We start from the raw sequence: 50,099 nt of genomic DNA, 5'->3' as shown, positions 1-50,099 counted from the left end.
TTGATCAACACGTCCTGCTTGTTGTTGATCTCCTCTTCCTTGATGCCGATGTAGGTGCGCAGGCGCAGGTCCTTGACGCGGATGCGCGCCATCCCAGGTTCCAGTCGCGGCATTACTTGCTCCGTCCGATCAGTTGCAGGACTTCGTGGCGAGTGTTGCAGGATTCGCGGAAGGCTCCAAGCATCACCGAGGAGGTCATCACCGAGTTCTGCTTCTCCACGCCGCGCATCATCATGCACATGTGTTTGGCTTCGATCACCACGGCCACGCCGGCGGCGTTGGTGACTTGCTGGATCGCATCGGCAATCTGCTTGGTGAGGTTTTCCTGGATCTGCAGGCGGCGGGCGAACATGTCGACGATACGTGCCACTTTCGACAGGCCGAGCACCTTGCCGGTGGGGATATAAGCCACGTGGGCCTTGCCGATAAACGGCAGCATATGGTGCTCGCACAGCGAGTACAGCTCAATATCGCGGACGATCACCATTTCGTCGTTGTCCGACTCGAACAGTGCGCCGTTGACCACTTCTTCCAGGCTCTTGTGGTAGCCGTTGCACAGGTACTGCATGGCCTTGGCAGCACGTTTGGGCGTGTCCAGCAGGCCTTCGCGTTCGGGGTTTTCACCAACGCCGAGGAGGATCTCGCGGTAGTGGTTGGGCAGTTCTGGAGTCATTGCAGGGTCCTCGCGGCCAGGCTCATTTGAGATGGCGGCCGCCGTTGACAGTCAGTGTGGTACCGGTGACATAGGGGTTGTCGAGCAGGTAGCGCAGGCTTTGGTAAATCACCAGTGGCCCGGGTTCGATGCCCAGTGCCGATTTGTTTAGGGTTTTGCTGCGGTAGTCGGCGTCGTCGTCCGGGTTGAATAGGATCAGTGCCGGAGCGATGCCGTTGACCTTGATCTGCGGGGCGAAGCGTGCAGCAAACGACAGCGTCAGGCTGTCCAGTCCGGCTTTGCTGGCGCAGTAGGCGGGACGGTTGGCGCTGCCCTTGCGCGCAACATCATCACTGATGTGCACGATATCGGCCGGCGTTGAGCGCGCCAGCAGGCCTTGGCAGTGCAGGTTGATCAGGTAGGGCGCGAGCATGTGCACGCTAAACAGCTGCTGGAAAGCAGCGGCTTCTTCGCCCGGCGCTTCCACCAACCAGTCAGAGGCGTTGTGCACAATGGCGCGCAGGCTGTCGGTGTGGCTCTTGAGCTGTTCGATAAACGTCAGGATGCCGGCTTCGCTGGCAAAGTCCGCCGGCAGGGCCAGGGCACCGCGTTGCCTGAGCACAGCGATGCTGTCGCGCTCGTTGCGGTAGGTGACGATCAGCGAGTGGCCGTCACCCAGCAGGCGTTCGGCGCAGTACAGGCCGATGCGCTGGCTGGCTCCGGTTATCAGGATGGGGGCGGCGCTGACGCTCATGCTCGACTCGGCAGAAAGAAAAGGGTGGGTTCAGCGACGCTGCGCCGGGATACCTGACCAGTACGGCGCGGCCTCGACTGAACCAGGAGTAAAGTTATACCAGCAATAGGCTTTGTACAACCATGCGCCCTGTACGGGTACTGGCCTGTTTCAAGCCATTTAGCCTATTTCATTGAGCTGTATCGGTATTTTTTCAATGGATGGGCTGAATAAAATTGTTTTTATCGTGTACAAGATTGGTTTTCTTGTACAGGTATGTGCCTTATGAAGCCTTGGCAGTTGAGCATTGCAGTGCTGCGTGGGCGCGTTAGCCATGTTGAGGTGCGAACGCTGCGCTGCTGTGGTTATCAGGTGCGGGTGGTCAGCCAGGCTGGCAGCATGCGCACGCTGGAGTACGCGTCGGGGTGCCCACTCTGGCCTGGCTTGGCGCTGCTCAAAGCGCGTTTGCGTCGTTGCGGAGTGCGTCAGGTGTTGTTGCTGCAGCCGGAAAGTCACGATGAGCTTATCGGCCGCGCCGAGCTGCTTGAACCTGATCCGGGGCTATGGATCACGCTGAGTTGATGCTTTCAGCGCGGGCTTTTGTTGGCGGCGCATGCGGCGTTTTTGCAGCGCCGACTAGCATCCGGATGGGGTAGCCAGTCGAGGTGGGGGCGTAGCCAGCAGAACGCGCGGTAACCCAGTTCCAGCAAAGGTCGCAGTGCCGGCCAGGTCAGAGGCATAGCCCAGCGCTCAAGGCCGGCTGCGCGCCAGCTCCATAGCGTGGCATCCAGGCCGGTGACCCATTGCCCGTCAGCAAAGCGGGCATGCAGGCGGTCTTGTAGGGCTTGTTTGGTTTGCCCGATGGACTCTGGATGAAAGTCGTTGAGGCCGATATCAACCAGGCACAGGCGCTGCACATCGGCGCGCTGGCGCAGCAGTTGGATCTCGCGGGCGCACAACGGACAGTCGCCATCGTAGTAGAGGGTCAGGGGCCACTGTGGTTGCTTGTTCATGGTCTAACTCTTTGTATAAGTCTTGTACAAAGTATGCCGGAAAGAGCTGAGTTACAATGCGTGCAACATTTTTTCTGTGATACCTGCGCCCATGTCCGATCATGTTGGTACTGCGTCCCTCGTTTCGAGTGCCCTCAAGCAGGAAGAGTTATTTCCTATCCGTGAAGTGGCGCGCCTGACCGGCGTCAATCCGGTCACCCTGCGGGCCTGGGAGCGGCGCTATGGGCTGATCCAGCCAACCCGCACCGACAGCGGCCATCGCCTGTATTCGCAGGTGGATATCGAGTCGGTGCGCAGCATCCTGGCGTGGATCGAGCGCGGTGTGGCGGTGAGCAAGGTTGGCAAGATTCTGGCCAAAAGCAGCTCAATCAAATCCGCCGGTTCACCGGTCTATGAAGAGGTCAGCGCCAGCGAGTGGGGCGAGTGGCAAGCTCAGCTGCGCCTTGCCATCAGTGCCTTTGACGAGCTGCGCCTGGATCGTCTCTACGGCCAGATTTTTTCCAGTTACCCGCTACCGGTGGTGTTTCAGGACATCCTGATGCCGCTGTGGCAGGAGCTGTTGCTGCGTCAGGACGAGTACGGCCAGACCAGCGAATGGCTGTTTCTCGATACCTTCCTGCGGGCCCGTACATTGCAGCGCCTGCAGGTGTTGCGCGCCCAAGTCGAGGAGCGCGTGCTGCTTGCGGCCTTGCCGGGCCATTGCCGCGAACTGGAGTTGTTGGTCGCCGGCTTGCTGCTGAGCAGCGCCGATACCGCTGTCAGCGTGCTGGGTCTTGGTCAGCCGCTGGAAGAGCTGACCCTGATCTGCGAAAAAATGCAGCCCCAGGCCCTGGTGCTGTTCTCCAATCAGCCGCCCAGCGATGACCTGCCCAAGGTGCTCTCGCGCCTGGCGCTGGCGCTGGATTGCCCGCTGGTGATGGCCGGCGATGGTGCCGACCTGGCCGAAGAAAGCCTCAGCGGTTCGCCGATTGCCTGCCTGGGCAACGAAGGTCGCCTGATGCAGCGCCGCCTGCAGCAGTTTCTGGCGGGCCACCTGGATACCTGATTTCTTCTATTAAGCACGCCTGAATAAGCGCGGTCGCCGTTATGGCGGCCGCTTTTTCGTGTGCCTGCAATTTGTTGTCGATTCCGATTAGTTGTACAGCTTGTACAGAAAAGTGCTTGCCATTTGCATCTTTAGGCTATACAAAAGCTATACATTCTTTGTTTGTGTATAGCTTGTATCCACTTGTACAGCTTGAGGACTGAGCAACATGACCCAATACCGCGCACCCCTTCGTGATATGCGTTTCGTTTTTGACGAGGTGCTCGACGCTTATGCCACCCTGCAGTCGCTGCCTAGTCAGCGCGAGTTCGGAGACGACCTCGGTGGCGCCATCTTGGAAGAAGCCGCCAAATTGGCGGAGAACGTGCTGGCCCCGCTAAATGGCCCCGGTGATAAACAGGGCTGCCATTACGATCCGCAAAGTAAATCGGTCAAAGCGCCGGATGGCTTCCGCGCCGCTTATCAGCAGTTCGCCGAAGGCGGCTGGACTGCTTTGGCCTGTACACCCGAGTTCGGCGGTCAGGGGCTGCCCCATGTGTTGAACATGATGGTCGAGGAGATGGTCTGCTCGGCCAACCTGTCGCTGGGCATGTACCCAGGTCTGACCCATGGCGCGATCAATGCGCTGACCGCTCACGGCGCCCGTGAGTTGCAGGAGCGTTACCTGCCAAAACTGATCAGCGGCGAGTGGACTGGCACCATGTGCCTGACTGAGCCGCAGTGCGGCACCGATCTGGGCTTGATCCGCACCCGCGCTGTACCGCAGGCGGACGGCAGCTATGCCATTAGCGGTACCAAGATCTGGATCACCGGCGGTGAGCACGATCTGGCCGACAACATCCTGCACCTGGTATTGGCCAAGCTGCCCGATGCGCCGGACAGCGTGAAGGGTATTTCGCTGTTCCTGGTACCCAAGTTTCTTGCGGACGGCAGCCGTAACCCGGCGTTTTGCGGCGGCCTGGAACACAAGATGGGCATCAAGGGCTCGGCCACCTGCGTAATGAATTTTGAAGGCGCCCAGGGTTGGCTGATCGGCGAGCCGAACAAGGGCCTCAAGTGCATGTTCACCATGATGAACTCGGCGCGTCTGATGGTCGGCATGCAAGGTCTCGGTATTGCTGAAAGTGCCTATCAAGTCAGTCTCGGTTTTGCCAAAGAGCGCTTGCAGAGCCGCTCGCTGTCCGGCCCGAAAGCGGCGGACAAGCCGGCAGACCCGATCATCGTGCACCCGGATGTGCGGCGCATGCTGCTGCGCCAGAAAGTGATGATCGAAGGCTGCCGCGCGCTGGCCTATTTTACCGGTCTGCATGAAGACGTCGGCCATGACCACGAAGACCCGGCCGTGCGCGAGCAGGCCGATGATCTGGTGCAGCTGCTGACCCCGGTAGTGAAATCCTTCCTCACCGATGAAGGTTTCAACTGCGCCAACGAAGGCTTGCAGGTGCTCGGTGGCTCCGGTTTCACCGAAGACTGGGGCATCGAGCAACTGGTACGTGATTCGCGGATTACCCGCATCTACGAAGGCACCAATGGTATTCAGGCGCTCGATCTGGTCGGGCGCAAGCTGGGCCTGGGTGGCGGGCGCGCGGTGCGTAATTACTTCGCCCTGGTCGAGGGTTGGCTCAAGGCCAACGCCGAGGCTGAGCACGTTGCGGCGGTGGGCGCTGCGCTTAAGCAGTTGCAGCAGGCCACGCTGTGGATTGCCAGCGAGGGCATGAAAGACCCCGAGCAAGCCGGTGCGGCGGCAACGCCTTATCTGCGTCTGTTTGCCCTGACCAGCCTGGCTTGGATGTGGGCGCGCATGGCCGCGGTGGCCAAGGCCAAGCTGGCCGCCGGTAGCACGGAAACGCTGTTCTATGGCGCCAAGCTGAAGTCTGCGGATTTCTTTATGGCGCGCATCCTGACTGAGACCGACAGCCTGCTGGCTGAGGTCAAGGCCGGCAAAGCCACGCTGATGGCCTTTAGCGAAGAGGAATTTGCTGCCTGAAACGACTGCGCAATCCGATAGCCACAAGTTCCGCCCATTTTCGGTTATCGGATTTTTTTATCCCTGCTGCAGGCGTTTCGCCTGCACTTTAGGCCCGCCTGAATGCGGGTCTTTTTTTGTCCGGGATTTGCTCGAGGTTTGCCGCTGGCCTCAGCGGCGCCCGGCATGCAGTCGTTGTTCCTGCTGCAGGTGTTGCTGGTAGATAAACTGGCGCAGCTGCTCATCACTTTGCGGGTCGAGGGTGTGCAGCTGATAGGCCAGCAGGCCGTTCTCGGTTTCGCGGACGAAAACCCCGGCCACGGCAATCGGCGTGTGCTCATCCACTGGCAACACCAGGTGAAAGCGCTTGGGCGCCTTGCGCCGCGCCCGATGTTCGATCAGCGCGCCATTCATCGACAGCTGATGAATCCACAGGTCGCTCGGTTGCGCATTGGGCGTATGCAGCGGTAACGGTTCGGGCAGGGGCGAGCGCCAGGCACGGTTGATCTCACCTTCATCGAAAATCTGCGGAGCGCTGAGCTGCAGGCAGGGCGTGCTCTGCTCATCCTGGCTGAGGTGCAGGTCGAAGGTCAGGTGCTGGTTGGCGATATGCGCATGCAGGCTCAGCGGCTCATTGACGGCGCAATGTGAGAGCAGCTCGCTGAGCTGTTTGCCAATATCCACCGACAAGTGCGTTTGGCTGCGCTGCTCGGTGTTCGCGGGCTGGTGCAGCTGGCGGATAAAGGCCAGTTCTGCCTGGGTCAGGAGTGCCTGTTCTTGCATGGGAGCGGTCTATATCAAGCTCTGGAGCTGTTGTGACCGCTGCCCCGGAGATTAGTTACTGCCGGTCGTCGCCTGCAGGCGCGCCAGTTCGGCCTTGAGTATCGCCAGTTCGGCTTCCAGCTGCGTGACCCGTTCCTGCGCCTCGACCTGTTCGGTGACGTTCTTCTGGATGCCGATGTAGTAGGTCAGCTGGTCGGCGTCATTGACCACCGGGGTGATCGACAGCTCGTTCCAGAACACGCTGCCGTCTTTACGGTAGTTGCGGATGATCTGCCGGCACGGGCGGTGCGTCTTCACCGCTTCACGAATCGCGTCCAGGCCTGGCTGGTCGCGGTCGCCGGCCTGCAGGAAGCGGCAATCCTGATAAAGAATGTCTTCGCTGGCGTAGCCGGTGAGCTGTTCAAAGGCAGGATTGGCATAGATCAGGATGTTGTCGTCACCTTCCTGTTCGGCCACCACGATGCCGTCGTTGGAGGCGTTGATCACCAGTTGCAGCAGTTTGGCGTTGATCATGAGGCGATTTCCCAGGCTATGTCGGCTGCATTCTAAAACATCCGGACGGGCTGTCTACTTGCGGCATAATGCCTGGCTTATCGATTTGGTTCTGACTGTTTCGGAGTTCTGCATGAAGATCGCCATCCTTTCCGGTTCGGTGTACGGCACCGCCGAGGAAGTTGCCCGCCACGCCGAGCGTCTGCTCAAGGCCGCCGGCCATGAGGCCTGGCATAACCCGCGCGCCAGCCTGGCGGATATTCAGGCCTTTGCCCCTGAAGCGTTTCTGGCGGTGACCTCGACCACCGGCATGGGCGAGTTGCCGGATAACCTGCAGCCGCTGTACTTCGCCATCCGTGACCATCTGCCGGCCTGGAGCGGCTTGCCGGGCGGGGTGATTGCCCTGGGCGATTCCAGTTATGGCGATACCTTCTGTGGCGGTGGCGAACTGGTGCGCGAACTGTATGCCGAGCTGGGCATCCGTGAGGTGCAGCCGATGCTGCGCCTGGATAGCAGCGAAAGCGTGACCCCGGAAAGCGACGCCGAGCCCTGGCTGGCCGACTTTATTACAGCGTTGCAAGGCTGATGCATCCGCGCGCGCTGGAGCTGATCGAGGCGCTGCAACTGCAGGCCCATCCCGAAGGCGGTTATTACCGCCGTCTGTATGAGTCTTCTGCGCAGCTGGACGGCGGCCGCCTGTGTGGCACGGCGATCATCTTCCTGTTGCCAGCAGGGGCAGTCAGCCGCTGGCATCGGGTGGATGCCGATGAGCTTTGGCACTTCTATGAAGGTGCGCCGCTGGAGCTGCTGCTGGCCGAGCAGCCCGACGCGGTGCGCTGTGCGCGCCTGGGTCCGGTGGCCATCGGCCAACTGCCGCAGCGCCTGGTGCCGGCGCATGCCTGGCAGGCCGCACGCAGTAGCGGGGCGTTTACCCTGGTGGGCTGCACGGTAACCCCGGGTTTTGACTTTGCCGGCTTCCAACTGCTCAGCGATGACCTTGAGGCTCAGCGCGACTGGCCCATGCTCACGCAGCTGTATCCCGAACTGGTTTGACTCGCAAGGCCACCACGCTGGCCGCCAGAGCGACTCACCTTTGCGGTATCCCTCGCTAGACTCCTTGGCACGCCATAACAAGAACAGCCGAGGAATTCACCATGACCGTAGCTCACGCTCTGCCTGTTATAAGCCTCAAGGATCAGGTCTCCGCCGCCGAATGGCAGACCCGCGTCGACCTGGCTGCGTGTTACCGCTTGATCGCCCTGTATGGCTGGGATGACCTGATCTTCACCCATATATCGGCGAAGATTCCCGGCAGCGAAGATTTCCTGATCAACCCCTACGGCCTGATGTTCCACGAGATCACCGCCTCCAGCCTGGTGAAGATCGACCTGGCCGGCAACAAGCTGATGGACAGCCCGTTCGACATCAACCCGGCTGGCTACACCATTCACAGCGCCGTGCACGAGGTGCGTCACGATGTCGGCTGCGTGCTGCATATCCACACCCCGCAGGGGATTGCCGTGTCCGCGCAGAAGCAGGGTTTGCTGCCACTGTCGCAGCAGTCGTTGTTCGTTCTCGCCAGCCTGGCCTATCACGGCTATGAAGGCGTAGCGCTGAACCATGATGAGAAGTCGCGGCTGCAGGCGGATCTGGGCGACAAGAACTTTATGATCCTGCCCAACCACGGCCTGCTTACCGCCTTCGGCAGCATCGCCGATGCCTTCCTTGGCATGTTCACCCTGCAGCGCGCCTGTGAGATTCAGGTGATGGCGCAGAGCGGCGGCAGCGAGCTGATCCATATCCCGCAACAGGTGCTCGACGGCGCCCGCGCGATGATCGCCGGGGTGATGAAAAGCCCGCAGGGCATGGGCGGCGCACTGCCGTGGCCGGCGCTGCTGCGCAAACTCGATCAACAGATGCCAGGTTACGCAGCATGACGGCGTTGCCAGGGATTGCCCTGGCGGATTGGCGCAGCGCGGGCCAGGACTTTCGCTTTAACGGCCATGGCATCCGCTATTGGACGGCCGGCCAGGGCGAGCCGCTGTTGCTGATTCACGGCTTTCCCTCTGCCAGCTGGGATTGGCACTACCTGTGGGCCGCGCTGGCTGAGCGCTATCAGGTGATTGCCTGCGATATGCTCGGCTTTGGCGACTCGGCCAAACCACGCGGCCATGATTACAGCCTGCTGGAGCAGGCTGATCTGCAACAGGCGCTGTTGGCTCATCTTGGCGAGTCGCGCCCGCTGCATGTATTGGCCCATGACTACGGCGACAGCGTGGCCCAGGAGCTGCTCGCCCGCCATCAGGATGGGCGCATCGCGTTGGCCAGTTGCGTGTTTCTCAACGGCGGGTTGTTTCCAGAAACCCATCACCCGGTGCTGGTGCAGAAACTGCTGCTCAGCCCCATCGGCCCGCTGATCGGCCGGCTATTTAGCCGCCAGAAACTGGCGCAGAGTTTTGCCAAGGTGTTCGGCCCGCAGACCCAGCCCAGCGCCCGCGAGCTGGATGATTTCTGGAGCCTGATTGCCGCCAATAACGGTCCTGCGGTGATGCATCGATTGATCCGCTATATGCCCGAGCGCCGCGTCAACCGCGAGCGTTGGGTGGCGGCGATGCAGGCCACTGCCGTGCCGATGCGGGTGATCGATGGCGCTGTCGACCCGATCTCCGGGGCACATATGGTGGCGCGCTATCGTGAGCTGATCCCCCAGCCGGACACCGTGCTGCTGGAGGGTATTGGTCATTATCCGCAGACCGAGGCGCCCGCAGAGGTGTTGGCGCATTACCTGCAATTTCGCGAAGAGCTGGAGCCTGCAACATGCAACGACGTACTGTCCTGAAAGGTGCCGCCCTCGGCGGTGTGGTCGTTTTGGGGGCTGGGTTCTGGGCCTTGCCCAGTGGGCCCGTACCCGCGGCGCTGAGCCTGGAGGGTGCCCAGCAGGTGCTGGCTGGTTTGGTCGATAAGCCGTTGCTCAGCCTCAAGGGCTGGAGCCCGGCAGAGGTATTCAACCACTGCGCGCAGAGCATCGAGTACTCCATCAGCGGTTATCCCGAGCTCAAGCCCGGTTGGTTCCGCAGCAGCGTTGGCCCGCTGGCGTTTAGCGTATTTGCCGCACGCGGGGCCATGCGCCATCCGTTGGATGAAGCCATCCCTGGCGCCGCCGCATTGAACTCGCCGGCCAGCCAGGCCCAGGCGCTGCAGCGTTTGCAGCAGGCGTTTGCCGACTTCGCCGCCTATCAGGGCGAGTTGCAGCCGCACTTTGCCTATGGCGTTCTTAGCCATGCCGATTACGCGCAGGCCCATGTGCTGCATCTGTATAACCACCTCAGCCTGATCCGCAGGGCTAACGCATAAAACAGCAGCCCCTGAAAACTCGCCGCTAAAGCGCCTCCTACAACTCGATCAACCGTGGGAGGGGCTTTAGCCGCGACAAGCGGGCTACCTTTATGTGGTTGCCTTAGCCTAACTATCCCGCTGCTTTATTGCGCACCATTCAGCGTCGTGCGTACCTATTGTGACCGGAGCGCGACTGCTGGACACTCGGCGCATTGTTAATCTGCCGAGGAATGCTGCATGAGCGACGCCATCCGTTTTCAAGATCAGGTTGTAATCGTCACCGGGGCCGGCGGCGGTCTGGGTCGTGCCCATGCACTGCTGTTCGCCAAACACGGCGCCAAGGTGGTGGTCAACGATCTGGGCGGCAGCACCCACGGCGAAGGCGCCAATGCGTCGGCGGCGGATAAGGTGGTCGAGGAAATCCGCGCCGCTGGCGGTACCGCAGTGGCCAACCATGATTCGGTGACTGACGGCGAGAAGATCGTGCAGTGCGCCTTGGATACCTTCGGTCGCATCGATGTGGTGGTAAACAACGCCGGCATCCTGCGCGACAAGACCTTCCACAAGATGGAAGACGCCGACTGGGACCTGGTTTACAAGGTCCACGTCGAGGGCGCCTACAAGGTCACCCGCGCCGCCTGGCCGCACATGCGCGAGCAGGGCTATGGCCGAGTGATCTTCACCGCATCCACCTCGGGCATTTACGGCAATTTCGGCCAGTCCAACTACGGTATGGCCAAGCTCGGCCTGTATGGCCTGACGCGCACCCTGGCCATCGAAGGGCGCAAGAACAACATCCTGGTCAACGCCATTGCCCCTACCGGCGGCACGCGCATGACCGAAGGGCTGATCCCACCGCAGGTGTTCGAGCAGCTCAAGCCTGAGCTGGTCAGCCCGCTGGTGGTGTACCTGGCGAGCAGCGCTTGCGAAGACACCTCCGGCCTGTTTGAAGTCGGTGGCGGCTGGATGGGCAAAGTGCGTTGGGAGCGCAGCCTGGGTGCCGGCTTCGATCCGCGTGAAGGCTACAGCCCGGAAGATGTGGCGGCCAACTTCGCGCAGATCTGCGATTTCGAGGGCGCGGCCCATCCGAAGGACAATATCGAAGCGATGAAAGAGATGATGGCCAACCTGCAGAAGTTCGCCCTCTGATTGCGCCACTCTGGCGGGGAGATCGGTCAGCAGGCTGATTTCCACCGCGCAGGGCTTTAAGGTGAAGGCCGGCTAAATGCCGGCCTTTGGCTTTTTAGGGGCGGCTGGTTTGCAACACCTACAATCGCGCTCGTGGGCCGGGGCACCACACCGATGCCGTAGCCCGAATAAGCGCCAGCGCAATCCGGGTTTGGTTTCCTGGATTGCGCCCTGTGCCACGGCTTATCCGGGCTACGATCAGTGGCTTGGCTGTTTTATCTGTAGGAGTTTGCATGAGTGTGATCATCGAAAAGAACGGCCCGGTCACCACCCTGATCATCAACCGCGCCGAGGTGCGCAATGCGGTGGATCGGCCGACTGCCGAGGCGTTGGCCAGCGCATTACGGGCTTTTGAAGCGGACGAGCAGGCGCGGGTGGCGGTGTTGACTGGGGCTGGGGGGACCTTCTGCGCCGGCGCTGATCTGGGTGCGGTGGCCGCAGGCGCTGAACGTGCTAATCGTTTGGATGCCGAGGGTGATGGGCCGATGGGACCAAGCCGTATGCAGCTGAGCAAACCACTGATCGCGGCTATCGAAGGCCACGCGGTGGCCGGCGGCCTGGAACTGGCGCTGCTCGCCGACTTGCGGGTGATGGCGGATAACGCGGTGCTCGGGGTGTTTTGCCGACGTTTTGGCGTGCCGCTGATCGACGGCGGTACGGTGCGCCTGCCACGGATTATCGGCCAGGGCCGCGCGCTGGATCTGATTCTCACCGGTCGCCCGGTAGTGGCCGAGGAAGCGCTGAGCATGGGTCTGGTCAACCGGGTGGTCGCCGCCGGCAGTGCCTTGACCGCCGCCCAGCAGTTGGCGCTGGAGATTGCCAGCTTCCCACAACGCTGCATGCTCGCCGACCGCGCCAGCGCTTATGCGCAGTGGGATCTGCCTTTTGTGCAGGCGCTGGGCAACGAGTTTGCTGGTGGCATGGCGGTGATCGCCAGCGGTGAAACCCAGGCCGGTGCGCAGCGCTTCAAAGATGGTACGGGGCGTCACGGCACGTTCTGATCGCTGTGTTTACGGCTTGCCCGGAATCCCGTATTTGCGCAGGCGCATGGCAATCGCGCTGTGCGAGGTGTGCAGGCGGGTGGCCAGTTGCCGGGTCGAGGGGTGGCTGGGGTAGAGCTTTTCCAGCAGGGCTTTTTCGAACTCGGCTACCGCCGCTTCCAGGCTGCTGACTTCGCCATCGGCCTGCTGCGCGGCCACGGCGGTGCCGGCGATATCCAGATCGTCGATCTGTACCAGGTTGCTTTCGCAAATCGCGGCGGCGCGGAAGATCACGTTCTGCAGCTGGCGCACATTGCCGGGCCAGCGGTTGCCCAGCAGAGCCGGGTAGGTGTCCGGCGTCAGCCGGCAGGGCAGGCGCTGGATCTGCGCGCAGGCCTGCTGCATAAAGTGCCGCGCCAGCAGCAGAATGTCCTGACCGCGCTCGCGCAGCGGCGGCACTTCCAGGTTGAGTACATTTAGGCGATAGAACAGGTCTTCGCGGAACGCGCCTTCGTTGACCATCTTTTCCAGGTCGCGGTGGGTGGCGCTGAGGATGCGCACATTGACCTTGACCTCACGCTCGCCGCCCACCCGGCGAAAGGTGCCATCGCTGAGAAAGCGCAGCAGCTTGGCCTGCAGGTAGGGCGACATCTCGCCGATTTCATCGAGAAACACCGTGCCCTGGTTGGCCAGTTCCAGTAGCCCCGGTTTGCCACCGCGCTGAGCGCCGGTAAAGGCGCCGGGGGCATAGCCGAATAGCTCGCTTTCGGCGAGGTTCTCCGGCAATGCCGCGCAGTTCAATGCAAGAAAGGGCGCCGTGCGGCGTGTGCTGATGGCATGGCAGGCGCGGGCGACCAGTTCTTTGCCAGTGCCGGTTTCGCCCTGGATTAACAGCGGTGCATCCAGGGTGGCGACGCGCTGGGCGCGGGTTTTCAGGTTACGAATCGGTGCGGAATCGCCGAGCAGTGAGTCGAAGCCCTCGGCGTGATCATGGTGCAGCGCTGCCAGGCGTTCGCCGATGCGGCTCGGCGCGTACAGGCTGAGCAGGCCGCCGGCCAGGTGCCGCGCACCGCCGTCGACGCCTTCGGTAATCGGTTGCGCATCCAGCAGCAGCGCCTGGCCCTTGAGGGTGACCTCGCGCATCGGCAGGCGGAATTTCTGTTCGAGTAGTTCTGTCTGTAGCTGGCTGTCAGCAAACAACTCGCCAATCCCCAGTCCCTCGGGCTGCTGACCACAGAGTTCGATCAGCGCCGGGTTGGCCAGCAGCACACGGCCCTGACTGTCGACTGCTAGCACCGGGTCGGTCATGGCGGCGAGTAGGGCGTCGAGCTGCAGGTGGCGGCGTTGGCCGGGGAGGATGTCGACAATGGTCACGGCCTGTACGCCGTGTACCTTGAACAGCGCCTCGCGCAGCTCATCGAGCACAGCGGGACTCAAGGTCGGCGCGTCGATATAGACGTTGGGCGGCACCATCTCGACCGCATCCAGGTTGAGATTGCGCCCACCGAGCAGCGCCAGCACTTCCTGGGTGATGCCAACGCGGTCGATAAAGGTGACGTGAATACGCATGGAAACGGGCGGCCGACAGGTTTACGGGTGCGCCAGTATGCCCGGTCTGTCTGGCTTAGTTAAATCTGTCGACTCGCCAGCAGCCTTTTGTTGGTAGGCTTTCGGCGACAGGCCAAACCAGCCTTTGAAGGCTTTGTAGAAGGCACTCGGCTCGCTGAAGCCCAGTTCGCGGCTCAGCGCCTCGACCCGGCAGCCTGGTTGCTGCAGACGTTGCAGTGCATGTTGGCGGCGCACCTGGGCCAACAGGTCAGAGAAGCAGCAGTCTTCCTCGCGCAGATGGCGGTGCAGGGTTTGCCGACTGATACCCAGATGCCGCGCCACACCGTCCGCCGACAGCTCGCCACTGAGCAGGTTCTGCTCAATCAACTGCACGACCTGTAAGCGGGTGCTGTGCTGCGTCGGCAACTGAGCCTGCATGGCGCTGACCCGTTGCTGCATCAGGTCCTTGAGATAGGCATTGGCCCCCAGCACCGGTAGCTCTAGATCACTCTCCAGCAGGTCGAGGTAATCGAAGGTCTCGGTAAAGCGTGGCGGCACCCCGAACACCTGCCGATAGATCGCAGGTGTGGCCAGTGGCGCATGACGAAAACCTACCGCTTGCGGCATCAGTCGCACTCCTGTGAGCTGACGCGCCCAGCACAGTGCGGAACTGAGGCTGTGCTCACTGACGACGGCGTGGCCGAGCAGTGGCGCGTTGAACAGGAAGTGGATACGCACCCGCGCGCCAGATGACTCGACGCGCAGGTTCTCGCCCTCGCTCATCACCGGGATATAGCGGCGAAACAGCTCAATGGCTTCGCCCAGCGTGGCGCTCTGCGCGGCCAGGTGTGCAACCGGGCCGCGGGTGTGCAGGCCGCGCTGCTGGCCGACCAGCAGACCGATTTCCGCGCGCGCACCACGGCTGGCTGCGTGCTGCCAGAGCTGTAATGCCCAGCGCACCGGTACGCGCATTTCCAGGTTTTTCAGCTGCTCCAGCTCGACGCCTAGTGCCTGCAGATCATCCGGGCCTGCCAGGTCGAATCCCTGCAGCGACAGGTACAGATCGAGCAACTGTGACGCGGTCGCGCTAGGTGTGTGGGCCAGTGGCATGGGGCGTCCTTTTCCAACCAGAGTCGTTCGATTGTGCGCCGTAGGTGAGACAAATTGCCACTGCGATGCAACCGCTGGCTATTAAAAGCTCAGCAGCGAGCGACTAGATTGACCGGCAAACAACAACGAGTGCCTCGCACCGCCTGGAGTCTTGCACCATGAGTCATGCCGACCTGATCACCTTGCCCCGCCTGCTGTCTCGCTTGCCGCGCCTGCTGGTCGACCTGCCCGCTATCGTCAAGGGGTTGCATATTGGCAATCGCAGCCGTGGCGATTACCCCGTCAGCCTGGCCAGTTGTATCGAGGAGGCGGCGCGCGACAATCCGCATGGCGTGGCGCTGATCCAGGGCGACGAACAACTCAGCTACGCCGAGTTCGACCGTTGGGCCAACCAGCTAGCGCACTATCTGCGTGCTCATGGCTTGCGCCAGGGCGACAGCGTGGCACTGATGTTCGAGAACCGCTTCGAGCTGCTCGCCGGGGTCGTCGCCTGTGCCAAGCTTGGTGCGGTCAGCGCGCTGCTCAACAGCAGCCAGCGCGGCCGTGTGCTGGCCCACAGCATCAGCCTGGCATCGCCGCGCATGGTGCTGGTGGGTGAGGAGCTGCTGGACGCTTTCACGGAAATCGCAGCGGAGGTGGCGCTGCCCGCCGATGCCTGTCACTACTTTGCTGACCGCCCAACCTGGCGCGACCCTGGCGAGGCCCCCGCAGGCTGGCAGCACCCAGCCGCCGCGCTGCACGACTATCCCGTCGATGCGCCGTTGCTGGAACGCGCAGTGCGCGCTGATGACCCCTGTTTCTATATTTACACCTCAGGCACCACCGGCCTGCCGAAAGCCGTGGTGTTCAACCACGGGCGCTTTATGAAGGGCTACGGTGCCTTCGGTTTTGCTGCCGTGCGCCTGGGCCGTGAAGATCGCATGTACGTCAGCCTGCCGTTCTATCACGGCACCGCCATGGTGGTGTGCTGGGGCTCGGTACTGGCCGGCCAGGCGGCGCTGATCATGGTGCGCAAGTTCAGCGCCAGCCGTTTCTGGGATGACGTGGAGCGGCATCGGGCGACTGCCTTCGGCTATGTCGGCGAGCTGTGCCGTTACCTGCTCGACCAGCCGGCGCGCCCCAGCGACGCCGCCAATCCGATCCGCGTGATGGTCGGCAACGGGCTGCGTCCGAGCATCTGGCAGGCGTTCAAGCAGCGCTTCGCGGTCGAGCGGGTGGTCGAGCTGTATGCCTCCAGTGAGGGCAATATCGGCTTTACCAACCTGCTTAATCTCGACAACACCGTGGGCTTCTCGCCTTATCCCTACGCCATCGTCCGTTATGACCAGGAGCGTGAGGCACCGCTGCGCGAGAACGGCCACCTGCAGCGGGTGGCCAAGGGCGAGGCGGGCCTGTTGCTGGGCAAGATCACCGACAAGTCGCCGTTCCATGGTTACACCAGTGCGCGTGACACCGAGCGTTGCATCCTGCGCGATGTGTTCGAGCCGGGCGACGCCTGGTTCAACACCGGCGACCTGATGCGCGATATGGGCTTCCGCCATGCGCAGTTCGTCGACCGTCTGGGCGATACCTTCCGCTGGAAGGGCGAGAACGTCTCCACCACTCAGGTCGAGGCAGTGCTCGATGGCGTTGCCGAGGTCAGTGAGACCGTGGTCTATGGCGTCGAGGTGGCCAACACCAACGGCCGCGCGGGCATGGCCTGTATCCGTCTGGCCTGCGCGCCAGAGGATTTTGATTTCCAAGCGCTGCTCACGCACTTACGCCAGGAACTGCCGGCTTATGCCGTGCCGCTGTTCTTGCGCTTGAGCGCGGAAATGGAAACCACCGGTACCTTCAAGCACAAGAAAGCGCCATTGAAGGAGCAGGCCTACGACCTTGAGCAGTGTAGCGACCCGCTGTATGCCTGGTTGCCAGGTGCTGATCGCTACGTACCGCTGACCCGCGAGTTGCAGGTGGCCATCGCCGCCGGTCATTACCGTTACTGAGGCCTAACAACCTGGCACGCCTCTTCGCGTGTCAGGGGGCAACTGTCGGCGAGCAAGACCTCAGGGTTCCAGCTTGTAGCCCACGCCGTAGATCGAGTGAATCAGCTCCTGCTGCGGTGCCACTTGTTCCAGCTTGCGCCGCAGGTTTTTGATGTGGCTGTCCACGGTGCGGTCGGTGACGACGCGGTGGTCGCTGTAGGCGCGATCCATCAGTTGGTCGCGGGAAAACACGCGTCCCGGTGTTGTTGCCAGGCAATGCAGCAGGCGGAACTCCACCGGCGTCAGGTCCAACTCTTGCCCTGCGTAGCTCGCTTTATAGGTTGCTGCATCCAGTTGCAGGCCAGTGCTGGGGTGCGTTGGGCGGCGGCGTAGGATGGCGCGTACGCGGGCCATGACCTCACGTGGGCTGAACGGTTTGCAGATGTAGTCATCGGCACCCAGATCCAGGCCGAGCAAGCGGTCGACTTCTTCGACGCGCGCGGTGATCAGCATGATCGGTACTTCGCTGAAGGTGCGCAGTTCGCGGCAGATATCCAGGCCGTCACGGCCGGGCAGCATGATGTCGAGCAGGATCAGTTGCGGCTCAGTCACCCGTACTGTAGGCACCACCGCCAGACCGTCGTCCAGACAGGTCACCCGGTGTCCTGCGGCCTGTAAATAGTCGCGCAACAGGGCCGCGAGTTTGGGTTCGTCCTCCACCACCAGGATGTCGGCGGGGTTTAGTTCGTCGTTGTTCAGCATCAGCGTGCTTCCCGCGGCAGGTTCAGTTGCAACCACAGCCCGCCGAGTGGCGAAGGGCGCGCGTCCAGTGTCCCGCCGTGGGCCTCGGCAATGCTGCGGCAGATCGCCAGGCCCAGCCCCGAGCCGCCGCTGGCACGGCCGCGCGAAGCTTCGCCGCGGAAGAAGCGTTCAAACAGGCGCGGCAGGTCGGCCTCAGCCACCCCAGGGGCGGAGTCGAGCCAGTCCAGCACGATATGCTCGTCCTGCTCCAACAGGCGGATACGCAGCCGCCCGCCCGCTTCGGTGTAGCGCAGGCTGTTCTCCAGCAAGTTGCCGAGCAGTTGACGCAGGCGCGCGGCATCGGCCAGTACCGGCTTGGCCGTCATGGGTAACTGCAGCTCCAGGGTCAGGCTCTGTTCCTGGCAGCGTTCGCGGGCACCGGCCAGGCTCTCATGCAGCAGCTCCACCAGATCCAGCGGCTGCTTGCGATAGGTCAGTGCGCCGACATCCGCCATCGACAGCTCATACAGGTCGTTAACCAGTTGGTTGAGCTGGCCGACTTCCTGCTGCAGCGAGTGCAGCGAGTCGCCGTCGAGCTTGCGCACACCGTCTTGCAACGCCTCCAGTTCGCCGCGCAACACTGCTAGCGGGGTGCGCAGTTCATGGGATATATCGGCCATAAATTCACGGCGCAGTTGTTCGTTGCGCTCCAGGGTGTACGCCAGTTGGTTGAAGTCGCGGGCCAGTTGGCCGACCTCGTCGTTGCTGCTGACACTGACCCGCTCGGCATAGTCGCCGGCGGCCAGGCGATGGGTCGCCGCCGCCACCTGGCGTACCGGGGCGAGCAGGCGCCGCGTGGCCCAGCCGGCGATCAGCGCAGCCAACAGCAACGCCAATGCGCCGACCGCCAGGCTGGCCAGCAACTGGCGTTTGAGCAGCATTGCGCCACCGGCTTCGGTCACGCTCTGGAACGGTGTCATGGCCAGCCAGCCCACCGTCTGGCCGTCCACCTCGATGGGCATGCGCAGGGCATCGGCACGCAACTCGACGAAGCTGATAACGCTGCGCTGTTGAGCGTCCAGCAGGGAAATACGAAACACCGCGCCGGTCAGGTCGGAAGCCGGCAGTTCCCAGTCCGCCTCGTTCACTTGCAGGTCGCCCTGCGGGTGAATCAGTTTGAACCAGGTCTTGCGCTCTTCAAGCAGGCCATCCCAGCTGCGTTTTTCACGGTAGTAGTCGCGCACGCGCGGTAGCACCGCACTCATGCGTTCCTCGGTCTGGCCATTGATATGGCCGAGAAAGCCGCGGGCGAAGCTCCAACCATCGGCTGCGCCCATGGCCAGGGTGGCGAGCAGTGCGGGGCCGAGCACGGCGAGGAAGAGTTTGTGCGACAGGCTGAGTTTCATGACGGACCACAACCGAGGGTGAGCCCCTATTAAGGCCGTCCGTAGCGGGGGATTCAACGGCCCGACGGCAATCTCCAAATTCTCTGCACATTTGCCCCCCAGCATGATCCGGTCGAAACACGATTCGTTCCGGTCAGATGCCGGTTGGAGATAGCCATGTTCCCTACTCTCAGCAGGCCACTGCTTAGCTTGTTCGTCCTGCTTGGCCTGGCAGGTTGCACACCAAGTGCCGAGCCGCCAGCACGCGGGCCCAGTGAAGTCGGCGTGCTCACCCTCCGCACGCAGGCGCAGACCGTTACCAGCGAACTGCCGGGGCGCACCAAGGCCTGGCTGACCGCAGAAATCCGCCCGCAAGTCGGCGGCATTGTGCAGCAGCGGCTGTTTACCGAAGGCGCTGAGGTCAAGGCTGGTGAGGTGCTCTACGTGATCAATCCGGCCACTTATCAGGCCGCCTTCGAGCAGGCCCGTGCCAGTACCGCTGAGGCCAAGGCCGCGCTCAACTCAGCGCGACTGAAAGCCACTCGCTACAGCGAGCTGGTAAAGATCGACGCCATCAGCCGGCAGGACAACGAGGATGCTCAGGCCAGCTTGCAGGGTGCTCAGGCGGTCTATCAGGCCGCTCAAGCTGTCGAGAAAAGTGCGCGTATCGACCTGACCTACACCCGTATTCAGTCACCTATCGCCGGCCGTGTGGAAACGTCCAGCGTGACCCCTGGCGCGCTGGTTACTGCCAGCCAGGACACGCCGTTGACCACGGTGCAGCAGCTTGACCCGCTGTATATCGATATCACCCAGTCCAGCGCCGAGGTGCTGCGTCTCAAGCGCGAACTGGCCGAGGGCCGACTGAATCAGATCAGCGAAGACGAGGCGCAGATTCGTCTGCGGCTGGAGGATGGTACGGAGTATGCCCACGCTGGCCGTTTGCAGTTCAGCAGCGCCAGCGTGTCGCAAAGTACCGGCAGCGTCACCCTGCGCGCCGTGGTGCCGAACCCGGATGGTTTGCTGCTGCCTGGCATGTACGTGCGTGCACTGTTGCAGGAAGCGGTGGATGAGCAGGCGCTGCTGGTGCCGCAACGCGCAGTGAGCCGCAGCCACAGCGGCGCCACCAGTGTACTGCTGGCGGTCGACGGCAAGGTCGAGCAGCGCCAGATCAGTATCGGGCGCAGTGTTGGCAACCAGTGGTGGGTCACTGCCGGTTTGGCTACCGGCGATCAGGTCATCGTCGAAGGTGGCCAGAAGGTTCGGGTTGGCGACAGTGTGCGCACTGCTGCCGTGGTTAGCCCCGTCACGTCCGCCCCCCTGGCCAGCCACTGAGGAGCGCGATATGGCACATTTCTTTATCGATCGGCCGATCTTCGCCTGGGTTATCGCCATCGTCATCATGCTCGGCGGTGGGCTGTCGATCAGCCAGCTGCCGTTGGAGCAGTACCCGGACATTGCGCCACCGACCGTGAATATCTCCGCCACCTACAACGGCGCCTCGGCCAAGACCATCGAAGACTCGGTGACCCAGGTGATTGAGCAGCAGATGAAGGGCCTCGATGGTCTGGTGTACATGTCCGCCAGCAGCAGCTCGGCCGGTAGCGCCAGCATCAGCCTGACCTTCGCCGCCGGCACCGATGTCGACGTGGCGCAGATGCAGGTGCAGAACAAGCTGCAGCAGGCCGAGTCGCGCTTGCCGCAGGCGGTGCAGAACCAGGGCATTACGGTGACCAAGGGTGGCGGCGACTTTCTGTTGATTGTCGCTTTCCAGTCGAGCAACCCGAGCGTCACCAACACCGACATCGGCGACTTTATTGACAGCCAACTGCTCGATCAGGTCAGCCGTGTTGATGGCGTTGGCGAGGTGCAGACCCTTGGTTCGGGTTACGCCATGCGCATCTGGCTGGACCCGGCCAAGCTGCAGCAATATGCGCTTATGCCGTCCGATATCAGCAGCGCCCTGGCGGCGCAGAACACTGAAGTGTCCGCCGGCCAGCTCGGTGCTTTGCCAGCGGTGGCAGGGCAGCAGCTCAACGCGACCATCAGCGCGCGCAGCAAGCTGCAGACGGTGCAGCAGTTCCGCGACATCGTGCTCAAAAGTGACAGCGACGGCTCGTTGGTGCTACTCGCTGACGTGGCTCGGGTCGAGCTGGGCAATGAAAACTACGATGTGGTTACCGCGCTCAATGGCAAGCCGTCGGCGGCCATGGGTATCAAGCTGGCTACCGGTGCCAACGCGCTGGATGTGGCAAAGGCGGTAAAGCTCAAACTTGCGCAATTGGAGGCTAATTTCCCGGCCGACATGCAGCTGGAAACGGCCATTCCCTACGACACCACGCCGTTCGTCAGCCTGTCGATTGAGGAAGTGGTCAAGGCGCTGTTCGAGGCCACTGCCCTGGTGGTGCTGATCATGTACCTGTTCCTGCAGAACTGGCGCGCCACCCTGATCCCCGCCATCACCGTGCCGGTGGTGCTGCTCGGTACTTTTGGCGTGCTGGCGATGTTCGGTTACTCGATCAACACCCTGAGCATGTTTGCCATGGTTCTGGCCATCGGCCTGCTGGTGGACGATGCCATCGTGGTGGTGGAGAACGTCGAGCGGGTGATGGCCGAAGAGGGGCTTTCGCCACTGGAGGCCACACGCAAGTCGATGGGTGAAATCAGTGGCGCGCTGGTTGGCATCACCCTGGTTTTGTCGGCGGTGTTTATCCCAATGGCCTTCTTTGGTGGTTCCACCGGGGCGATCTATCGGCAATTCTCGGTAACTATTGTCAGCGCCATGGTGCTCTCGGTGTTGGTGGCCATGAGTCTCAGCCCGGCGCTGTGCGCCACCCTGCTCAAGCCCATCGCCAAGGGGCAGCAGCACGAGGCGCGCGGCTTCTTCGGCTGGTTCAACCGCTCCTTCGAGCGCAATGCCGCGCGTTACCAACGCGGCGTTAGCGGCGTATTGCGCCGCTGGCCGCGCATGTTGGCGTTTTATGCGTTGATCCTGGTGGCGCTGGCGGTTGGTTATACGCAGCTACCGGGTTCATTCCTGCCCGATGAGGACCAGGGCATGTTGATGGCCATGATCCAGCTGCCGGTCGGCGCCACTGACGCACGTACTCAGGCCGCCACCCAGCAGTTCGTCGAGTACATGCGCGCTCAGCCCGAGGTGGACTCGCTGGTGACCATCACCGGTATAGGTATGGGCGGCAACGCGCAGAACGCCGGGCGGGCCTTTATCAAGTTAAAGGACTGGAGCGTGCGCGAAGGAGTTGAACAGAGCGCTGCCAGCCTGGCGCGGCGGGCCAGTGGCGAGCTGTCCGGCTTGCGCGATGCGAGCATCTTCGTGATCCAGCCGCCAGCCATTCGCGGCCTGGGCGACAGTTCCGGTTTCAACCTGCAGCTCAAGGATGTCGGCGGCGTGGGCCATGACGCGTTGATTGCTGCGCGTGACCAGTTCCTCGCCCTGGCAGCACAGAGCGACAAGTTGGTGGGCGTGCGCAGCAGCGGCCTGGAAGATACGCCTGAGTTTCAGGTCGAGATTGATGATCGCAAGGCCGGTGCCTATAGCCTGGCCCCCGGCGACATCAACAGCACCCTGGGCACCGCCATGGGCGGCAGCTACGTCAACGACTTCGTTTACAACGGCCGGGTGAAGAAGGTGTATGTCCAGGGCGCTGCCGAGAGCCGCATGCAGCCTGAGGATATCGACAGCTGGTATGTGCGCAACAACGCTGGCGAGATGGTGCCGTTCAGCGCGATTGCCAGCAGCAGCTGGAGCTACGCTTCGCCGCTGCTGGAGCGCTACAACGGCAACGCCTCGGTGGAACTGGTCGGCGACCCTGCCGCGGGCGTCAGCTCCGGTGTGGCCATGGATGAAGTCGAACGATTGGTCGCCCAGTTGCCAGCCGGTATCGGCTACGAGTGGTCTGGGCAGTCCTATCAGGAGCAGCTGTCCGGCTCGCAAGCCCCCATGCTCTACGCGATCTCGATTCTGTTCGTGTTCCTCTGCCTGGCGGCGCTGTACGAGAGTTGGTCGGTGCCCTTTGCGGTGATGCTGGTGGTGCCGCTCGGCGTTGTCGGTGCGGTATTCGGCAGTGGCCTGGCAGGGCAAAGCAACGACGTGTACTTCCAGGTTGGCCTGCTCACCACCGTCGGTCTGGCGGCGAAGAATGCCATCCTGATCGTCGAGTTCGCCAAGCAGTTGCAGGAGCAAGGGCAGGATCTGCTCAGTGCGGCCATGGAGGCCTGTCGTCAGCGCCTGCGGCCCATCCTGATGACCTCGCTGGCCTTTATGTTCGGCGTGCTGCCCCTGGCGCTGAGCAGCGGTGCCGGTGCTGGCGGGCGCCAGGCCATCGGCACTGGGGTGCTCGGCGGCATGTTCAGCGCCACCGTGCTGGGGATTTTCTTTGTCCCGCTGTTCTTCGTTCTGGTGCGCCGTTTGGCCGCCCGTCGCGCATCGGCCGCCGCCAACTCAGGAGTAGAAGTATGATTCGTCCCTCGCGCCTGACTCTGTTGCTGCCGGCCTTGCTGCTCGCTGGCTGCGTCAACCTGGCCCCCGATTATCAGCAACCCCAGGCACCAATTCCCCAGCAGTGGCCGGCCAGCGCCGAACTGGGCAGCGCTTCCGTGCAGATTGGCTGGCAGGCGTTCTTTCTCGATGCGCGCTTGCAGCAGGTGATCGAGCAAACCCTGGCCAACAACCGCGACCTGCGTGTGGCCGCCCTCAATGTCGAGAAAGCCCGCGCCCTTTACCGGGTGCAGCGTGCTGAGCAATTGCCGACCATAAGTGCCGGGGTGAGTGGTAGCCACAGTCGCACCCCATCCAGCCTTAGTGGTACGGGCAGCGCCAGCACCACTCACCAGTACAGCGCCGCACTGGGGCTGAGTAGTTACGAGCTGGACCTGTTCGGGCGCATTCGCAACCTCAGCGACGCCGCTCTGGAGGATTACCTGGCGCTTGAGGAAACACAGCGCAGTACACAGATCAGTCTGCTGGCGGAGGTGGCCAATGCCTGGCTGACTCTGGCCGCCGACCGCGACCTGCTCAAACTGGCCGAAGAAACCCTGACCAGTCAACAGGCCAGCTACCAGCTGCAGCAGCGCAGCCATGCCCTGGGCAATGCCTCGGGGCTGACCCTGGTTCAGGCGCAGACTACCGTGGAGTCGGCGCGGGTCGACGTGGCGACCTACCAGAGCCAGGTGCAGCAAGACATCAATGCCCTCAACCTGCTTGCCGGCAGCCAACTGGCCGATGACCTGTTACCCAGCGGACTGAATGAGAACAGCGCCGAGTTGCTGGACGTTCCTGCCGGGCTGCCCTCCAGCCTGTTGCAGCAGCGCCCTGATGTGCTGGCGGCTGAGCATGACCTGAAGTCCTCCACCGCCGATATTGGCGCGGCGCGCGCGGCGTTCTTTCCCCGTATCAGCCTGACCGCCGGCGCTGGCTCCAGCAGTGCGGCCTTGAGTGGGCTGTTCAGCGGTGGCAGTGGAGCCTGGAACTTCGCCCCGAGCATCAGCCTGCCGATCTTCGATGCTGGGGCCAACCGCGCCAACTTGCAGGTGGCCGAACATGAGCGCGACATTCAGTTGGCGACCTATGAAAAGACCCTGCAGGGTGCATTCCGCGAAGTGGCTGATGTACTGGCCGAGCGCGGCACCCTGCGTCAGCGCATGGATGCCCAACGAGCACTGACCGATGCCACGGCCAAGAGTTACCAACTGGCGGACGCGCTTTACCGCAACGGCGCCAGTAGCTACCTCGACGCGCTCGACTCACAGCGCCAGCTGTATACCGCCAGCCAGGCGCTGATCAGCCTGCAACTGACCGAGCAAAGCAACCGCATAGCCCTGTACCGCGTGCTGGGTGGTGGTATTGCTGAATAACGGGACTGAATGGGTTCCATCTTTAGTTGGCCACAGAGGCGAGCTCCCCTGATCGTCTACGCCATTTTGTGGGTTATTTAACTGGCGTCTCGATTAGCTTCAAACCTGACCTGCATTCAGCCGCAGGTCAGACGAATGATCACTTCGCTCTCATCGATATCGATGTTCAAACGCTGCGGGTTGTAATCCATGGTCGCAGCGTCGCCGGGGGCGAGTACGCGCAGGGTCTTGGCGTTGGCTTGCTGCTGCACCTGCTCGATCAGTTCGGCGCTGGCGGTCTTGCCGAGTGCGCCGTGCACCTGCTCGACATTGCAGTCGCCGCTGATTTCGGCGGTTTGCTGCGCCGGCGGTTGCGAGCTGCAACCGGCCAGCAGGGCGAGCAGGCTGAGGCTGGCGAGGTGATGACGAAGAGCCATGGTCTATTTCCTTGTCTGCATAAAACCAAGTCCAGCCTAGCAGTCGTGTCCGTTGTAGCTCAACGTTAGGCTGGCAAATCAGTTCAGGCTCTTGCATCAGCGTTTCCGCAAGCGCAGGCAACTTCCCTACAATTGCGCTTTTCCCCAGAGCAGGAGGTTCTGTGCAAGCGGTGATCTCGATTCAACAGCTGAGCAAGACCTACGCCAGCGGCCATCCGGCGCTGCAGGACATCAATCTGGATATTCGCCCCGGCGAGATCTTTGCGCTGCTCGGCCCCAACGGCGCGGGTAAGACCACCCTGATCAGCATTATCTGCGGCATCGTCAATCCGGGCGGCGGGCGGGTGTTGGTGGGCGGTAAGGACATCATCAAGGACTACCGCGCGTCCCGCTCGCAGATCGGCCTGGTGCCGCAGGAACTGGTCAGCGATGTGTTCGAGACCGTCTGGGCGACGGTGAAATTTAGCCGTGGCCTGTTCGGCAAGAAGCCCAATCCGGCCTATCTGGAGCAACTGCTCAAGGACCTGTCGCTGTGGGATAAGCGCGACGCGAAGATTTTCGAGCTGTCCGGCGGCATGAAACGTCGGGTGATGATCGCCAAGGCGCTGAGCCACGAACCGCAAATTCTGTTTCTCGACGAACCCACTGCCGGCGTTGACGTTGAGCTACGCCGCGATATGTGGAATATGGTGCGGGCCCTGCGTGAGCGCGGTGTGACCATCATTCTCACCACCCATTACATCGAGGAGGCCGAGGAAATGGCCGACCGCATCGGGGTGATCAGCAAGGGCCGGATCATTCTGGTGGAGGACAAGCAGGCGCTGATGCACAAACTCGGCAAGAAACAGCTGACCCTGCAGCTGCAACAGCCCTTGGCGAGCATCCCCGCCGAGCTGGCACGCTACCCGCTGGAGCTGATCGATGAGGGCCACGCCCTGGTGTTCACCTTCGACACCCAGAGCGAGCACACCGGCATCGCTGAGCTGCTCAAGGACCTGGCCCAGCACGGCATCGACTTCAAGGATCTGCAGTCGAGCCAGAGTTCGCTGGAAGACATCTTTGTGTCTTTGGTCAAGGAGTCGCGCGCATGAATTTCTACGCAATCCGTGCCATCTACCTGTTCGAGCTGGCGCGCACCTGGCGCACTCTGCTGCAAAGCATCGCCACCCCGGTGATCAGCACGTCGCTGTATTTCGTGGTGTTCGGTTCGGCCATCGGTTCGAGCATGACCCAGGTGCAGGGCGTCAGTTACGGCGCGTTTATCGTGCCGGGGCTGATCATGCTGGCGCTGCTCACCGAGAGCATTTCCAACGCCTCGTTCGGCATCTACATGCCCAAGTACTCGGGGAGCATCTACGAGCTGCTGTCGGCGCCGGTGTCCTACCTGGAAATCCTCATCGGCTATGTCGGCGCGGCGGCGACCAAGTCGATCATTCTCGGCCTGGTGATCCTGATTACTGCGCGGTTGTTTGTCGATTTCGAGATTCTTCACCCAGTCTGGATGTTGGCGTTTCTGGTGCTTACCGCGCTGACCTTCAGTTTGTTTGGTTTCATCATCGGCGTGTGGGCCGATGGCTGGGAGAAGCTGCAGGTGGTGCCGGCGCTGATCGTCACGCCGCTGACCTTCCTCGGTGGCGCGTTCTACTCGATCAGCATGCTGCCACCGGCCTGGCAGACGGTGACCCTGTTCAACCCGGTGGTGTACCTGATCAGCGCGTTCCGCTGGAGTTTCTATGGTGTGTCCGACGTCAATGTTGGCCTGAGCCTGGCGATGATTCTCGGCTTTCTGCTGCTGTGCATTCTGGCTGTGGGCTTTATCTTCAAAACCGGTTATCGGTTGAAAAGTTAAGCCAGGAACTGTAGCCCGGATGCAATCCGGGGAGGCATCAGCCAATTTCCCGGATTGCATCCTGGCTACGATTGATTGCGGTAGACCCTATGTTTCTCTGCAAGGCCTGCAACTTTGTAGGGAGGATCGGGGCGCGTAGCCGACGCTTTACCCATCCACCAACCGCGATGGTGGATGAAAACAGCGTCATCCACCCTACATAACTGAAAAGCTGAAGCGCGCTTGATGCGCTAGTGTGGGAGCGGTCTGGTCGTTTGGTAGCCCGGATGAAATCCGGGGCCATGCTACCAGCCATCCCCGGATTGCATCCGGGCTACGGTTCAGCCTGTCGCGGGAGGAAGAGTGGACAAGGATCAGCCAACGGAGGTGCAGGCCCAGCTTGCGCAGCTCTACCGCGATGAATCGCGCCGCGTGCTGGCCACCCTGATTCGCTTGCTGGGCGATTTCGACCTGGCCGAGGAGGCGTTGCACGAAGCCTTTCGCGCGGCCATGGAGCAATGGCCGCAGAGCGGTGTGCCGGCCAATCCGCGCGCCTGGTTAGTGTCGGTGGGGCGCTTCAAGGCCATCGATAACCTGCGCCGACAGCGGCGCTTTCAGCCGCTGGATGAACACTTCGACCTGGCCGATGACGCACCGCTGGACGAGGGCGAGCTGCTTGAAGACGACCGCCTGCGGCTGATCTTCACCTGCTGTCACCCGGCGTTGGCCAGCGATGCTCAGGTGGCCCTGACCCTGCGCGAAGTCTGCGATCTGGGCACCGAGGAAATCGCCCGCGCCTTCCTCACCACACCCGCCACCCTGGCCCAGCGCATCGTCCGTGCCAAGGCGAAAATTCGCGATGCGCGCATCCCCTTTGAAGTGCCCGGACGCAGCGAGCTGCCAGAGCGCCTAGACGCGGTGCTGCGGGTAATTTACCTGGTGTTCAACGAAGGTTATTTCGCCAGTTCGGGCGATTCGCTGACCCGCGCGCACCTGTCCGATGAGGCCATTCGCCTGGCGCGCCTGCTGCTGGAACTGCTGCCCGAGCCGGAAGTACAGGGTTTGCTGGCGCTGATGCTGCTGCACGAGTCGCGGCGCAGTGCGCGCAGCTCGGCCAGCGGCGAAGTGGTGCTGCTGGAGGCGCAGGATCGTCGCCAGTGGGACCGCGCACTGATCGCCGAAGGCGACACGCTGGTGCTGCAGGCCCTGCATTCGCGGCGTTTCGGCCCTTACACCCTGCAAGCGGCGATTGCTGCCGTGCATGCCGAAGCCGCCCACGCCGAGCAGACTGACTGGGCGCAGATCGTCGGGCTCTACGACGCTTTGCTGCGCCTGAGTCCATCACCAGTGATCGAGCTCAATCGCGCCGTGGCGGTGGCCATGCAGCAAGGTCCGGAGGCCGGCCTGACGCTAATCGACGCGCTGCTGGCCAGCGGCGAACTGACGGATTACCACCTTGCGCATGCCGCGAGCGCCGACCTCAATCGCCGTCTGGGCCGCGTGCAGCTTGCGCGCACGGCCTATCAACGGGCGCTGGAGCTGGCCCAGCAGGGCGCCGATCGGCAGTTTCTGCAGATGCGCCTGGATCAGCTGGCGGCCGACTGAGCTGCCATTCGCCTGGAAGATCCCTGCTGCTTGGCTACCGTTGGTCGGGCCTGAAAATAGTTTATCCGTCGCTGTCGATTCAGCGCCGCGCCATTCGATTAGTCAGTAACCGCGCCACACCACCGGAGAACGCCATGAAATACCTGTGCCTGGTCTACAGCAACGAGCATGCGCTGCATAACTCCCCCGACAGCCCGCGTGACGAGGAGTGTTTCGCCTATGCCGAGTCGGTGGCCACTAGCGGCCGCATGCTTGCCGCCGAAGCGCTGGAGTCGGTGCAGACCGCCACCACGGTGCGCATGCGCGGCGGCAAGCTGTCGATCATCGACGGCCCGTTTGCCGAGACCAAGGAGCAGCTGGCGGGTTTTTATCTGGTTGAAGCCCGTGACCTGAATGAAGCGATCCAGTTGGCCGGGCATATTCCGGCGGCGCGGGTCGGCTGCGTGGAAGTCCGCCCAGTGCGCGAGTTGCAGGTTTGACCCCATCCCCATGCAAGGAGAGTCGAGATGAACAACACCGCCCATGCCGCAATTCAACAGCAACTGGACTCTTGGGCTGCCGCCTGCCGGTCCAAGGATGTCAGCCAGATCATGCGCCACTATGCCGAGGACGTGGTGGCCTACGATGCCATCGGTCCGCTGCGTTTCCAGGGCCGTGAGGCCTATCAGGCGCATTGGCAGGCCTGCATGGACATGTGCAGTGGCCAGGCCATGTTCGAGATCCATCAGCCGAGCTTTCTGTGCAGTGATGGGCTGGCCGTGGTGCACTACCTGTTCCATTGTGGCGGCAGCGATGACAAGGGCGAAATGCACAGCAGCTGGATGCGCGTAAGCCAGTGTTTCCGTCAGCAGGGCGGGCAATGGCTGATCGCCCATGAGCATTTCTCCATGCCGTGCGACATGGAAAGCGGAAAAGTTTTGTTTGATTTGCAGCCATAGTCTTGTAACTCACGGGGCACAAGGGCTGCAGCCAAACAGCGGTAGGTGCGCCGCAGATTTGTGGTTACGACCAACGTCTTAGGGCTTGCCTAAAGGGGGGCTTAGTGGCGTAGGCTGGAGTTGTCGCCTTGCTTGGCGACGCTTTCGCGAACAGTTGAAGAAGGAAAGCTTTATGCAAATCCAAGTTCACAGCGATAACCACATCGAAGGCAGCGTACGGCTGGTGGAGTGGGTGAGTGCCAGTGTTGCCAGCAAGCTGGAACGCTTCGATGACGAGTTGACCCGCATCGTTGTTCACCTGCATGACGACAACGGCGCCAAAGCCGGCGCGTACGACAAACGCTGCCAGATCGAAGCACGGCCAAAGGGCCTGCAACCTATTTCCGTTACCCACAAGGCCGAGTCACTGGAGCAGGCCGTCGACGGCTCCATCGAAAAACTGCACAACGCCCTTGAGCATCAATTCGGCAAACTGCGCAGCAAGCGCGTCACGCCACTGCACGCCGACGAGGCCAGCGATATTCCGGGCCAGGACGCACTGCTGCAAGAGGACTTCCTCGCCGAGGAGCAGCTGCGCGCCGTCTAACTAAACGCCACGGGCAGCCGGCCAGACTGGCTGCCTACCTCCCACCACACGCGCCCCCGCAGATTACTGTGGGGGCGCTGTCGTTTCAGGGCAGTCATTGCGGCCTGCCAGCGGCAATGGCCTGCCTGGAGCGGCAAAATGATTCCTCTTGGGTGACAGCTGAATGGGCGGTAAAGCCCGTTTTTTCTGGCTTGAAGATGGTTGGCCCATATTCTGCAGAAATCTCTGCCAGCTGACCTATGCAGGGATTCGCCATGACCAGTATCTCCAATAACTCGCCGCTGGCGAGCTACTTCGCCAACACCGGCAAACCCAGCACGGCCGGGGCTGCAGGCAGTGGCAACAGTACGGATAAACCGAGCGCCGCCACAGATCCCCTTGCGGAAATCCGCCGCTTTGCCAGCGGCATGGTGGCTCACAGCCGTGGCGGTCTGCTGCGCGCGATGCATGCCGAGAGCAGCGGCGCCAGCAACGCGATTGCCAGTGATCGCTTCCGCCCGGTCGCCGAGCAGGGCAGCGGCAACTCGAAAATAGCCCTGCCGGATGTCGCCGAACTGGACCGTGAAGACGCCGCCAAGCTGCTGGCGCAGATTAACAAGCTGGTCGACGCCGGCCTGGACAAGACGGGCACCTTTGTCGGCTACAACGGCGACCAGCAGACCGACTCGCTGACCACCTACCGCGATTGGCTACAGGCTAGGGGCGGCGTCAGCATCTACGTTTAAGAAGCCGTCTCGGATCTGCTGCGCGTCGGCGATACTGCGTTAAGAACAGACTCGGCAAGCCGCTTGCGGCTAACGCGCTTCAGCGCGGCCCGAAGGGCGAGTGAAACGAGTACTGCTCATACAACCAGTAAACTCGACTCGGGCATCCTGCTTCGTTCTACCTTCTGCATCCATGCAGTCGTCCGCACCCTCGGCCATTTCTGCCTTGTCTCGCTCTAGCTCGCGAGATCCGAAACAGCTTCTGAGTTTTTCCATTGCTGATCCGGCCTGCGCATTGGGCTGGTTTCAGCGCGCGAGGTGCGCCAAGATCACCCGATCACAGTTGTGGGTACGCCGTATAGGCATGCTCAGGTCGGGGGATTTATGGCTAGCAAGGGATTTATTCGGGCGTTCGCTGCCCTGGGGTTGGCGCTGGTGTGTGCTGCGGCTGCGCAGGCCGCCGAAGATGCGCAACTGGTCGGCTTGATCAACAGCTACCGCAGCGAAGTGCAGCGCTGTGGCGATCAGGCTTCCGCCGAGTTGCCGCCGTTGACGGCCGATCCGCGTCTGGTGCAACCGGTTGGTCGCTCGGGGGATTTGCAGCAGGCGATGAGTGCGGCGGGCTATCCGATGGTCAATGTGCAGGCCATCAGCCTGTCCGGGCCGCGTGATGCGGCGGCGGCGCTGAAGGTGCTGCAGGAGAGCTTCTGCAAGATTGTGCTCGATCCGCAGTTTGTCGATATCGGCGTCAAGCAGCAGGACCGCGAGTGGCGCATCCTGCTTGCCCGTCCACTACTGGCGGCGCGCCTGGGCGACTGGCAGGCCGAAGGGCAGACGTTGCTGGAACAACTCAACAGCGCGCGCGGTATGGCGCGCCAGTGCGGCAGCCAAGCCTTTGCCGCCGCCGCGCCGCTGGTGTGGAATGCCACCCTGGGCAGCACCGCCGAAGCCCACAGTCGGGCCATGGCCAACGGCAACTTCTTCGATCATCAAGACCCTGACGGCCGCACCCCCGGCGACCGCGCGGAACTGGCCGGCTACAGCGGCCAGCGCGTTGGCGAGAACATCGCCGCCGGTCTGGATAGCACTAGTAAGGTGCTCGCCGGCTGGCTGGCCAGCCCCGGCCACTGCGCCAACCTGATGAACCCGCAATTCAGCGAACTGGGCGCCGCCTACGCCAATGACCCCAAGAGCGACGCGGGGATTTACTGGACGGCGCTGTTTGGCGCGCCGTAACCCGTGGTTCAGGCGCTGCTCAGCGCACATTGATGAGTAGCGCCACCCCGCCGACTATCTTGCCGTTCTCCCGCTGCACCAGGTCGAGGGTAAAGCTGCTGCCGCGCTTGGCGTCTGCCGGCACCGTAATGCGTAGCCCCAGCCGTTGCGATTCCAGCGGGCGTAGCACGATTGGCAGCTGCGCCTGTTTACCCTTGGCAAACTTCAGCTCCAGTGCGTTAGGAAAATTCTCGGCGAGTCGCTCCGGGGTCTTGCTGGTCAATAGCTGATCGGTGCTTGGCATTGCCGCGCAGGCGTGGCTGGCGCAATCCAGTGGCTCATCTGCCATAGGTTTTGCTCTGGCTGTCGAAGTGTCTGCCAGCTCCGGCAAGCGCAGGGCACTGGCCTTGAGCGTGGGCGCCAGCGCGCGTTTATCCAGCAGCAGGCTGGCTTGCAGCGTTTCCAGCCCCTCGGGGCGCAGCAGTTCGAATAGCACGCTGCGCGTCTGACGGGCGCGTAGGCTGGTGGCCATAAAGGGCAGCACTATCCACAGGTTGGGGGCCAGATCGATCACGCTGAGGTTCTTCTGCGCCAGGTTGTTCTGCTGCCACACATGACGTCCGGCCTGCGGATGATCGAAACGGCTGAACAGCGCCGCCAGCAGGCAAGGGTGGCTGCCCACCGGCGGTATTGCACTGCGTGGCAGGCGCGCCTTGACGATGCGCGTCTCGCCGGGGCCCAGGTCGAAATCAGCTGCTGCCGTGACCGCCGGGAGGAAGTCGGCCGGATAAACGAACTGGCTACCGGCGTACTGCTTGATGTTGAAGCTGATCACCAGATGCCGTGCGCTGGCCGTGGCGCTGCGGTTGCGTACGCGGGCGTGAATCCAGTTGTCCTGGCCGAACTCAAGGTTCTGATGTTCCAGGCCATCGTCGTCGCGGTTGCGAATCCACAGGTCTGGCGAATCCCAGAAACGTCCGCCCCAGTTGTTGGCGCCGGGATCGGCGGCATCGTCGCGCAGCCAGACATCCGGCAGCGGCGCCGGATCGGGTAGGCCGTAGACGAAGCGGTGGAAGGCATCCACGCAGGTTGGGTGGCCGCCACGGGCCAGTAGAAAGCACTCCAGCTCTTCGGTTTTTACCGGCTGCGGGTAACGCGCCAGGTAGAAGCTGCGCATCAGATCGCCCAGCGGGGCGGCACCGAGCAAGCCAGCCATGCCTTTCCAGAAACGTTCGCCAGCTCCGTAGGAGGAGCCGTGGGTAACCCGCACCCACGGGTTGCGCGGGCACAACGCCAGTGCTGCCTCGGCGAAGTTGAAGGGCTGCACACCCGCCGCGCCGTTGTCGTGGTAGGTGGTCCAGGCTTCGTCGAACCAGGCGTCGGCTTGGCTGGCCGGCTTCAGCCCGCGCGCCCACCAGCTGTGAAAGGTTTCGTGGCGCAGTGGGCCGGTGCTGGTAGTGGTGCCGCCGTCGTATTCCATGCCGCCCTGGTGGATAAAGGCGGTAAAGCGGTTGCCGTGGATATAGCGCCCGGAGCTGTTTTCGTTGTCAGCGAGGAAGCCGGCGATGGCGTTGGCCTGGTTAAGCAGATTGGCGGCGTTGCTGGTGAGTTTCCAGGTGGTGATTGCGACATTGCTGCCGGATATCGGCAGCACGGTATTCACCGTGGTGCTTTGTAGGCTGTCGCTGGCACGCAACTCCAGCAGCGGCGACAGAGCGCTGAAACGCGCGGGAAAGTCGATGCGCCAGTGATTGGCGCCCAGTACGTTGAGGGTGCCATTGCTGATCGGCGTATGCGCCACGGCGGTGCCTGTCAGGCGTAGTTGCAGGCTTAGCTCGAACTGATCGTGAATCAGGTTGGCCGGCACAAAGGCTTCCAGATAACGCCCCGCGCCCAGATCGGTAAAGCCGAAGTTGAATGCCAGTCGCGGCCCCGCGTTCCAGACGATCTGCGGCAGGTAGGAACCGGCCATTGAGGCCTGCGGCACGCCGACCGCATAGGTCAGGCGCAGGCTGTGGCTACTGCCTGCATCCAGCACCCGGTTGAGCACGCGCAGGTTGGCATTGGCGCCACCGCCGAAGTCATGGCTGGCAACATCGGCTGGCGCAACTACCACGCCATCCAGCCATACACCGGTGACGCTCTGGCGCAGGTCGAAGATCGGGCAGCCAGCGTGTTTGCCGAGGCGAAACTCCAGGGTGGCATCGCCACTGATCTGCTGGGTGGCGGCATCGAACAGCAGGCTGGCATCGATCCGCACGATATCCATGGGCACCGCCCACAGGCCGTCGACCAGTTTGGGCGGTGGCGCCAGGGCCAGGCTGCTGCTCGGCGCAGCCAGTGGCGGTAGCTTGGCCAGCAAACCGGCCAGGCCGCTGACGCATTCGCCTTCGCTGGCCACGCAGCTGCCGCTGTTGCGCTTGAGAATGGCGCGCCAGCCATAGCCGCGTGCCGCCTGCACATGAGCCAGGTTCTCGGTAATAAAGATCGCCCGCTCGCTGGCCGTGCTGTGCTGCGCCTTGCTCAGCGCCAGGTCGAAAATCGCCAGTGCGGGTTTGCCGAGGTTGCCCGGCAGTTCGCTGGACAGGGTGATCAGCGCTGGTTCGATATAACGAGCCAAATGCAGCGACGTGAGTGTCGCCAGCACGTTGGCCACGCTGGTGCCGACGGCCTGATCGGACAGCAGGCCGAGGCGGTAGCCGCGTGCCTTGAGTGCGTGCAGGCAATCCAGGCAGTCGGCATAACGCATCCGTACGCCGCCGGGGCCGGTAAATGTCAGGGTGTCGCCCAGGTCGAAAAAGACTGTAGGGGGAACAATTGAGCCAGCCATGGTGCCTCCTTGGCGTTGCGCAAAAGGCTCTTGCTAGGGGCCGTGCCTCTGCACGGTGTGCTCTGTTCAGGGCGCTCGGCGATAACTGAAGCGACAGCCCGCAGGGTCGGTAAAAGTGAGGATGTCGTCGCTGAGGCTGTAGCTGTAGGTGACGACTGCGTCATTGGCGGTAGACAGGGCCAGCTTGCCGGGAGCTTGCAGCGCCCAGGTGCCCTGGTCCCACCAGGTGAAGCTGCCGGCGGGTTCGCTGCTGCCGACGTACAGACCATTGCTCTGCAGGTGTAGGTGCGCGGCATAGCCGGCGGCGCATTGTTCCTGGCCGTTCTTGTGCCAGTTGCCTGACAGTTGTGCCTCATGCAATTCCATTCTGACTCTCCTTGGTCGCTCTGTTTTGGAGTGCGCGGGGCATGGGCCCCGTGCATTCCGTTTTACTGCGCGTGTACTACTTGGCGCTGGTCAGGCGAGTTGGCTTGGCCTTGGCCTTGCCGGCCTTCGGCAAACTGCCGCCCGCGTCGCCGAGCAAGCGTTCGAGCTTGTCATGCTCGCTGCCGCTCATCACCGTGTCGTAATCGAGCAGCGCCGTAGCCGCTTTAGCGTCTGGTTTGCGCTTCATAAAACGGCTGGCCAGGCGCTTGGTCTCGATGGCGGCAAAGTGCGGTTTGAGCACCGGAGAATCCAACGCCGCCTGGATCGCCGCGATGCCATCAGTCAGGTGATCACCGCCGATGGCCAGCACCAGATGGGCATCCGGGGTGGTGAGCACCTTGTGCGCAGCTTCCGCGTGATTGGCGTCGACGGCAGCGGTGACCATCACACTGGCGCTGTCGGCCAGATGGGCAAGCATGCCATCGACTTCCCAATGCACCTCGACCTGCACCTGGTGGATGCCCGATACACCGAACAACGCACCTTCGGCGCCGCGCATCAGGGTCATCGACTCTTCGATCTGCGCGCCGGGTTCAAGTACCTTGAACGGCGTGTCTTCGATGCAGTGGATGATGGTGCGGAAGGTCCGCACGTTGCCCGATGGGTCAGTCACGCTGCCGCTGACAAACTCGGTCTTCAGGCTCAGACTTGCGGGCACCAGCAGCGGCTGATCACCGTGATTGCGCAGGGTGACGCCGATGCGCACCGGTGCCCCCAACGGTAGTTCGCCGAGCAGTGGGGTGATCTTCAGGTCCAGGCCAAGTACATCCGCTTCCAAATCCGTCGGCGAGATGCTCGGGGTGGCGTTGGAGGCCCCGCCGAACGCCACCGAACCCGGCCGCACGAAGGGGTCTGGGTAGTGACGCAGCTGCTTGAGGTTATCCGGGTGGAAGGACCACTGGATATTGCTTGGGAACGGCGTGGCGGGCGTGCCGGCCGCCGCGATCACATCGCTGGTGCACATAAAGCCGAAGTCTGCCGAGTTGTGATACAGGCCCATGGCATGCCCCAACTCATGCACGGCTGTGCGGAAGTAGGGTGCCGCCGCCGTACCGAAGCGCTGGCCGCTAACCGTGCCCCAGCCGGCGGAAATGGTCCAGTGCGAGGCAATCCCCACACCCTCACGCGGCACGTTGTTGGAGTCGGTACCGCCACTGTCGTACATAATTCCGCGTGGCGTGGAGTCGATGTTCTTCACCGCCAGCACGTGATAACGCCATTCGCTGTCGAGGTTGACCACCGCGCGGCGGGCCAGCATGGCCGCATGCATTTCCGCATCGGACCAGGAGTTGCCGCTGGGCTCGGCAACATTGGTGTCGCTGAGGTGCACTGTGGTTTGCCAACCCACCGCGTCCATCAGGCTGGTCCAGGTATGGCCGATGCCGCTGTTGGTTGGTCGTTCGGAACCGCTCACGGTGTCGATCTCCACTGTGCAGCGGCGCAGGTAGGTGGATAGCCAGCCCATGGTCAAGCGCCCGACCACCACGTTGGCGGCGTTTTTCACATCGCCCTCGGCATAGTCCGACGGTGACGGAAAGCCCGCCGGCCCGGTCATACGCACCATCTGCGCAGTCAGCGTGCTCTCCAGCGCCCAGCTATTGGGCTCAGTGAAGCGATACAGCTGGAAGCCCAGGCTGAAGCTGTTACCCAGATAGAAGTACTCCGGCAGCGTCGTCACCCGTACGTAATAGCGGTAGCGCGAGCGCGGCAGAATAGGGATGCCTGACGCCGGATTTGGTCCCGCCAGCAGAATGGGCTTCGGGGCCAGGCTGACGCTGGGTTTGAGGGTGTTTTGTAGCGGAATAGGCGAGGTGATGGGCAGCGGCAGGAAGATCACCGGCCGTTGATAAAGATCGCCACTGGCCGTGCGGCCCTCGCTGTGCGACTCGACCCGGAGGGTGCCGTCATACGACACCAGCGGTGCGCCACTGGGCTTGTAGTTGAGCAGCCAGCAGCCGGCCCGCAGGCTGCGCAATTGCGGGATGATGATTTGCCCAGGTTGCAGCTGCAGGTTGGGATTGATCGCCAGATTGGCGTTGCTGATGTTGGCGTTGCTAATGCTGGAGCCATCTTCTGCGCTGGGCGGAAGCAGGTCGGGCATGGGCGGGATTTTCGAACTTTCAGGCAGGTGAGACATTGCTGAACACTCCTATTCAACAAGGGGCGCACCCTGCCCGTAAAACTTCTCACTGCGCGAGCTACTGCACTGCTGTGGCACGTCCCCTTGGATTGATATCCATGAGGTTGAACTCATGCGCACAGCGCGAAGCACATGAGGAAAATCAGTATGGGACGGCGTTTTCCAATGTGATGTGCCGTCCATCCGGCAAGCCCTGCGACAAGACGAACGGATGCTGGCGTTTGGCTATAAGGGCGCTGTCTACTTTGGCGTCTCGTGGGGTAAAACAGGCTAGGGCGTGTTGCTTTGCTCTTATGTCCCCGCTGCGGTTTACTTGCGGGTGAGTGGACGTGCGCGGTGTGCCCACCCACTACCGGTGGTTGGACGCTTTATTGACGTGGCGCGGGGTTGGAGTTGGCCGCAGCGGACCAGATGCGGTAGCGCACCTGCACATCGGCCGGGGCGTAGATCACCAGCGGCAGCTTGCTGTTGTAGCGCACCAGCAGCGGTTCGCCGCCCACTGGGACAAACGCCTGTTTACGGCTGTTGTCCGGGCAGGCCATCAGGGTGCTCATCGCCGGGCCGACCTGGCCCAACTCGTAGTAGCTGTAGCCCCAGCCTTCGACGGTTTTCTCCTGCCACTGGCCGCCCAGGCGCTGGGTGTTGCAGTCCACTTCCAGGGTTTTGCCGGCGATCAGCTCGACCTTGTGTTCGGCCTCGTCGGCTTGTGCCGGCAGCTCGATCACATGGCGGTTATAGCCGCTGCTGGCCGCCGGGTAGGGCTTGAGCGCCTCGGGCGTGGCAGCGCAGGCGGCCAGGGGCAGGGCGCAGGAGAGAACGAGCAGGGGCAGTTTTGGTGAGGTCATAAAAAGTCCTTGGTGCATGGGCCTTGGGGGCCGTCCGTTGATAGATGTAGCCGGTTACTTGATGGGCTTCTCGACCACCACATAACGCTTGCCGCCACTGCGTTTGGCCACGTACATGGCTTCATCCGCGTGGCGCACCAGTTGCAGCTCACTCTGGCCGTGCTCGGGGTGCACTGCGATGCCCAGGCTTGGCGCACTGATCAGGCTGTGGCCTTCCAGCAGGTAGGGCGCGCTGAGGGCGGCAATAATCTTTTCGGCCACCAGGGTGGCATCTTCCTGGCGGCCGATGTTGTCGACGATCACCGCGAATTCGTCGCCGCCCAAACGGCCCACCGTATCGGACTCACGCACACACTGGCGCAGGCGCCGCGCGACTTCCTGCAGCAGCAGGTCGCCGGCGCTGTGGCCGAAGCTGTCGTTGATCTGCTTGAAGTTATCCATATCGAGATACAGCACCGCCAGGCGCAAGCTGTCGCGTTTGGCCCGCTGCAGCGCACTGCGTAAGCGATCGAGAAACAGCGTGCGGTTCGACAGCTCGGTTAGTTGGTCGTACTGGGCGAGAAACTCCAGGCGCGACTGCGTGCGCTTGCGCTCTATCGCCGCCGCCACCTGGCTCGATACAAACTGCAGCAACTCCTGATCCTGTTCGTTGTAACGCACGCTGGCACTGTGGTTCTGCAGCACCAGGGCGCCGATGGTCTGGGTGCCGGAAATCAGCGGTACGCCAAGCCAGTCAAGGGCATGCGTTGCCGTTGCGCCATGCTGGGCAAGCCACTGCGGGGCTGTATCAGGGGTTAACAGCAGGGCAGTGCCTGAGCGAATTACTTCGGCGCAGAACGCGTTGGTGACGGCCGGTGCGCCACATGGATCGACCTGATAGGCAAGGCTGAGCTGGTCACTCGCGGCGTCGTGTAGCGCTACGTAGAAATGCTTGGCCGGCAGTAACTGCGCGATCACCTCATGCACACCACCGTAGAGCATGTGCAAGTCGCCCACCGTGTGGGCCGCTTCCGATACCGCATACAGCGCCGCCTGCACCGCCTCGGCCCGCTTGCGCCGGGTGATATCGCGCGCCACACCGACCCGCACCTGCTCGGCCTCAAGCCATTGGGCCGACCACATGATATGCACGATATGGCCGTCTTTATGGATATAGCGGTTCTCGTGGTCATGCGAGGGCTGGCCCGAGTTGATGCGCTTGACCAGCGCCCGGCTGGCGGCGCGGTCGTCCGGGTGCATCAGTTCAAAGGCGGTGCGGCCAATCATTTCGTCGGGCCGATAACCGAAAACCCGTTCGCTGGCCGCGCTGACGGAGAGAAAGCGGCCGTCTTTATCCACTACGCAGACAACGTCCAGTAGCAGATCCAGTAGTTTGTCGTGGGGCAGGTGCGGGTTTGACGTCATGGCCGTGAATATACTGCCCAGTCTGCGCGGTTCGCTAGCGCTATGCTTGCCCCGGATGCGTGAGTCGGTCTAAGGCCGCAATCAGTCATGGCGGTTAATCGGCATTGAGCGGGCGAGTGGGTTGAGCCTCCGGCCAGAGCAGCGGCAGCACATGCTCGCGCAGTAGCGGCGCCAGGGTTGCTGGCGGTACGTCGCCGGGGGCGAGCCAGCGCAGTTCTTCCAGCTCGGCGGCGGCGCTGACATTGTGCGGCAGACGCGCCTGAAACACGCTGGCGTCGATCCAGGTATCGGCCTCGTTAGCTGCTGCTGCGCGGAACTGGCCGAGCGGCTGCAGGGCGTTAGCCGGTAGGCTGAGGTTGAGTTCTTCCTGCAGTTCGCGGGTCAGGGCGGCTAGGGCGTCTTCACCGGGCTCGGCTTTGCCACCGGGCAGCATAAAGGCCTGGGTATCGCGTTTGCGCACCAGCAACAGGCGGCCGGCATCGTCAAGCAGGCAAGCGGCGGAAATGGTCAGAATGGTCATCGGCGTTTCGCTTGTGTGGCGCACTTAGCGCGGGTTTGTGTGGCGGCGCAGGCGTGCTGTGCTCAATGCACGATCAGCCGCTCACGCACCAGCGCCTGTGCCTGCTGGGCCATCTGGTCGAGGAGGCGGTCGCGCTGTTTCTCTGCATCACTCATGGCCCGCTTACCGTGCTGCTTCACCAGGTAGGCGTGGATCTGCCGGACCTCCGTGGATTGGAAGATCGGTGCCAGGTCCTGCACCGCCAGCATGCCGTCCGCGCTGTAGTTACGGGTGCTCATCAGCACCTGCGGCCCGCGCGCGGCCAGCACCTGAAAACCCATGGTCTCGAAGATGGCGACCTTGCCGGCCACGCAGGCCAGTTCGGCATGCGGGTGGCGGCTGGTCATCTGCTGCAGCATGGCGCGGGCAATGCCGTGGCGGCGCTGACTGGCCTGCACGGCCATATAAGCCAGGGTGCAGGACTCGGGGGCATCCTTGGCCGGCAGGTACAGGACAAAGCCCAGCACCTGGGACGGGTCCTGATCGCTCAGGGCGAGGATCAACCGCGCGCTGCTGTCGATGGCAGTGTCCATGGCCTGCAGATACAGGTGCATCTCGTAGCCAATCACGTACTGGTACAGCTGATACAGCGGGTTGCTCGGCGTCAGCGACAGCGGGCTGATGTCACTGAGGTAGTCCACCACCATCTGCAGTATCTGGCTTTTCAGCGATTCGGGTGGCGGGCTATTCAGGTGTACAAGGGTGAACATCGTCAGTCTGGCTCCGGGGCGTGCGCGTTTGTGCGGTCGCGAGGGCGGCATTGTAGCGCCCTCGGCTTGGTGTGCTGGCATCGGCGTGCGGACGCTGAACGGCGCAGACCTGGCTTGGGCTATGATGCGCGCCCGCGCAAGCCGCCCGCCCATCATCAGGTCACCATGTCCGTTAATGCCCTCTACACCGACCTGTCTGATTATTACGACCTGATGTGCGCGGATATCGACTACCAGGCGCAAAGCCACTGTATCCACCGGCTGCAGCAGCTGTTCGGCAACGCCGGCAGCCGCCACCTCGACCTGGCCTGCGGGACGGGGCCACATGTGCGCCACTTTATCGATGCCGGCTATATCAGCAGCGGCCTCGACATTAACCAGCCGATGCTGGACAAGGCCGCCATACGCTGCCCGCAAGCGCACTTTGCCTTGCAGGACATGTGCGGCTTTACCGTGAGCGAGCCGCAGGACCTGATCACCTGCTTTCTCTATTCCATCCATTACAGCGGCGCCATCGAGCGGCTGAAAGCCTGTATCGCCAGCGCCCATGCCGCGCTCGCAGTCGATGGGCTGTTCTGCTTCAACGTGGTCGACAAAGGCAAAATCGATAACAGCCTGTTTGCCGCACATAGCACCCACTACGCGGACGACCACTTCACCTTCAGCTCCGGCTGGCATTACGCCGGCGAGGGCGAGACGCAGGTTCTGCGGCTGCAGATTGAAAAAACCGCGGCCGAGCACACCCTGGTGTGGCACGACGAGCACCCGATGGTGGCCGTGGGCTTTGTTGAGCTACAGGCGCTGTTGCAGCCGTACTTTGCGGTGCATGTGTTTGAGCATGATTACCAGAAACTTATCCCGTGGGATGGGTTGTCGGGGAATGCGATTTTTGCCTGCGTAAAGGTTTAGCGGGTTGATCCACAGTGCGGGCGGGCCGCGTTGTTTGCATCGTGAGATGCGATAGCGTGTGTGCTGGTTTCCCCTGGTAACGCGCAGGCACCGAACCATGGCACCCGCTAGTCATCCGTGCCAAGATTTGCCGGTAGATAAACGAGAGGTTTTGCCATGGACCTGCAGAAAATTGAGGATGAAGCTCTTCACCTTCCCAAGAAGGAACGTGCGCAGTTGATCCAGCGTTTGGTCCTGAGTCTGGAAGCCCCTTCAGAAGAGGAACTTCGATCAGACTGGTTGCTTGAGGCACGGCGGCGAGCAGAAGAGCTTGATAGTGGCTCGGCTCAGGCTGTGCCCGGTGATGAGGTGATGAAGAAGGCTAGAGCCCTGATTCGATGAATTATTCTTTTCACCCGGCAGCGGAAGCCGAGTTTCTGGAATCTGTCGGTTATTACGAGTCGAAGGTTCGCGGATTGGGTGGTGCCCTCATTACGGAATTCGAGGCTCTAGCCACATTGATTGGCGAGTCACCAAAAGCCTGGCGAGTTGAGCTTGAGCCAGATATCCGCAGAGTTCCCCTCCAGCGCTTTCCGTTATCCATCGTTTATCGGGAAAAGCCTGACGGCTTTCAGGTTCTGGCTGTATCCCATCACCGCCGACGCCCGCAATACTGGCTTGGCAGGCTTTAACTCCATTAGCGTTTTTAACCATCAAGGTGGACAAGTTTCGCGTTGTCCACCCTACAAAGCAGCTACCGGGGAGTAGGCCGCTGGTGTTCAGGCTGGCTCTGGCAACCGGTTTACCTGCAGCGCCTGCTGCAGTTGCGTCACCAAGGCATCGACCTGGTTCATGGCTTGAGCCACGGACTCGGCCAGCAGTTCACCGCCGACTTCCTGGCCCTCGATGGCAATCTGATGCACCTGGGTAATGCCGATAAAACCGAGGGCGGTAATCAGGCTGGGTTCCAGATGGTTCATATGGGCCATCGCGCCGCCAGCGTCGAAGCCGACTCCACCTCGGGCCGAGAGGATGACGGCATGCCGGGGGCGGTCGGCGAGCAGCGGCACGTAAGGATCGAGTGGCTTGCTGTCGTCGAATGCCACGGTTTTACCGATGCGCACGATCTGGTCGATCCACGCCTTGAGCGCGGCCGGCATGCTGAAGTTGTAAAGCGGTGCACCGATCACCAGCACGTCTGCGGCAATCAATTCATCGACCAATTGCTCGCTCTCGGTCAGCGTGTCGTGCATCCATGGCTCGCGTTTTTCCTCTGGGGTAAAGGCGGCGGCGATCCAGTCGTGGTCGATGATCGAGGGCGGATTCTGGCCGATGTCGCGGTAGGTGAGGCTGTCTTGCGCGCGGCGGGCCAGCCATTGGCTGACAAAGCGCTGAGTGAGGTTGCGGCTGTGCGAGCCGTGCAGATCCTTGCCGGCGAGGCCGGGGCGGGCGCTGGCGTCCAGGTGCAGGATATGTGGCATGTCGAGTCTCCTTTCGAAGTTGAATTCATCTGTTATTCGCAGCAGACTCAGGTTAAGTTCAGCCCGCACGGGCAACAAACGACGATTATTTTCAGATATGGATGAGGAGTATTCATCTATGGCGCAGCGCTGGTTACCTTCGCTTTCTGCCCTGCGAGCTTTTGAAGCGGCCGCGCGTCACGAAAGCGCCAAGCAGGCCGCCGAAGAACTTTCGGTGACCGCCACGGCGATCAGCCACCAGATTCGCGCCCTGGAAGAGTCGCTCGGGGTCGCGTTGTTTCTGCGTAAACCCCGCCAGCTGGAATTGACCGCCCAGGGCCGCGAGCTGCAACAGGTGCTGGAAAGCGCCTTCGACAGCATCAGCGCAACGGCCACACGCCTGAGCGCGCGGCCTTGCCGGCAGGCCATTACCCTCAGCACCACGCCGGCCGTGGCGGTGCGCTGGCTGCTGCCCTGGGTGTGCATGCTGCGCGATGCCCATCCGAATATTGACCTGCGCATCCACGCCTCGCATGAGCCGGTCACGCTGGATGGCGTCACTGCAGACATCGCCATTCGTTATGGCGACGGCCGCTGGCCGGGGCTGGTGGCGGAGAAACTGTTCGACAACAGCTTTATCCCGGCCTGCAGCCCGCACCTCGGTCTGCACGATGCAGCCGAACTGCCCAAGCATTCGCTGATTCACTTCCGCAATCAGGCTGCGGTTTCTTCACCGCTGGATTGGGCCCTGTGGCAGAAACAGGCGCAGGTGCCGGGGCTGGACGTCGGCGCCGGGCTGGTGTTCTCCGACGAGACCCATGCCGTCTCGGCTGCCATTGGCGCGCAGGGTGTGGCGCTGATGAGCCGTCAGTTGATCGAGGATGAACTGCGCGAAGGGCGCCTGGTGCAGCCTTTCGGCCCGGAGCTGGAAGGCAAGCCGTTCTTTCTGGTGTACCCGGAAAACCGCAAGCACGACCCGACCATTCAGGCAGTGCGCGATTGGGTGATGGCGGTGCCGGGCGGGCTTTGCACGCTCTAGGTTGGGCGGCATAGCCGGCACTCACGGGGCTGGCGTATTGCTGCTTTTTAGGCTTCAACTGCTGCCTTTAAAGCAGCAATTTGGTGTTCTTATGTCGCTAGCCACACTGCTCTTCAGCGAATATCGGCGCAAGGTGCTGACGCTTATGCTCTTGCATGCGGACCGGCAATACCACCAGCGGGAGATCGCCCGGCTTACCGGTACGCTCTCCGGTACGCTGAGTCGCGAGCTGACCAAGATGGTAGAGGCAGGCCTGCTGTTGAAAGTGCCGGTCGGCAACCAAATGCATTACCGCGCCAATCGTGATTGCCCCATTTTTGAAGAGCTTGCCAGCATCCTGCGCAAGACCAGTGGTTTGGCAGATGTATTGGCGGACGGGTTAGAACCACTCGCGGGACGGATCGAAGTCGCTTTCGTATTCGGTTCTATGGCCAGTGGCAAGGCGAACGCCGCGAGCGATATCGATTTGCTGGTCATCGGCGATGTGGGCTTTAGCGAGCTGGTGGCCGAACTCTACCCGCTGCAAGAAATCCTGGGCCGTGAGATCAACCCCAAGGTGTACCCCAACGCCGAGTGGTTGCAGCTGGTGGCTGAGCAGGGGGCGTTTGTAAGGCAGCTTTTGCAAAGGCCAAAACTATTCGTGATTGGCACGGAGCATGACTTGATCGAGCCCAAGGAGCGGGAGTGACACTGGAAAACTTGCTGGTCGTTTGCTGGAACGCATCGAGCCGGATGACGCAAATGTCGGGCGTCTGCTTGAGGCCGCCAAACGCAGCTTGGCGGACGCCCAGCTGGCCGACATGAGTAGCGAAGGCCGTTTCGACATGGCCTATAAGTGCATCATGCAGCGGCGAATGCGGCGCTCCAGGCCAATGGCTTCCGGACGCTGACCAGTACGCCGGGCCACCACCAGACCATGATTCAGAGCTTGCCACGTACCATCGGTTTGGATGGCAAGACCATGGTGGTACTCGATGGCCTGCGTAAGCAGCGCAATGTCGCGGACTATTCCGGAGAACCGATCAGCGCCGCCATGGCGCAAGAGGCTGTGGCTCGGGCGAGCGAATTGCTCGAACAGGTAGAGCAATGGCTGCGAGCACATAAGAACTAATTGGAGTGCCGTGTTGGTTGTTATCCGCCGCCTCCCTATTGCCTGGTCGAATGGCTGACTCGCTTCGCTCGCCTTGCGGGCCAGCTTGCGGTTTTACTCCGCTGTGCTGAGTTTCGGCTTGCTGATTGGAAGGCGCCGTCTGTGAGTTGCGGATTGCAAAGCAAAAGCGTGTGACGGTGACGACCGCCCTTAACGTTTCTGATCACCAAGGTGGGCAAGCTCCGCGTTGTCCACCCTATGCGCTGATTTGTGGTTGAAACCAGGGTAATGGCTGTTCAAGGCGCGTCATTTTCAAGCTACCGAAGAAAGTGTTAGCGCGTTTTGTCGGTGTTTCTCCGTGGTGGGATCGACCAGGATGATCCCAGTTCACAGCGAGTGACAACGATGAGACCGACGATCAAACACTTAGGCTATTGGCTGTGTGCGCTGATGTTCACTGCCGTCGCCGGATGTGCAAGCCAACCCCCTGAAAGAGCCAACACCATGACCAAACCACTGGTATCCCTTGCCGTACTCAAAGCCAAACCCGGTAAACAGGAGGCGCTTAAAGCCGGCTTGTTGACCTTGATAGAACCGACGCGGGCCGAGCCGGGCAACCTTGATTACGTGTTGTTTGAGCGACGGGATGAGCCCGGCACGTTCTATATGCGTGAAGCGTTCAAGGACCAGGCGGCGCTGGATGCGCATTTTGCGACGCCGTACTTTCAACGGTTTGCCGCCACGGCTGATGATTTGCTCAGTGAGCCATTGCAGCTCATTTTCTTGGAGCAGGTTTCGGACTGAGTGTTAGCCATGGGCCGTTGTCGTTTTTAAACGGCCCAAGTTGTGTACAGACGCCGCTTATATGTTGTCTGGTCGAACGGTTCCGCCCTTACGGCGGCTCACTTTTGGCAGACGCCCCAAAAGTAAGCAAAAAGTCTTGCCCCTTGCATCCGGCCCGACTTCGTCGGGTTCCCTCGCTCCATCATTGCTTCAGGGGCCCGCCGCGAAGGGCCATCCCTGGCCCATCGCGGCTCTCGCGGCATCCATGCCGCTCAACCCCTTACGCAACGACTTCACTCGGCCTTCTGATGGGGCCTTGGCGTCGTCTGTGAGATTGCTGATGAGTGACAGAAGGCATACCAGCGTTCCGTAGGATGGGTTGAGCTAGGCGATACCCATGCGGTCGATTGCGTGCTTGATGGGTATCGCTGCGCTCCACCCATCCTACGAATTGACTGCTATCCCGTAGGAGCGGGCTTGCCCGCGATGCTTCTGCTGTTGCTCTGCTTTTGCCTTTCGCTCTGCTGTCCACCAATCACTCAAACAACGCGGTCCTCGAATCCCGTCAGGAGGCCGAGCGTAGGTGCTGTGGAGAGGGGCGTTTGGCATGGATGCCAAACGAGGAACGATGGGCCAGGGATGGCCCACCGTGACGACCTTCGGAACAGCACCGGAGCGAGGGAAGTTGAGCGCAGCGAAACCCGGATGCCGGGCGCGCTTTCTCTTTGGTTACTTTCTCTTTGCGCGAGCAAAGAGAAAGTAACTCGGCGTAAAGCCGAAACCAGTAGAAATGGTTGAGAAGGGAAATAAATATCGCCCCTCTTGCTTTGTTTGAAATTAAACAGCTTTGTTTTCTATTTTAGGTTTTGGCGGAGTTGAAGGCTTCTTTCTTGTAGTTGGTGTGGGTTTCTGGGTGCGCTTTGGTTTTGACGGCTTTTTAACTTGCTCTGTAGTGTTGCCGTCTTTGGTTGTATTGGTTTTTTCGGTCTCAATCGAATTCTTAAATTCACCACCAAAAATCTTGACTATGTCCACTATCCAGCTTGGAGGGCTCTGTAGTTGTTCTAGGGTGTATTTTTTTGCAAACTGATATTTCATGCCTGGTTGCGAAAAGAACTCGTTAAGTAGTTCTCTTTCAGAATCTCGTAGATTAAGACAGTAACCGGATGTCTTTGCATCGGCTCTCACTGACTCTTCTTGGATTATTTTATTGATTTCCGGGGTTGCTAAATCCCTAAGTGTTTTTAGGAATAAAATTGAATCTAAAGCGTCCTCAATTTCGGTGACTGGAGATTTGTTTGTGCTTTCGATTTCAACTAGTTGAATTGTGTCTTTTTCTCGTAGTATTCGCTTAACATCAAGGCACTTTATGGCGTTATCTTTGTTGAATTCTTTTGAGTCTCTGTCTGTGTCAATTAAACAGAAAATCTTCCCGGACGGAGATAGGTCTTTGTCCTGCAAGGGTGTTTGCAAGAATTTTGCAATTTTTAATACTTCCGGAGCGCCACCGGCAGGGAGGACTCGATATTTATTTAATGTGGAGCGCTTTAAGTATGCTTCTAGGTATATTTTTTCAGAACTACCTTCGCATATGATCCAATTGTAGCCATTTTGTATTGAGGCGATTATTGATTGAGTTAAATCGTTGTAGCTTTTAAGTTGGACGTTGTATGGAAGTCTGCCTTTTGTCTTGTCCTTTTCTTGGTTTAGTTGTTCTCTGTAGTTTGCTATGTTGAACGAGTGTTTTTGTATTTCGTTGTCTTCCTTTTTAATTAATATTGATTTTCCAGAAGATGCTATCGGGAGGTGCCCATACCAATGTGTGGTGATAATGGTCTGGTGACCTTTTTCAGCGATGTTTTTTAATCTTTCGAATTGCTCAAAGCAGCCATCTATGTGTAGCGAGCTTTCTGGCTCGTCAATAGCTAAAACAATTATCTTGTCTCTTTTTTCACCGCTCATAAGAAAGGAGTAGGCAAGGTCTACAAGTGCTCTTCTTTTTTCACCGGAACTTAGATTTTCTACTGAGATATCCGATTTGTTGATTTTTTTATGCAAAACCTTAATGGAGAAATATGACTCTATTGTTTTCTGTATTATGTCTAGTTTTGTTAGTTTGTTTTTCTTTCCTGGTGCTTTGTAGGTGTAGCTTGGTAGTATTTTTTCAATATCTGTTATGAATTTGTCTAGTTTTGAGTTTATATCGGTGACAGTTTTTTCGGTTATTGTTTTACCCACTGCGTCTTGAATGTTTTTGTCCATTAATATTTGCATGTTGTTGGTCTCTAGCTTTGTAAAGCTGCCAACATTCGTTTCTACTGGTATATATAGATATGTATAGCTTTCAAGTACTTGTGCGAGCAAGTTTGATGTTGCTCGTGTAAAGTCTGGCTTGGGTGTTGATTTGGCTGTTAGTGCAGCTTTTAGTTCTGTTTCAAAACTAAAGAAGAAGGGGTCTTTCTCTTCGTGCTGTCTGCCAATTATTAGTAAATAATTTGTGTGATGTGCTTGGTTTTGTATTAGTAATTCTCTGTGATTGAAGAAGTCTTCCAGTTGGGATTTTTTAGAGGTTGTCCAGAAGTAGTTGCTTATTATTTTAAGGGTTTTCAAATTTTCTGGTGAAAAATGTGCTGCGTCTTTGTGTGCTATTAGGAAGCAAGGTGCTATGTATGGTGCCTTGTCGGATGTTTTGATACCTCCCTCAAGTCTTGCCTGTTTGTTTATTATCCAGTCCCCTGCATCTTTTGGGTTCATGAACTTGTCTAGCGCATCCAGTATCGAGCTTTTTCCTACGCCGTTGTCTCCGATAATAGAGGTGAACTTATCTCCATCGGAAAGTGGGATGTAGTTTATGTTTTTATATATTCCGTAGTGGCGAACAAAAATACCAGAAATCATGTTTTATCTTCTTATAGAAAAGCCCCGCACTAGGCGGGGCTCTTAATTTAACTCGCCACCCCAAACATCCATTTCAGGTAAAGCGCTCTTAATCTCTTTAGTGAGTGACCGCTCAACTTAATTATTCTGTGAAACGGCAGGCCCGAGATATAAGGCTTTCAGCGACTATTGCCACTGGGTTTGAAATTTATTTTTCATTATTTTGCGAATTTTTGAATATTTTACGCACTAATTTTTGAAATGGCTTTTTTGGATTTTTAAATGGGGTTTTCGAGTAGCATAACGCTACTCGTTTTGACGGAGAAGAGAGTTATTTTATTTGGTTAACATCATTGCGATGAAGAAGGCGAACCGTTGAAACGTATCCAAGTTCGCTAGGGCCTAGAGGGCTGAGTCGTTTCAGACGTACAAGATTTGCCGTGTACCCATTAGAGGCTTCCAACATTTCATCCGCTTCGCAGAAGGTAACGTATAGCTCGCGGTGCTGTTGAATTCGCTCCACATCCTCAAGGGACAGAAGGATTTTACTACCGAGGCGCATATAAGTTACGAACTGGCTCTGGATGTACCTTCTGGAAAATGTCTGTGGTGTCATTCCGAGTCGAGTCGAGAAAGCCTTTAGTGCGACCATTTTTTTTAGTCTGGACGCTGCATCTGCTACCGATTTGCTGATGAAGTGGCGACCTGTTTTTGCCGTTTGGGCTCTCTTGATAAAACCTTGTCGCTCCAGATGCTTCAAGTCGTGGAGAACCACCCCGAGTGCTCGTGCGGTATTAGCACTGGATGAATCGCCCCCGGTTTTCTAGACACTCTCCAAGCTCTGGAAATAGCGTTTTTCAAACTCTACCGGTGACAGCTGATTGTTGAAACCGTGTCGGCGTTTCGGGTTGTAGAACATCTCGATGTAATCGAACACATCGGCCCT

General features: G+C 60.8%; 49 protein-coding genes and 1 pseudogene. 29 read left to right on the top strand and 21 right to left on the bottom strand.

The window, feature by feature from the left end; all coding sequences use genetic code 11:
• The 3 genes and pseudogenes from folX to folM all read right to left on the bottom strand — a co-directional run.
• A pseudogene (folX, locus tag Q8M42_RS06230) lies at window positions 1–113 on the bottom strand (dihydroneopterin triphosphate 2'-epimerase); the annotation flags it as partial.
• Window positions 113–673 (bottom strand): GTP cyclohydrolase I FolE, encoded by a 561-nt coding sequence (gene folE / locus Q8M42_RS06225; protein ID WP_305283732.1) that lies wholly within the window; start codon window positions 671–673, stop codon window positions 113–115. The gene folE and the pseudogene folX, both read right to left, overlap by 1 nt.
• A gap of 22 nt (window positions 674–695) precedes the next feature.
• The gene (folM, locus tag Q8M42_RS06220; protein ID WP_304867028.1) at window positions 696–1,406 is read right to left on the bottom strand and encodes a dihydromonapterin reductase; all 711 of its coding nucleotides are present in this window, start codon (window positions 1,404–1,406) and stop codon (window positions 696–698) included.
• Window positions 1,407–1,670: 264 nt separating this feature from the next.
• Here folM and Q8M42_RS06215 point away from each other — a divergent pair, with 264 nt between their 5' ends.
• Window positions 1,671–1,967: a hypothetical protein gene (locus tag Q8M42_RS06215; protein ID WP_304867025.1), complete on the top strand. Its 297-nt coding sequence runs from the start codon at window positions 1,671–1,673 to the stop codon at window positions 1,965–1,967.
• A gap of 5 nt (window positions 1,968–1,972) precedes the next feature.
• Here the strand turns inward: Q8M42_RS06215 and Q8M42_RS06210 are convergent, their stop codons facing one another.
• Window positions 1,973–2,398: a thiol-disulfide oxidoreductase DCC family protein gene (locus Q8M42_RS06210; protein WP_304867022.1), complete on the bottom strand. Its 426-nt coding sequence runs from the start codon at window positions 2,396–2,398 to the stop codon at window positions 1,973–1,975.
• Window positions 2,399–2,489: 91 nt separating this feature from the next.
• Between Q8M42_RS06210 and Q8M42_RS06205 the strand changes: the two genes are divergently transcribed.
• Complete coding sequence (locus Q8M42_RS06205) at window positions 2,490–3,443, top strand: MerR family transcriptional regulator (protein WP_304867019.1); 954 nt, start codon at window positions 2,490–2,492, stop codon at window positions 3,441–3,443.
• A 208-nt stretch (window positions 3,444–3,651) separates the two neighbouring features.
• The gene (locus Q8M42_RS06200; RefSeq protein ID WP_304867017.1) at window positions 3,652–5,430 is read left to right on the top strand and encodes an acyl-CoA dehydrogenase C-terminal domain-containing protein; all 1,779 of its coding nucleotides are present in this window, start codon (window positions 3,652–3,654) and stop codon (window positions 5,428–5,430) included.
• 150 nt (window positions 5,431–5,580) lie between these two features.
• Here the strand turns inward: Q8M42_RS06200 and Q8M42_RS06195 are convergent, their stop codons facing one another.
• Together Q8M42_RS06195 and Q8M42_RS06190 are read right to left on the bottom strand one after the other, a co-directional pair.
• Window positions 5,581–6,192, bottom strand: coding sequence for a PilZ domain-containing protein (locus tag Q8M42_RS06195; protein WP_304867014.1), 612 nt, complete (start codon window positions 6,190–6,192; stop codon window positions 5,581–5,583).
• Between the two features lie 51 nt (window positions 6,193–6,243).
• Entirely contained in the window at window positions 6,244–6,705 is a 462-nt protein-coding gene (locus Q8M42_RS06190; protein WP_304867011.1) for a PAS domain-containing protein, read from the bottom strand.
• Window positions 6,706–6,817: 112 nt separating this feature from the next.
• Here Q8M42_RS06190 and Q8M42_RS06185 point away from each other — a divergent pair, with 112 nt between their 5' ends.
• From Q8M42_RS06185 to Q8M42_RS06155, 7 genes are all read left to right on the top strand, one after another.
• Window positions 6,818–7,270 (top strand): flavodoxin, encoded by a 453-nt coding sequence (locus Q8M42_RS06185; RefSeq protein WP_304867009.1) that lies wholly within the window; start codon window positions 6,818–6,820, stop codon window positions 7,268–7,270.
• Window positions 7,270–7,737 carry a cupin domain-containing protein gene (locus tag Q8M42_RS06180; protein ID WP_304867006.1) on the top strand — a complete coding sequence of 156 codons (468 nt, stop codon included), beginning with the start codon at window positions 7,270–7,272 and terminating at the stop codon, window positions 7,735–7,737. Before Q8M42_RS06185 ends, Q8M42_RS06180 begins: the two co-directional genes overlap by 1 nt.
• A 101-nt stretch (window positions 7,738–7,838) precedes the next feature.
• Complete coding sequence (locus tag Q8M42_RS06175; protein ID WP_304867003.1) at window positions 7,839–8,621, top strand: class II aldolase/adducin family protein; 783 nt, start codon at window positions 7,839–7,841, stop codon at window positions 8,619–8,621.
• Window positions 8,618–9,523: an alpha/beta fold hydrolase gene (locus Q8M42_RS06170; protein WP_304867000.1), complete on the top strand. Its 906-nt coding sequence runs from the start codon at window positions 8,618–8,620 to the stop codon at window positions 9,521–9,523. The genes Q8M42_RS06175 and Q8M42_RS06170 overlap by 4 nt, the downstream gene beginning before the upstream one ends.
• Window positions 9,502–10,038, top strand: coding sequence for a DUF1569 domain-containing protein (locus Q8M42_RS06165; protein ID WP_304866997.1), 537 nt, complete (start codon window positions 9,502–9,504; stop codon window positions 10,036–10,038). Before Q8M42_RS06170 ends, Q8M42_RS06165 begins: the two co-directional genes overlap by 22 nt.
• Window positions 10,039–10,257: 219 nt before the next feature.
• The gene (locus tag Q8M42_RS06160; RefSeq protein WP_304866994.1) at window positions 10,258–11,169 is read left to right on the top strand and encodes an SDR family oxidoreductase; all 912 of its coding nucleotides are present in this window, start codon (window positions 10,258–10,260) and stop codon (window positions 11,167–11,169) included.
• Window positions 11,170–11,441: 272 nt separating this feature from the next.
• Complete coding sequence (locus Q8M42_RS06155) at window positions 11,442–12,209, top strand: crotonase/enoyl-CoA hydratase family protein (protein WP_304866991.1); 768 nt, start codon at window positions 11,442–11,444, stop codon at window positions 12,207–12,209.
• 9 nt (window positions 12,210–12,218) lie between these two features.
• On the opposite strand, the gene Q8M42_RS06150 is transcribed toward Q8M42_RS06155, so the two are convergent.
• Together Q8M42_RS06150 and Q8M42_RS06145 are read right to left on the bottom strand one after the other, a co-directional pair.
• The gene (locus tag Q8M42_RS06150; protein WP_304866988.1) at window positions 12,219–13,757 is read right to left on the bottom strand and encodes a sigma-54-dependent transcriptional regulator; all 1,539 of its coding nucleotides are present in this window, start codon (window positions 13,755–13,757) and stop codon (window positions 12,219–12,221) included.
• A 21-nt stretch (window positions 13,758–13,778) separates the two neighbouring features.
• A complete protein-coding gene (locus tag Q8M42_RS06145) occupies window positions 13,779–14,846 on the bottom strand; it encodes an AraC family transcriptional regulator (protein ID WP_304866985.1) in 1,068 nt (355 codons plus the stop codon).
• A gap of 158 nt (window positions 14,847–15,004) precedes the next feature.
• Here Q8M42_RS06145 and Q8M42_RS06140 point away from each other — a divergent pair, with 158 nt between their 5' ends.
• Complete coding sequence (locus Q8M42_RS06140) at window positions 15,005–16,831, top strand: long-chain-acyl-CoA synthetase (protein ID WP_304866982.1); 1,827 nt, start codon at window positions 15,005–15,007, stop codon at window positions 16,829–16,831.
• Window positions 16,832–16,891: 60 nt separating this feature from the next.
• Here Q8M42_RS06140 and Q8M42_RS06135 read toward each other — a convergent pair whose 3' ends face one another.
• Both Q8M42_RS06135 and Q8M42_RS06130 read right to left on the bottom strand, forming a co-directional pair.
• Window positions 16,892–17,572 (bottom strand): response regulator, encoded by a 681-nt coding sequence (locus Q8M42_RS06135; protein ID WP_304866979.1) that lies wholly within the window; start codon window positions 17,570–17,572, stop codon window positions 16,892–16,894.
• The gene (locus tag Q8M42_RS06130; RefSeq protein WP_304866976.1) at window positions 17,572–18,957 is read right to left on the bottom strand and encodes an ATP-binding protein; all 1,386 of its coding nucleotides are present in this window, start codon (window positions 18,955–18,957) and stop codon (window positions 17,572–17,574) included. Before Q8M42_RS06130 ends, Q8M42_RS06135 begins: the two co-directional genes overlap by 1 nt.
• Window positions 18,958–19,113: 156 nt before the next feature.
• Here Q8M42_RS06130 and Q8M42_RS06125 point away from each other — a divergent pair, with 156 nt between their 5' ends.
• From Q8M42_RS06125 to Q8M42_RS06115, 3 genes are read left to right on the top strand one after another with little or no spacing between them, the layout of a single operon-like run.
• A complete protein-coding gene (locus tag Q8M42_RS06125) occupies window positions 19,114–20,271 on the top strand; it encodes an efflux RND transporter periplasmic adaptor subunit (RefSeq protein WP_304866973.1) in 1,158 nt (385 codons plus the stop codon).
• 10 nt (window positions 20,272–20,281) lie between these two features.
• Complete coding sequence (locus tag Q8M42_RS06120; protein ID WP_304866970.1) at window positions 20,282–23,416, top strand: efflux RND transporter permease subunit; 3,135 nt, start codon at window positions 20,282–20,284, stop codon at window positions 23,414–23,416.
• Window positions 23,413–24,810, top strand: a complete 1,398-nt coding sequence (locus tag Q8M42_RS06115; protein ID WP_304866968.1) for an efflux transporter outer membrane subunit — start codon at window positions 23,413–23,415, stop codon at window positions 24,808–24,810. Before Q8M42_RS06120 ends, Q8M42_RS06115 begins: the two co-directional genes overlap by 4 nt.
• 116 nt (window positions 24,811–24,926) lie before the next feature.
• Here the strand turns inward: Q8M42_RS06115 and Q8M42_RS06110 are convergent, their stop codons facing one another.
• On the bottom strand, window positions 24,927–25,226 hold the full coding sequence (locus Q8M42_RS06110; RefSeq protein WP_304866965.1) for an I78 family peptidase inhibitor: 300 nt from the start codon (window positions 25,224–25,226) through the stop codon (window positions 24,927–24,929).
• Window positions 25,227–25,387: 161 nt separating this feature from the next.
• Between Q8M42_RS06110 and Q8M42_RS06105 the strand changes: the two genes are divergently transcribed.
• The 8 genes from Q8M42_RS06105 to Q8M42_RS06070 all read left to right on the top strand — a co-directional run bounded on the left by Q8M42_RS06105 (window position 25,388) and on the right by Q8M42_RS06070 (window position 32,123).
• Window positions 25,388–26,317: an ABC transporter ATP-binding protein gene (locus Q8M42_RS06105; protein WP_304866963.1), complete on the top strand. Its 930-nt coding sequence runs from the start codon at window positions 25,388–25,390 to the stop codon at window positions 26,315–26,317.
• Window positions 26,314–27,075: an ABC transporter permease gene (locus tag Q8M42_RS06100; RefSeq protein ID WP_304866960.1), complete on the top strand. Its 762-nt coding sequence runs from the start codon at window positions 26,314–26,316 to the stop codon at window positions 27,073–27,075. Before Q8M42_RS06105 ends, Q8M42_RS06100 begins: the two co-directional genes overlap by 4 nt.
• 366 nt (window positions 27,076–27,441) lie before the next feature.
• Entirely contained in the window at window positions 27,442–28,659 is a 1,218-nt protein-coding gene (locus Q8M42_RS06095; RefSeq protein ID WP_370692711.1) for an RNA polymerase sigma factor, read from the top strand.
• Between the two features lie 134 nt (window positions 28,660–28,793).
• Window positions 28,794–29,138, top strand: coding sequence for a YciI family protein (locus Q8M42_RS06090; protein ID WP_304866955.1), 345 nt, complete (start codon window positions 28,794–28,796; stop codon window positions 29,136–29,138).
• Between the two features lie 27 nt (window positions 29,139–29,165).
• Window positions 29,166–29,597 (top strand): nuclear transport factor 2 family protein, encoded by a 432-nt coding sequence (locus tag Q8M42_RS06085; RefSeq protein ID WP_304866952.1) that lies wholly within the window; start codon window positions 29,166–29,168, stop codon window positions 29,595–29,597.
• A 172-nt stretch (window positions 29,598–29,769) separates the two neighbouring features.
• Complete coding sequence (locus Q8M42_RS06080) at window positions 29,770–30,183, top strand: HPF/RaiA family ribosome-associated protein (protein WP_304866949.1); 414 nt, start codon at window positions 29,770–29,772, stop codon at window positions 30,181–30,183.
• A gap of 254 nt (window positions 30,184–30,437) precedes the next feature.
• On the top strand, window positions 30,438–30,908 hold the full coding sequence (locus Q8M42_RS06075) for a hypothetical protein (RefSeq protein WP_304866947.1): 471 nt from the start codon (window positions 30,438–30,440) through the stop codon (window positions 30,906–30,908).
• 363 nt (window positions 30,909–31,271) lie between these two features.
• Window positions 31,272–32,123, top strand: coding sequence for a CAP domain-containing protein (locus Q8M42_RS06070; protein WP_304866943.1), 852 nt, complete (start codon window positions 31,272–31,274; stop codon window positions 32,121–32,123).
• A gap of 19 nt (window positions 32,124–32,142) precedes the next feature.
• Here Q8M42_RS06070 and Q8M42_RS06065 read toward each other — a convergent pair whose 3' ends face one another.
• The 7 genes from Q8M42_RS06065 to Q8M42_RS06035 form a co-directional block, all read right to left on the bottom strand.
• Window positions 32,143–34,932 (bottom strand): hypothetical protein, encoded by a 2,790-nt coding sequence (locus Q8M42_RS06065; protein ID WP_304866941.1) that lies wholly within the window; start codon window positions 34,930–34,932, stop codon window positions 32,143–32,145.
• 66 nt (window positions 34,933–34,998) lie between these two features.
• Window positions 34,999–35,298, bottom strand: coding sequence for a hypothetical protein (locus tag Q8M42_RS06060; RefSeq protein ID WP_304866939.1), 300 nt, complete (start codon window positions 35,296–35,298; stop codon window positions 34,999–35,001).
• Window positions 35,299–35,374: 76 nt separating this feature from the next.
• Window positions 35,375–37,495 (bottom strand): hypothetical protein, encoded by a 2,121-nt coding sequence (locus Q8M42_RS06055; protein WP_304866936.1) that lies wholly within the window; start codon window positions 37,493–37,495, stop codon window positions 35,375–35,377.
• 371 nt (window positions 37,496–37,866) lie between these two features.
• A complete protein-coding gene (gene eco, locus Q8M42_RS06050) occupies window positions 37,867–38,343 on the bottom strand; it encodes a serine protease inhibitor ecotin (RefSeq protein ID WP_304866933.1) in 477 nt (158 codons plus the stop codon).
• A gap of 54 nt (window positions 38,344–38,397) precedes the next feature.
• Window positions 38,398–39,747, bottom strand: coding sequence for a diguanylate cyclase domain-containing protein (locus tag Q8M42_RS06045; RefSeq protein ID WP_304866931.1), 1,350 nt, complete (start codon window positions 39,745–39,747; stop codon window positions 38,398–38,400).
• 94 nt (window positions 39,748–39,841) lie between these two features.
• Window positions 39,842–40,267, bottom strand: a complete 426-nt coding sequence (locus tag Q8M42_RS06040) for an NUDIX domain-containing protein (RefSeq protein ID WP_304866928.1) — start codon at window positions 40,265–40,267, stop codon at window positions 39,842–39,844.
• A 62-nt stretch (window positions 40,268–40,329) separates the two neighbouring features.
• A complete protein-coding gene (locus Q8M42_RS06035) occupies window positions 40,330–41,016 on the bottom strand; it encodes a GNAT family N-acetyltransferase (protein WP_304866925.1) in 687 nt (228 codons plus the stop codon).
• 165 nt (window positions 41,017–41,181) lie between these two features.
• Between Q8M42_RS06035 and Q8M42_RS06030 the strand changes: the two genes are divergently transcribed.
• The 3 genes from Q8M42_RS06030 to Q8M42_RS06020 all read left to right on the top strand — a co-directional run bounded on the left by Q8M42_RS06030 (window position 41,182) and on the right by Q8M42_RS06020 (window position 42,596).
• On the top strand, window positions 41,182–41,925 hold the full coding sequence (locus Q8M42_RS06030; RefSeq protein ID WP_304866922.1) for a class I SAM-dependent methyltransferase: 744 nt from the start codon (window positions 41,182–41,184) through the stop codon (window positions 41,923–41,925).
• A gap of 156 nt (window positions 41,926–42,081) precedes the next feature.
• Window positions 42,082–42,306, top strand: a complete 225-nt coding sequence (locus tag Q8M42_RS06025; protein ID WP_304866919.1) for an addiction module protein — start codon at window positions 42,082–42,084, stop codon at window positions 42,304–42,306.
• Complete coding sequence (locus tag Q8M42_RS06020; RefSeq protein WP_304866916.1) at window positions 42,303–42,596, top strand: type II toxin-antitoxin system RelE/ParE family toxin; 294 nt, start codon at window positions 42,303–42,305, stop codon at window positions 42,594–42,596. The genes Q8M42_RS06025 and Q8M42_RS06020 overlap by 4 nt, the downstream gene beginning before the upstream one ends.
• An 87-nt stretch (window positions 42,597–42,683) precedes the next feature.
• On the opposite strand, the gene Q8M42_RS06015 is transcribed toward Q8M42_RS06020, so the two are convergent.
• A complete protein-coding gene (locus Q8M42_RS06015) occupies window positions 42,684–43,385 on the bottom strand; it encodes an FMN-dependent NADH-azoreductase (protein WP_304866913.1) in 702 nt (233 codons plus the stop codon).
• Between the two features lie 118 nt (window positions 43,386–43,503).
• Here Q8M42_RS06015 and Q8M42_RS06010 point away from each other — a divergent pair, with 118 nt between their 5' ends.
• From Q8M42_RS06010 to Q8M42_RS05995, 4 genes are all read left to right on the top strand, one after another.
• Window positions 43,504–44,403 carry a LysR substrate-binding domain-containing protein gene (locus tag Q8M42_RS06010; RefSeq protein WP_304866910.1) on the top strand — a complete coding sequence of 300 codons (900 nt, stop codon included), beginning with the start codon at window positions 43,504–43,506 and terminating at the stop codon, window positions 44,401–44,403.
• Window positions 44,404–44,494: 91 nt separating this feature from the next.
• Window positions 44,495–45,091, top strand: a complete 597-nt coding sequence (locus tag Q8M42_RS06005) for a nucleotidyltransferase domain-containing protein (RefSeq protein ID WP_304866907.1) — start codon at window positions 44,495–44,497, stop codon at window positions 45,089–45,091.
• Window positions 45,092–45,331: 240 nt separating this feature from the next.
• Window positions 45,332–45,514, top strand: coding sequence for a hypothetical protein (locus tag Q8M42_RS06000; protein ID WP_304866905.1), 183 nt, complete (start codon window positions 45,332–45,334; stop codon window positions 45,512–45,514).
• Window positions 45,515–45,997: 483 nt separating this feature from the next.
• Complete coding sequence (locus tag Q8M42_RS05995; protein WP_304866902.1) at window positions 45,998–46,297, top strand: putative quinol monooxygenase; 300 nt, start codon at window positions 45,998–46,000, stop codon at window positions 46,295–46,297.
• A gap of 816 nt (window positions 46,298–47,113) precedes the next feature.
• Here Q8M42_RS05995 and Q8M42_RS05990 read toward each other — a convergent pair.
• Together Q8M42_RS05990 and Q8M42_RS05985 are read right to left on the bottom strand one after the other, a co-directional pair.
• On the bottom strand, window positions 47,114–49,174 hold the full coding sequence (locus Q8M42_RS05990; protein ID WP_304866899.1) for an AAA family ATPase: 2,061 nt from the start codon (window positions 49,172–49,174) through the stop codon (window positions 47,114–47,116).
• Window positions 49,175–49,976: 802 nt separating this feature from the next.
• Window positions 49,977–50,099, bottom strand: a 123-nt coding sequence (locus Q8M42_RS05985) for an IS3 family transposase (RefSeq protein WP_305282944.1), incomplete at its 5' end; no start/stop codon positions are given.

This window comes from Pseudomonas sp., assembly GCF_030684895.1.
GTDB lineage: Bacteria > Pseudomonadota > Gammaproteobacteria > Pseudomonadales > Pseudomonadaceae > Aquipseudomonas.
This window is presented reverse-complemented; position numbering and strand designations above follow the sequence as displayed.

Bases quoted from the DNA above. Each gene is read 5' to 3' on its own strand.
- folM (WP_304867028.1), bottom strand. From the start codon at position 1,406: ATGAGCGTCAGCGCCGCCCCCATCCTGATAACCGGAGCCAGCCAGCGC.
- Q8M42_RS06045 (WP_304866931.1), bottom strand. From the start codon at position 39,747: ATGACGTCAAACCCGCACCTGCCCCACGACAAACTACTGGATCTGCTA.
- Q8M42_RS06010 (WP_304866910.1), top strand. From the start codon at position 43,504: ATGGCGCAGCGCTGGTTACCTTCGCTTTCTGCCCTGCGAGCTTTTGAA.
- Q8M42_RS06120 (WP_304866970.1), top strand. From the start codon at position 20,282: ATGGCACATTTCTTTATCGATCGGCCGATCTTCGCCTGGGTTATCGCC.
- Q8M42_RS06145 (WP_304866985.1), bottom strand. From the start codon at position 14,846: ATGCCACTGGCCCACACACCTAGCGCGACCGCGTCACAGTTGCTCGAT.
- Q8M42_RS06155 (WP_304866991.1), top strand. From the start codon at position 11,442: ATGAGTGTGATCATCGAAAAGAACGGCCCGGTCACCACCCTGATCATC.
- Q8M42_RS06015 (WP_304866913.1), bottom strand. From the start codon at position 43,385: ATGCCACATATCCTGCACCTGGACGCCAGCGCCCGCCCCGGCCTCGCC.
- Q8M42_RS06035 (WP_304866925.1), bottom strand. From the start codon at position 41,016: ATGTTCACCCTTGTACACCTGAATAGCCCGCCACCCGAATCGCTGAAA.
- Q8M42_RS06080 (WP_304866949.1), top strand. From the start codon at position 29,770: ATGCAAATCCAAGTTCACAGCGATAACCACATCGAAGGCAGCGTACGG.
- Q8M42_RS06115 (WP_304866968.1), top strand. From the start codon at position 23,413: ATGATTCGTCCCTCGCGCCTGACTCTGTTGCTGCCGGCCTTGCTGCTC.
- Q8M42_RS06150 (WP_304866988.1), bottom strand. From the start codon at position 13,757: ATGCGTATTCACGTCACCTTTATCGACCGCGTTGGCATCACCCAGGAA.
- Q8M42_RS06110 (WP_304866965.1), bottom strand. From the start codon at position 25,226: ATGGCTCTTCGTCATCACCTCGCCAGCCTCAGCCTGCTCGCCCTGCTG.
- Q8M42_RS06185 (WP_304867009.1), top strand. From the start codon at position 6,818: ATGAAGATCGCCATCCTTTCCGGTTCGGTGTACGGCACCGCCGAGGAA.
- Q8M42_RS06030 (WP_304866922.1), top strand. From the start codon at position 41,182: ATGTCCGTTAATGCCCTCTACACCGACCTGTCTGATTATTACGACCTG.
- Q8M42_RS06140 (WP_304866982.1), top strand. From the start codon at position 15,005: ATGAGTCATGCCGACCTGATCACCTTGCCCCGCCTGCTGTCTCGCTTG.
- Q8M42_RS06135 (WP_304866979.1), bottom strand. From the start codon at position 17,572: ATGCTGAACAACGACGAACTAAACCCCGCCGACATCCTGGTGGTGGAG.
- Q8M42_RS06205 (WP_304867019.1), top strand. From the start codon at position 2,490: ATGTCCGATCATGTTGGTACTGCGTCCCTCGTTTCGAGTGCCCTCAAG.
- Q8M42_RS05995 (WP_304866902.1), top strand. From the start codon at position 45,998: ATGACCAAACCACTGGTATCCCTTGCCGTACTCAAAGCCAAACCCGGT.
- Q8M42_RS06020 (WP_304866916.1), top strand. From the start codon at position 42,303: ATGAATTATTCTTTTCACCCGGCAGCGGAAGCCGAGTTTCTGGAATCT.
- Q8M42_RS06090 (WP_304866955.1), top strand. From the start codon at position 28,794: ATGAAATACCTGTGCCTGGTCTACAGCAACGAGCATGCGCTGCATAAC.
- Q8M42_RS06215 (WP_304867025.1), top strand. From the start codon at position 1,671: ATGAAGCCTTGGCAGTTGAGCATTGCAGTGCTGCGTGGGCGCGTTAGC.
- Q8M42_RS06060 (WP_304866939.1), bottom strand. From the start codon at position 35,298: ATGGAATTGCATGAGGCACAACTGTCAGGCAACTGGCACAAGAACGGC.
- Q8M42_RS06075 (WP_304866947.1), top strand. From the start codon at position 30,438: ATGACCAGTATCTCCAATAACTCGCCGCTGGCGAGCTACTTCGCCAAC.
- Q8M42_RS06130 (WP_304866976.1), bottom strand. From the start codon at position 18,957: ATGAAACTCAGCCTGTCGCACAAACTCTTCCTCGCCGTGCTCGGCCCC.
- Q8M42_RS06210 (WP_304867022.1), bottom strand. From the start codon at position 2,398: ATGAACAAGCAACCACAGTGGCCCCTGACCCTCTACTACGATGGCGAC.
- Q8M42_RS06160 (WP_304866994.1), top strand. From the start codon at position 10,258: ATGAGCGACGCCATCCGTTTTCAAGATCAGGTTGTAATCGTCACCGGG.
- Q8M42_RS06200 (WP_304867017.1), top strand. From the start codon at position 3,652: ATGACCCAATACCGCGCACCCCTTCGTGATATGCGTTTCGTTTTTGAC.
- Q8M42_RS06175 (WP_304867003.1), top strand. From the start codon at position 7,839: ATGACCGTAGCTCACGCTCTGCCTGTTATAAGCCTCAAGGATCAGGTC.
- Q8M42_RS06180 (WP_304867006.1), top strand. From the start codon at position 7,270: ATGCATCCGCGCGCGCTGGAGCTGATCGAGGCGCTGCAACTGCAGGCC.
- Q8M42_RS06165 (WP_304866997.1), top strand. From the start codon at position 9,502: ATGCAACGACGTACTGTCCTGAAAGGTGCCGCCCTCGGCGGTGTGGTC.
- Q8M42_RS06170 (WP_304867000.1), top strand. From the start codon at position 8,618: ATGACGGCGTTGCCAGGGATTGCCCTGGCGGATTGGCGCAGCGCGGGC.
- Q8M42_RS06025 (WP_304866919.1), top strand. From the start codon at position 42,082: ATGGACCTGCAGAAAATTGAGGATGAAGCTCTTCACCTTCCCAAGAAG.
- Q8M42_RS06005 (WP_304866907.1), top strand. From the start codon at position 44,495: ATGTCGCTAGCCACACTGCTCTTCAGCGAATATCGGCGCAAGGTGCTG.
- Q8M42_RS06040 (WP_304866928.1), bottom strand. From the start codon at position 40,267: ATGACCATTCTGACCATTTCCGCCGCTTGCCTGCTTGACGATGCCGGC.
- Q8M42_RS06055 (WP_304866936.1), bottom strand. From the start codon at position 37,495: ATGTCTCACCTGCCTGAAAGTTCGAAAATCCCGCCCATGCCCGACCTG.
- Q8M42_RS06065 (WP_304866941.1), bottom strand. From the start codon at position 34,932: ATGGCTGGCTCAATTGTTCCCCCTACAGTCTTTTTCGACCTGGGCGAC.
- folE (WP_305283732.1), bottom strand. From the start codon at position 673: ATGACTCCAGAACTGCCCAACCACTACCGCGAGATCCTCCTCGGCGTT.
- eco (WP_304866933.1), bottom strand. From the start codon at position 38,343: ATGACCTCACCAAAACTGCCCCTGCTCGTTCTCTCCTGCGCCCTGCCC.
- Q8M42_RS06190 (WP_304867011.1), bottom strand. From the start codon at position 6,705: ATGATCAACGCCAAACTGCTGCAACTGGTGATCAACGCCTCCAACGAC.
- Q8M42_RS06195 (WP_304867014.1), bottom strand. From the start codon at position 6,192: ATGCAAGAACAGGCACTCCTGACCCAGGCAGAACTGGCCTTTATCCGC.
- Q8M42_RS06085 (WP_304866952.1), top strand. From the start codon at position 29,166: ATGAACAACACCGCCCATGCCGCAATTCAACAGCAACTGGACTCTTGG.
- Q8M42_RS05990 (WP_304866899.1), bottom strand. From the start codon at position 49,174: ATGATTTCTGGTATTTTTGTTCGCCACTACGGAATATATAAAAACATA.
- Q8M42_RS06070 (WP_304866943.1), top strand. From the start codon at position 31,272: ATGGCTAGCAAGGGATTTATTCGGGCGTTCGCTGCCCTGGGGTTGGCG.
- Q8M42_RS06100 (WP_304866960.1), top strand. From the start codon at position 26,314: ATGAATTTCTACGCAATCCGTGCCATCTACCTGTTCGAGCTGGCGCGC.
- Q8M42_RS06125 (WP_304866973.1), top strand. From the start codon at position 19,114: ATGTTCCCTACTCTCAGCAGGCCACTGCTTAGCTTGTTCGTCCTGCTT.